The 56,204-nt window shown below is 66.5% G+C and carries 56 protein-coding genes (2 of these 56 running past the window's edge); 38 read left to right on the forward strand and 18 right to left on the reverse strand.

Translation table 11 applies throughout. The features are described 5' to 3' along the window. The 15 genes from BLT73_RS07335 to BLT73_RS07400 all read left to right on the forward strand — a co-directional run. Positions 1-638, forward strand: partial view of a carbohydrate ABC transporter permease gene (locus BLT73_RS07335; protein WP_090522361.1) — the 3' portion only. The gene continues 244 nt to the left of window position 1, outside the view; only the last 638 of its 882 coding nucleotides appear in the window; its start codon lies off the left edge, out of view; it ends in the stop codon at positions 636-638. A gap of 9 nt (positions 639-647) precedes the next feature. Next, entirely contained in the window at positions 648-1,712 is a 1,065-nt protein-coding gene (locus BLT73_RS07340; protein ID WP_090522362.1) for an ABC transporter ATP-binding protein, read from the forward strand. A gap of 82 nt (positions 1,713-1,794) precedes the next feature. Next, complete coding sequence (gene hisD / locus BLT73_RS07345) at positions 1,795-3,123, forward strand: histidinol dehydrogenase (RefSeq protein ID WP_090522364.1); 1,329 nt, start codon at positions 1,795-1,797, stop codon at positions 3,121-3,123. Positions 3,124-3,127: 4 nt separating this feature from the next. Next, on the forward strand, positions 3,128-3,892 hold the full coding sequence (locus BLT73_RS07350; RefSeq protein ID WP_090522365.1) for an SDR family NAD(P)-dependent oxidoreductase: 765 nt from the start codon (positions 3,128-3,130) through the stop codon (positions 3,890-3,892). After that, positions 3,889-4,911, forward strand: coding sequence for a LacI family DNA-binding transcriptional regulator (locus tag BLT73_RS07355; RefSeq protein WP_090522584.1), 1,023 nt, complete (start codon positions 3,889-3,891; stop codon positions 4,909-4,911). Before BLT73_RS07350 ends, BLT73_RS07355 begins: the two co-directional genes overlap by 4 nt. Further along, a complete protein-coding gene (locus BLT73_RS07360) occupies positions 4,908-5,879 on the forward strand; it encodes a nuclear transport factor 2 family protein (protein WP_090522367.1) in 972 nt (323 codons plus the stop codon). Before BLT73_RS07355 ends, BLT73_RS07360 begins: the two co-directional genes overlap by 4 nt. Continuing rightward, complete coding sequence (locus BLT73_RS07365) at positions 5,876-6,862, forward strand: ester cyclase (protein ID WP_090522368.1); 987 nt, start codon at positions 5,876-5,878, stop codon at positions 6,860-6,862. The genes BLT73_RS07360 and BLT73_RS07365 overlap by 4 nt, the downstream gene beginning before the upstream one ends. Continuing rightward, complete coding sequence (locus tag BLT73_RS17265) at positions 6,862-7,008, forward strand: hypothetical protein (protein WP_176804987.1); 147 nt, start codon at positions 6,862-6,864, stop codon at positions 7,006-7,008. The genes BLT73_RS07365 and BLT73_RS17265 overlap by 1 nt, the downstream gene beginning before the upstream one ends. Continuing rightward, on the forward strand, positions 7,005-7,973 hold the full coding sequence (locus BLT73_RS07370; RefSeq protein ID WP_090522370.1) for a cupin domain-containing protein: 969 nt from the start codon (positions 7,005-7,007) through the stop codon (positions 7,971-7,973). The genes BLT73_RS17265 and BLT73_RS07370 overlap by 4 nt, the downstream gene beginning before the upstream one ends. 1 nt (position 7,974) lies before the next feature. After that, the gene (locus tag BLT73_RS07375) at positions 7,975-8,376 is read left to right on the forward strand and encodes a hypothetical protein (RefSeq protein ID WP_090522372.1); all 402 of its coding nucleotides are present in this window, start codon (positions 7,975-7,977) and stop codon (positions 8,374-8,376) included. Next, entirely contained in the window at positions 8,373-9,521 is a 1,149-nt protein-coding gene (locus BLT73_RS07380; protein ID WP_090522374.1) for a cobalamin-independent methionine synthase II family protein, read from the forward strand. Before BLT73_RS07375 ends, BLT73_RS07380 begins: the two co-directional genes overlap by 4 nt. Further along, positions 9,518-10,210, forward strand: coding sequence for an alpha/beta fold hydrolase (locus tag BLT73_RS07385; RefSeq protein ID WP_090522376.1), 693 nt, complete (start codon positions 9,518-9,520; stop codon positions 10,208-10,210). Before BLT73_RS07380 ends, BLT73_RS07385 begins: the two co-directional genes overlap by 4 nt. A gap of 2 nt (positions 10,211-10,212) precedes the next feature. Further along, positions 10,213-10,908 carry an RraA family protein gene (locus BLT73_RS07390; RefSeq protein WP_090522378.1) on the forward strand — a complete coding sequence of 232 codons (696 nt, stop codon included), beginning with the start codon at positions 10,213-10,215 and terminating at the stop codon, positions 10,906-10,908. Between the two features lies 1 nt (position 10,909). Continuing rightward, positions 10,910-11,110, forward strand: a complete 201-nt coding sequence (locus BLT73_RS07395; RefSeq protein ID WP_090522380.1) for a hypothetical protein — start codon at positions 10,910-10,912, stop codon at positions 11,108-11,110. Next, the gene (locus BLT73_RS07400; RefSeq protein WP_090522381.1) at positions 11,097-12,443 is read left to right on the forward strand and encodes an amidase; all 1,347 of its coding nucleotides are present in this window, start codon (positions 11,097-11,099) and stop codon (positions 12,441-12,443) included. The genes BLT73_RS07395 and BLT73_RS07400 overlap by 14 nt, the downstream gene beginning before the upstream one ends. On the opposite strand, the gene hisD (BLT73_RS07405) is transcribed toward BLT73_RS07400, so the two are convergent. Continuing rightward, positions 12,425-13,720 carry a histidinol dehydrogenase gene (gene hisD / locus BLT73_RS07405; protein WP_090522383.1) on the reverse strand — a complete coding sequence of 432 codons (1,296 nt, stop codon included), beginning with the start codon at positions 13,718-13,720 and terminating at the stop codon, positions 12,425-12,427. The genes BLT73_RS07400 and hisD (BLT73_RS07405) overlap by 19 nt on opposite strands. 165 nt (positions 13,721-13,885) lie before the next feature. Between hisD (BLT73_RS07405) and BLT73_RS07410 the strand changes: the two genes are divergently transcribed. Continuing rightward, complete coding sequence (locus BLT73_RS07410; protein ID WP_090522586.1) at positions 13,886-14,431, forward strand: cupin domain-containing protein; 546 nt, start codon at positions 13,886-13,888, stop codon at positions 14,429-14,431. A 28-nt stretch (positions 14,432-14,459) separates the two neighbouring features. Here BLT73_RS07410 and BLT73_RS07415 read toward each other — a convergent pair whose 3' ends face one another. Continuing rightward, entirely contained in the window at positions 14,460-14,876 is a 417-nt protein-coding gene (locus tag BLT73_RS07415; RefSeq protein ID WP_090522385.1) for a hypothetical protein, read from the reverse strand. A 9-nt stretch (positions 14,877-14,885) separates the two neighbouring features. Further along, positions 14,886-16,223 (reverse strand): sulfite oxidase, encoded by a 1,338-nt coding sequence (locus BLT73_RS07420; protein ID WP_090522588.1) that lies wholly within the window; start codon positions 16,221-16,223, stop codon positions 14,886-14,888. 328 nt (positions 16,224-16,551) lie between these two features. On the opposite strand from BLT73_RS07420, the gene BLT73_RS07425 reads away from it, so the two are divergent. From BLT73_RS07425 to BLT73_RS07455, 7 genes are all read left to right on the forward strand, one after another. Beyond that, the gene (locus BLT73_RS07425; protein ID WP_090522388.1) at positions 16,552-17,379 is read left to right on the forward strand and encodes a glycosyltransferase family 2 protein; all 828 of its coding nucleotides are present in this window, start codon (positions 16,552-16,554) and stop codon (positions 17,377-17,379) included. Then, entirely contained in the window at positions 17,376-17,708 is a 333-nt protein-coding gene (locus BLT73_RS07430) for a lipid-A-disaccharide synthase N-terminal domain-containing protein (RefSeq protein WP_090522390.1), read from the forward strand. Before BLT73_RS07425 ends, BLT73_RS07430 begins: the two co-directional genes overlap by 4 nt. 4 nt (positions 17,709-17,712) lie before the next feature. After that, complete coding sequence (locus BLT73_RS07435; protein ID WP_090522391.1) at positions 17,713-19,377, forward strand: ArnT family glycosyltransferase; 1,665 nt, start codon at positions 17,713-17,715, stop codon at positions 19,375-19,377. Further along, positions 19,374-21,014, forward strand: a complete 1,641-nt coding sequence (locus BLT73_RS07440; RefSeq protein ID WP_090522393.1) for a phosphatase PAP2 family protein — start codon at positions 19,374-19,376, stop codon at positions 21,012-21,014. The genes BLT73_RS07435 and BLT73_RS07440 overlap by 4 nt, the downstream gene beginning before the upstream one ends. 123 nt (positions 21,015-21,137) lie before the next feature. Continuing rightward, positions 21,138-21,536 carry a DUF2177 family protein gene (locus BLT73_RS07445; RefSeq protein ID WP_090522395.1) on the forward strand — a complete coding sequence of 133 codons (399 nt, stop codon included), beginning with the start codon at positions 21,138-21,140 and terminating at the stop codon, positions 21,534-21,536. Then, complete coding sequence (locus BLT73_RS07450) at positions 21,533-22,195, forward strand: SDR family NAD(P)-dependent oxidoreductase (RefSeq protein ID WP_218132514.1); 663 nt, start codon at positions 21,533-21,535, stop codon at positions 22,193-22,195. Before BLT73_RS07445 ends, BLT73_RS07450 begins: the two co-directional genes overlap by 4 nt. Before the next feature lie 2 nt (positions 22,196-22,197). Further along, positions 22,198-22,347: a DUF2256 domain-containing protein gene (locus BLT73_RS07455; protein ID WP_342705160.1), complete on the forward strand. Its 150-nt coding sequence runs from the start codon at positions 22,198-22,200 to the stop codon at positions 22,345-22,347. Here the strand turns inward: BLT73_RS07455 and BLT73_RS07460 are convergent. The 6 genes from BLT73_RS07460 to BLT73_RS07485 all read right to left on the reverse strand — a co-directional run bounded on the left by BLT73_RS07460 (position 22,335) and on the right by BLT73_RS07485 (position 28,586). Beyond that, entirely contained in the window at positions 22,335-23,867 is a 1,533-nt protein-coding gene (locus BLT73_RS07460; protein WP_090522401.1) for a cryptochrome/photolyase family protein, read from the reverse strand. The two genes, BLT73_RS07455 and BLT73_RS07460, sit on opposite strands and share 13 nt — an antisense overlap. A gap of 82 nt (positions 23,868-23,949) precedes the next feature. Further along, complete coding sequence (locus BLT73_RS07465) at positions 23,950-24,678, reverse strand: SDR family NAD(P)-dependent oxidoreductase (protein ID WP_090522403.1); 729 nt, start codon at positions 24,676-24,678, stop codon at positions 23,950-23,952. Positions 24,679-24,753: 75 nt separating this feature from the next. Next, a complete protein-coding gene (locus tag BLT73_RS07470; protein ID WP_090522405.1) occupies positions 24,754-25,911 on the reverse strand; it encodes an SAM-dependent methyltransferase in 1,158 nt (385 codons plus the stop codon). Then, entirely contained in the window at positions 25,904-26,695 is a 792-nt protein-coding gene (locus tag BLT73_RS07475; RefSeq protein ID WP_090522407.1) for a DUF1365 domain-containing protein, read from the reverse strand. Before BLT73_RS07475 ends, BLT73_RS07470 begins: the two co-directional genes overlap by 8 nt. After that, on the reverse strand, positions 26,692-27,978 hold the full coding sequence (locus BLT73_RS07480; RefSeq protein ID WP_245727162.1) for an NAD(P)/FAD-dependent oxidoreductase: 1,287 nt from the start codon (positions 27,976-27,978) through the stop codon (positions 26,692-26,694). The genes BLT73_RS07475 and BLT73_RS07480 overlap by 4 nt, the downstream gene beginning before the upstream one ends. Before the next feature lie 86 nt (positions 27,979-28,064). Beyond that, entirely contained in the window at positions 28,065-28,586 is a 522-nt protein-coding gene (locus tag BLT73_RS07485; RefSeq protein ID WP_090522409.1) for a fasciclin domain-containing protein, read from the reverse strand. A gap of 142 nt (positions 28,587-28,728) precedes the next feature. Here BLT73_RS07485 and BLT73_RS07490 point away from each other — a divergent pair, with 142 nt between their 5' ends. From BLT73_RS07490 to BLT73_RS07525, 8 genes are all read left to right on the forward strand, one after another. Then, positions 28,729-29,274: a sigma-70 family RNA polymerase sigma factor gene (locus BLT73_RS07490; protein WP_090522411.1), complete on the forward strand. Its 546-nt coding sequence runs from the start codon at positions 28,729-28,731 to the stop codon at positions 29,272-29,274. After that, a complete protein-coding gene (locus BLT73_RS07495) occupies positions 29,271-29,984 on the forward strand; it encodes an anti-sigma factor (RefSeq protein ID WP_090522413.1) in 714 nt (237 codons plus the stop codon). The genes BLT73_RS07490 and BLT73_RS07495 overlap by 4 nt, the downstream gene beginning before the upstream one ends. Before the next feature lie 172 nt (positions 29,985-30,156). Continuing rightward, positions 30,157-31,524 (forward strand): 30S ribosomal protein S12 methylthiotransferase RimO, encoded by a 1,368-nt coding sequence (gene rimO, locus BLT73_RS07500; protein WP_090522415.1) that lies wholly within the window; start codon positions 30,157-30,159, stop codon positions 31,522-31,524. A 106-nt stretch (positions 31,525-31,630) separates the two neighbouring features. After that, complete coding sequence (locus BLT73_RS07505; RefSeq protein WP_090522417.1) at positions 31,631-32,749, forward strand: glycosyltransferase family 61 protein; 1,119 nt, start codon at positions 31,631-31,633, stop codon at positions 32,747-32,749. An 89-nt stretch (positions 32,750-32,838) separates the two neighbouring features. Beyond that, positions 32,839-34,494, forward strand: a complete 1,656-nt coding sequence (gene ettA / locus BLT73_RS07510; protein WP_090522419.1) for an energy-dependent translational throttle protein EttA — start codon at positions 32,839-32,841, stop codon at positions 34,492-34,494. Between the two features lie 373 nt (positions 34,495-34,867). After that, positions 34,868-35,533: a HEPN domain-containing protein gene (locus BLT73_RS07515; protein ID WP_218132516.1), complete on the forward strand. Its 666-nt coding sequence runs from the start codon at positions 34,868-34,870 to the stop codon at positions 35,531-35,533. Between the two features lie 629 nt (positions 35,534-36,162). Next, complete coding sequence (locus tag BLT73_RS07520) at positions 36,163-37,575, forward strand: AAA family ATPase (RefSeq protein WP_090522421.1); 1,413 nt, start codon at positions 36,163-36,165, stop codon at positions 37,573-37,575. Positions 37,576-37,724: 149 nt separating this feature from the next. Continuing rightward, positions 37,725-38,723 (forward strand): hypothetical protein, encoded by a 999-nt coding sequence (locus tag BLT73_RS07525; RefSeq protein WP_143025644.1) that lies wholly within the window; start codon positions 37,725-37,727, stop codon positions 38,721-38,723. 17 nt (positions 38,724-38,740) lie between these two features. Here BLT73_RS07525 and rhaI read toward each other — a convergent pair whose 3' ends face one another. Together rhaI and BLT73_RS07535 are read right to left on the reverse strand one after the other, a co-directional pair. Then, entirely contained in the window at positions 38,741-40,015 is a 1,275-nt protein-coding gene (gene rhaI, locus BLT73_RS07530; RefSeq protein WP_090522594.1) for an L-rhamnose catabolism isomerase, read from the reverse strand. 5 nt (positions 40,016-40,020) lie between these two features. After that, the gene (locus BLT73_RS07535; RefSeq protein ID WP_090522425.1) at positions 40,021-42,123 is read right to left on the reverse strand and encodes a bifunctional rhamnulose-1-phosphate aldolase/short-chain dehydrogenase; all 2,103 of its coding nucleotides are present in this window, start codon (positions 42,121-42,123) and stop codon (positions 40,021-40,023) included. A 180-nt stretch (positions 42,124-42,303) separates the two neighbouring features. Here BLT73_RS07535 and BLT73_RS07540 point away from each other — a divergent pair, with 180 nt between their 5' ends. The 7 genes from BLT73_RS07540 to BLT73_RS07570 all read left to right on the forward strand — a co-directional run bounded on the left by BLT73_RS07540 (position 42,304) and on the right by BLT73_RS07570 (position 49,394). Beyond that, positions 42,304-43,104 carry a DeoR/GlpR family DNA-binding transcription regulator gene (locus BLT73_RS07540; RefSeq protein ID WP_090522427.1) on the forward strand — a complete coding sequence of 267 codons (801 nt, stop codon included), beginning with the start codon at positions 42,304-42,306 and terminating at the stop codon, positions 43,102-43,104. A gap of 100 nt (positions 43,105-43,204) precedes the next feature. Beyond that, positions 43,205-44,194: a rhamnose ABC transporter substrate-binding protein gene (gene rhaS, locus BLT73_RS07545; RefSeq protein WP_090522429.1), complete on the forward strand. Its 990-nt coding sequence runs from the start codon at positions 43,205-43,207 to the stop codon at positions 44,192-44,194. A 56-nt stretch (positions 44,195-44,250) separates the two neighbouring features. After that, the gene (locus BLT73_RS07550; RefSeq protein WP_090522431.1) at positions 44,251-45,765 is read left to right on the forward strand and encodes a sugar ABC transporter ATP-binding protein; all 1,515 of its coding nucleotides are present in this window, start codon (positions 44,251-44,253) and stop codon (positions 45,763-45,765) included. Further along, positions 45,762-46,730, forward strand: coding sequence for an ABC transporter permease (locus BLT73_RS07555; protein ID WP_090522433.1), 969 nt, complete (start codon positions 45,762-45,764; stop codon positions 46,728-46,730). Before BLT73_RS07550 ends, BLT73_RS07555 begins: the two co-directional genes overlap by 4 nt. Continuing rightward, on the forward strand, positions 46,727-47,728 hold the full coding sequence (locus BLT73_RS07560; RefSeq protein WP_090522435.1) for an ABC transporter permease: 1,002 nt from the start codon (positions 46,727-46,729) through the stop codon (positions 47,726-47,728). Before BLT73_RS07555 ends, BLT73_RS07560 begins: the two co-directional genes overlap by 4 nt. Continuing rightward, positions 47,728-48,042, forward strand: a complete 315-nt coding sequence (locus BLT73_RS07565) for an L-rhamnose mutarotase (protein WP_090522596.1) — start codon at positions 47,728-47,730, stop codon at positions 48,040-48,042. Before BLT73_RS07560 ends, BLT73_RS07565 begins: the two co-directional genes overlap by 1 nt. Continuing rightward, a complete protein-coding gene (locus BLT73_RS07570; protein ID WP_090522437.1) occupies positions 48,039-49,394 on the forward strand; it encodes an FGGY-family carbohydrate kinase in 1,356 nt (451 codons plus the stop codon). Before BLT73_RS07565 ends, BLT73_RS07570 begins: the two co-directional genes overlap by 4 nt. 94 nt (positions 49,395-49,488) lie before the next feature. On the opposite strand, the gene BLT73_RS07575 is transcribed toward BLT73_RS07570, so the two are convergent. The 7 genes from BLT73_RS07575 to BLT73_RS07605 form a co-directional block, all read right to left on the reverse strand. Further along, a complete protein-coding gene (locus BLT73_RS07575) occupies positions 49,489-50,160 on the reverse strand; it encodes a FadR/GntR family transcriptional regulator (RefSeq protein WP_090522439.1) in 672 nt (223 codons plus the stop codon). A 1-nt stretch (position 50,161) separates the two neighbouring features. Beyond that, complete coding sequence (locus BLT73_RS07580) at positions 50,162-50,992, reverse strand: sulfite exporter TauE/SafE family protein (RefSeq protein WP_090522441.1); 831 nt, start codon at positions 50,990-50,992, stop codon at positions 50,162-50,164. A gap of 4 nt (positions 50,993-50,996) precedes the next feature. Next, the gene (locus tag BLT73_RS07585) at positions 50,997-51,746 is read right to left on the reverse strand and encodes a DUF1028 domain-containing protein (RefSeq protein WP_090522443.1); all 750 of its coding nucleotides are present in this window, start codon (positions 51,744-51,746) and stop codon (positions 50,997-50,999) included. A gap of 3 nt (positions 51,747-51,749) precedes the next feature. Further along, on the reverse strand, positions 51,750-53,540 hold the full coding sequence (locus BLT73_RS07590; protein WP_090522446.1) for a gamma-glutamyltransferase family protein: 1,791 nt from the start codon (positions 53,538-53,540) through the stop codon (positions 51,750-51,752). 15 nt (positions 53,541-53,555) lie between these two features. Continuing rightward, positions 53,556-54,437: an ABC transporter permease gene (locus BLT73_RS07595; RefSeq protein ID WP_090522448.1), complete on the reverse strand. Its 882-nt coding sequence runs from the start codon at positions 54,435-54,437 to the stop codon at positions 53,556-53,558. Next, positions 54,437-55,381 (reverse strand): ABC transporter permease, encoded by a 945-nt coding sequence (locus BLT73_RS07600; protein WP_090522450.1) that lies wholly within the window; start codon positions 55,379-55,381, stop codon positions 54,437-54,439. Before BLT73_RS07600 ends, BLT73_RS07595 begins: the two co-directional genes overlap by 1 nt. Positions 55,382-55,484: 103 nt before the next feature. Beyond that, positions 55,485-56,204, reverse strand: the end of a protein-coding gene (locus BLT73_RS07605; RefSeq protein ID WP_090522452.1) for an ABC transporter substrate-binding protein. It continues 783 nt past the right edge of the window; only the last 720 of its 1,503 coding nucleotides appear in the window; its start codon lies beyond the right edge, outside the window — the gene reads right to left on this strand; its stop codon occupies positions 55,485-55,487.

Genomic DNA, 56,204 nt, shown 5'->3' on the forward strand with positions numbered 1-56,204 from the left:
TCTGGAAGGCGGTGCTGAATACCGCCATCGTCGTGATCGCCACCGTCACCATCTCGCTGACCGTCGGCACGCTGGGCGGCTACGCGCTGGCACGATCCGGGTTCCGCTATACCTTCTGGCTGCTGATCGCGGCGCTGATCTTCCGCGCCATGCCGCATGTCACGCTGGTCTCGGGCTATCTGCTGCCGTTTTTCGAGCTGAACATCTGGGGCTATCTGATCACCACCATCATCGTGCTGGTGGCGATCAACCAGCCGTTCACCCTGTGGATGCTGCACAGCTTCTTTCTGACCATTCCGAAGGATTTCGACGAAAGCGCGATGGTGGATGGCTGCACCCGGTTCCAGGCGTTCCGGCTGGCGGTGATCCCGGTCATGTGGCCCGGCGTCGTCACCACCGGGCTGTTCAGCTTCCTGCTGGCCTATAACGACTTCACCGTGACCTCGATGCTTCTCAGTCAGGACAACCACACCATGGTTCCCAAGATCAACAGCTTCCTCGGCTCCACCCAGCAGGAGGGCAAGGTCATGTATGCCGTGGCCGCCGCCGTCTCGGCGATGGCGCCGCTCTTCGTTCTCGTCATGGTGTTCCAGCGCCAGATCGTCAGCGGCCTGACCGCCGGCGCCGTGAAAGGATAAGGTGATCCAATGGCTGAAATGCGGCTCAAGAATATCACGAAACGCTGGGGAAATTTCATCGGCGTCGATGATTTCGACCTGCACATCAAGGATCAGGAATTCATCGTGCTGCTGGGTCCGTCCGGCTGCGGCAAGTCGACCACCATGCGGATGATCGCCGGGCTGGAGGACGTGACCGACGGCGAGATCTGGATCGGCGACCGGATGGTCAACAAGCTGGAGCCGAAGGACCGCGACATCGCCATGGTGTTCCAGTCCTACGGCCTTTACCCGCAGCTTTCGGTCTATGAGAACATCCGTTTCCCGCTGAAGGTCCGCAAGACCCCCAAGGACGAACATCACGACCGGGTCATGCGCGCGGCCGAAATGGTCGAGCTGACCGAGTTGCTGGAACGCCGTCCCGCCGCGCTGTCGGGCGGTCAGCGTCAGCGCGTGGCGCTTGGCCGGGCCATCGTGCGCAAGCCGACCGTGTTCCTGATGGACGAACCGCTGTCGAACCTGGACGCCAAGCTGCGCGTTTCGACCCGCGCCCAGATCAAGAACCTCCAGCACAAGCTGAAAACGACCACCATCTACGTCACCCATGACCAGATCGAGGCGATGACCCTGGCCGATCGGGTGGTGGTGATGAACAAGGGCCGCATCCAGCAGGTCGGCACGCCGACCGACATCTACGACTATCCGGCCAATACCTTCGTCGCCAGCTTCATCGGCAGCCCGGCAATGAACCTGGTGCAGGGCCGGCTGGTGGACGGGGTGTTCGAATCCGAGTCGATCCGCGTGCCCGGTCTCGACACCAGACATTCCGGGCCGGTCACGCTGGGCTTCCGGGCAGAGGACGTGTCGCTCGCCCCGGAGGGCGAGGGCGAATTGCGTGCCCCGGTCTACTCGGTCGAACTGCTGGGCGAGGCGTCGATGATCTCCTACCGCATCGGCGAGTCGCTGGTCTCGATCAAGGCGCCCAAGGATTACCGCGTCGAGATCGGAGAGGAGGTCGGGACCCAGATCCCCGCGGCGATGTGCCATCTCTTCGACAGCGAAACCGGCGAACGCATCGACGGGCGCCACCGCTAGACAGGCCGCGCCGGCCCGTGTCCGGGCCGCGACGGAACCGAAGGACGCGGCGCCGCGACGCGCCCCATGAAGGAACTGCAACATGGCAATTGAACATCTCAAATCCGGCAAACCGGCCGACGCCCGCGCCGAGGACGATGCGAAGGTGCGCGCCACGGTCGAATCCACGCTCAAGGACATCGAAACCCGCGGCGATGCGGCGGTGCGCGAGCTGTCCGAGAAATTCGACCGCTACGCACCCGACAGCTTCCGCCTCTCCGCCTCCGAAATCGAGGCCGCCATGCAGCAGGTCAGCCCGCGCGACATGGCCGATATCCGCTTCGCGCAGGACCAGATCCGCCGCTTTGCCGAGGCGCAGCGCGCCTCGATGACGGATATCGAGATCGAGACCATGCCGGGCGTGATCCTCGGGCACCGCAGTATTCCGGTGCAGTCGGTCGGCTGCTATGTTCCGGGCGGCAAGTTCCCGATGGTGGCCTCGGCGCATATGTCGGTGCTGACCGCATCGGTGGCGGGCGTGCCGCGCATCGTCGCCTCGGCCCCGCCGGTGGGCGGCGCGCCGCACCCGGCCATCGTCGCCGCGATGCATCTTGGCGGCGCGCATGAGATCTACGTGATGGGCGGCATCCAGGCGGTGGGCGCAATGGCGCTCGGCACCGAAACCATCGATCCCGTGCACATGCTGGTCGGCCCCGGCAACGCCTTCGTGGCCGAAGCCAAGCGCCAGCTTTACGGACGCGTCGGCATCGACCTGTTTGCCGGTCCGACCGAAACCATGGTGATCGCGGACGAGACCGTCGATGCCGAGATGATCGCGACGGATCTTCTGGGCCAGGCCGAGCACGGCTACAACTCGCCCGCCTGCCTCATCACCAATTCCCGCAAGCTGGCCGAGGCGACGATGGCGGAAATCGACCGCCTGCTGCCGATGCTGCCCACCCGCGAGACGGCCGAGGCGTCCTGGAAGGATTACGGCGACATCTATCTGTGCGGCAGCCATGACGAGATGCTGGGCCTCGCCAACGATCTTGCCTATGAGCATGTCCAGGTGATGACCGACCGCGACGACTGGTATCTGGAGAAGATGCACAGCTACGGCGCGCTGTTCCTCGGCCCGCGCACCAATGTCGCCAATGGCGACAAGGTGATCGGCACCAACCACACCCTGCCGACCAAGAAGGCAGGCCGCTATACCGGCGGTCTCTGGGTCGGCAAGTTCCTCAAGACCCACAGCTATCAGAAAGTCACCAGCGACGAGGCCGCGACGCTGATCGGCGAATACGGCTCGCGGCTCTGCATGCTCGAAGGCTTTGTCGGCCATGCCGAGCAGTGCAATATCCGGGTGCGGCGCTATGGCGGGATCAACGTGCCCTACGGCGAACCCGCCCCGCACCGCGAAGCGGCGGAGTAAGGCGATGGCCCTGCCCCGCACCCCGTCCTTCCGCCTCGATGGTCGCCGGGCGCTCGTTACCGGCGCGTCCTCCGGCATCGGGGCGGCCTGCGCAGCGGCGCTGGCGGAACAGGGCGCGCATGTGGTCTGCGCGGCGCGCGGCGCCGACCGTCTGGCGGAGGTGGTGGAAGAGATCACCCGCCGCGGCGAAGACGCCGAGGCACTGCCGCTCGACATGGCCGATCTCGACGCGCTTACCGTCGCCCTGGATGCGCAGCCCGCCTTCGACGTGGTGGTGAACTCCGCCGGCATGGCGCGCCACTCCCCGGCACTGGACACCACGCCCGAGGATTTCGACGCGGTGATGTCGCTCAACCTGCGCGCCGCCTATTTCCTGTCGGCTGGCGCCGCGCGCGGCATGATCGCGGCGGGCAGGCGCGGCTCGATCATCCATGTCTCCAGCCAGATGGGCCATGTCGGCGGCATCGACCGCGCCGTCTATTGCGCCAGCAAGCACGCCATCGAGGGGATGGTGAAATCCATGGCGCTGGAATGGGGCCGCAGCGGCATCCGCATCAACACGGTCTGCCCGACCTTCATCCGCACGCCGCTGACCGAAGCCACCTTCGCGGACCCCGACCGCGTCCGCTGGATCGAGGAGAAGATCAAGCTTGGCCGGATCGGCGAGGTCGAGGATATCATGGGGGCGGTGATCTATCTGGCCTCCGACGCATCCTCGCTGGTGACCGGCACGGCGATGATGGTCGATGGAGGATGGACGGCGGACTGATGACGGACAAGGTGACTTCTCAGGATGTGGCGCGGCTGGCCGGGGTCAGCCAGTCGGCGGTCAGCCGGGTGTTCACCCCCGGCGCCTCGGTCTCGGCGGCGATGTCGCGCAAGGTCCGCGACGCGGCCGAGACCCTGGGCTACCGCCCCAACGTGCTGGCGCGCTCGCTCATCACCGGGCGCTCGCGCATCATCGGACTGGTCGTCGCCTATCTGGAAAACCAGTTCTACCCGGTGGCGATCGAACATCTGTCCCGCGCGCTCCAGGCCGAGGGCTACCACATCCTGATCTTCATGGCCGGCAACTCCGACGCGCAGATCGAGGAGGTGATGCAGGAGCTGATCGACTACCAGGTGGACGGCATCATCACCGCATCGGTCGGCATGACCAACAACCTGACCGAACGCTGCGAGGCCGCGGGCATCCCGGTGGTGCTGTTCAACCGCGCCCAGGACGGCACCGCCCATTCCGCGGTGACTTCGGCCAACCGCGCCGGGGGCGCCAAGGTGGCGGAGTTCCTGATCGCTGCCGGGCACCGGCGCATCGCCCATATCTCGGGCTGGCTCGGCTCCTCCACCGGGCGCGACCGCCATGACGGGTTCCTGGACGCGCTGAAGGCGGCCGGACACGCACCGGCGGCGGTGCTGGAGGGGATGTATACCCGCGAAGACGCCGCCGACGCCGCCCGTCAGATGATGGCCATGGACGACCCGCCCGACGCCATTTTCGTCGGCAATGACCACATGGCCTTCGCGGTGATGGACGTGCTGCGGATCGAGCTGGGTCTGCGCATCCCCGATGACGTGGCGGTGGTCGGCTATGACGACGTGCCGCTGGCCGCCTGGCCGGCCTTCGATCTGACCACCGTGCGCCAGCCGGTCAATCGCATGGTCTCCGCCACGGTGGACACGATGCTGGCCAAGATCGGCGACCGCGCCCGCCCCGCCGCGCGGATCGAGATCGACGGCCCGCTGATCCTGCGCGGCTCCACCCGCAACCCCGACGAGGCCAGCCGATGACCGCCTATGACAGATGGCAGGATTTCCCCGACTACATCATCGGGATCACCCGCGAGATCTGGGAAGAGCGCGGCATCGAGACGCTGAACCGCTACTACGCGCCGGACATGCCGATCCGCACGCCGATGGGCGTCACAAGCGGCAATCGTGGCGTGATGGCGGCCACCATGGCCACGCTGCATGAATTCCCCGACCGCCAGCTTCTGGCCGAGGACGTGATCTGGTCGGACGACCCCGAATACGGGCATCTCTCCTCGCACCGGATCATCACCACCGCGACGCATCTCAATGACGGGCAGTTCGGCCCCGCGACCGGCCGGCGCTTCACCATCCGGGTGATTGCGGATTGCGCCGCCAGGGGTGATACCATCCATGATGAATGGCTGGTGCGCGACTATGGCGGCATCGTCCGGCAGCTCGGGATGGACCCGCAGGACTATGCGCGCGACCTGATCGCGGCCGAGGGTGGGGTCGAGTTTGCCACCGAGCCGTTCTGCCCGTCGCGGGATGTCGATGGCCCGTATCGCGGCACCGGCAACGAAAATGAATGGGGGCTGCGCTACGCCGACGACCTGACCCGGATCATGGAGATGGATTTCGCCCATATCCTGACCGATTACGACCGCGCCGCGATCGGTCACTATCCCGGCGGGCAGCAGGCCATCGGCCGCGAGGCGGTGTCGGCCTTCTGGCTCGGGCTGCGATCGGCCTTTCCCTCGGCCGAGTTCCGCATCCATCACCGGATCGGCATGGATGGCGGCATGCTCTCGCCCCGCGCCGCGATCCGCTGGAGCCTCGATGGCACCCATGACGGCTGGGGAATTTTCGGACGCCCGACCGGGGCGCGCGTTCATGTGTTCGGCATGTCCCACGCCGAATACGGGCCCTGGGGTCTGCGCCGCGAAACCGCGCTGTATGACGAGATTGCCATCTGGAAACAGATCCTGTTGCAGACAGGTGAGGCATGACCGAGCCCGGACGCCCTGCGCCTCCCCGCTACACCGACCCGGACAGCTATATCCTGGGCATCACACAGGAGATCTGGGAGAATCGCGGCATCGCGCTGCTGGAAACCGCCTATGGCGCCGGGATGATCATGCGCAATGCCGGCGGCATGAAGATCGGCAACGGCTCGGTCATCGACGACACGCTGGCCAAGATGGCGGCGTTTCCCGATCTCGAAATTCTGGGCGAGGACGTGATCTGGGCCGGCGATCCGGCCGGGCGCTACCTGTCCTCGCATCGCAGCGTCATCACCGGCACCCATACCGGCCACGGCATCTGGGGCCCGCCCATCGGCCGGCGCTTCACCGTGCGCTGCATCGCCGATTGCGCGGTGCTGGACGAGGTGATCGACGATGAATGGCTGGCCTATGACACCGGCGACCAGGCCCGCCAACTGGGCCATGACCCGGCCGAGTTCGCCCGCGCCCGGATCGTGGCCGAGGGCGGGCCCGATCAGGCGATCCGCCCATTCACCCCCGATCAGGACCGGCCCGGACCCTATACCGCGCGCGGCAATGACAGCGAATGGGGCCAGCGACTGGCCGAGATCCTCACCCGGATCATGGGCAAGGACATCTCGGTCATCCGCGCCGAATATGACCGCGCCCTGCGCATCGAACATGCCGGCGGCATCGGCGGCTGGGGCTGGCAGAACGCCGAGGCGATCTGGATGCGCCTCCGCTCTGCCTTCCCGTCCGCCACCTTCCGCATCCATCACGCCATGGGCCGGTCGGACCCGCACCAGCCGCACCGCGCCGCGCTGAGATGGAGCCTGGACGGGCGGCATGACGGCTTCGGCCGTTTCGGCGACCCGACCGGCGCGCCGGTCCATGTCATGGGCTTCACCCATGCCGAATTCGGCCCGCGCGGGCTGCGCCGCGAATTCACCCTGTTCGACGAGGTGGCGATCTGGAAACAGATCCACCTGCATACGGGGTCGGTCTGATGCTGCGCGACGACGCCGATCTGCGCCGCTTCCATGTCTGGCGCCAGGCGCTCCGCTCGCGCCGCCTCAATCCGCATTACCCCGGCCCCGATGCGCATCCGCATCACGCCCGAACCCAAATCATTCTTCACGGATCACCGACATGACACCCCAGGAAATGGATTCCCGCATCGTCCGCTATGGCGAGCTGCAACCCTGCAAGACCGCCTTCATCGACGCCCACACCCCCGGCTCGAACCAGAAGGAGAACTTCACCATCATCGGCGGCGGGGTCAGCGAAAGCCCCGATCAGCACGTCCATATCTCGATCCCGCACGGCTTCAATATCGGCGCGGCCGGTCAGCCGCCGAACTGCCGCAACTCGCTGCATTCCCACCGCACCGCCGAGGTGTTCTTCGTGCTCAAGGGCCGCTGGCGCTTCTTCTGGGGCCGCCACGGCGATGCCGGCGAGGTGGTGCTGGAGGAGGGCGACATCTTCAACATCCCCACCGGCATCTTCCGCGGATTCGAGAATATCGGCACCGATTACGGCATGATCATGGCGATCCTGGGCGGCGACGATGCCGGCGGCGGCGTGATCTGGGCCCCGCAGGTGATCGAGGATGCGCGCGACCACGGGCTGATCCTGTCTCAGAAGGGCAAGCTCTATGACAGCAAGAAGGGCCAGTCCCTGCCCGACGGCGAACAGCCGATGCCGCTGCTCAGCGACGAGGAGCTGAAGGCCTTCCCCGAACCGACCACGGCCGAGGTGGTGCCGAACTATGTCGCCCGCTACTGGGATCTGGTGGCGCTTGCCGACCGCCAGCCCGCGCGGGTGATCGGCGCCGACGCGAAACTGCGCGACAAGCCCGGATTCGAGGTCGATTTCATCACCCAGAGCACGAAGCTGGATGGCCGCCAGCGCCACGACAACCCGGCAGTGCTGATGCCGGTGCGCGGGCACTGGAAGGTGACATGGGATGGCGGCGCGGCCACGCTCGCCCCCGGCGACACGATGAGCGTGCCGGAAAACACCGCCTACGGCATCGCGCCCGCCATGACCGGCGAGGCGGCGCTCTATCGCACCGTCGGCACCGGGGATCCGGCCGGCGCCACCTGGAAAGGACACTAAAATGGCGTTGAGTTATTTTGAAGAAGGCGACGAAGTCTATATGCGCGCCCAGCAAATCTGGCAGATACTGACCGGCTGGGTAAAGCTTGAATGTCAGGACGGAAACTTGCCGGTCGGTCTGATCAGCTATGAGTCGCTTGGCAAATACATGCAATATAGTCACCGGAGTTTGGGTAGGCCCTTAGGCATCATCGCACTTCTTTGCCGAAACGACGAACTGCCTAGCCTCAATACCGTCGTCGTTCGCAAGGACAGTCAAAAGCCCGGCGATGGGGTGATATTCAGTGGCGAGTTGACTGAGGATCAAACTGCAGTTCTGAAGTACAACTGGTTTCAGATCGCGACTCCCGGATGGCAAGTTCTGGCATATATTCATGAATCGCGTGATGGGCCGCTGGTATGACCGGAATTCTCACCACCCATGTCGGCAGCCTTCCGCGCACGCAGGAGGTCGTCGATTTCATCTTCGCCCGCGAACGCGGCGAGCCCTACGATTCCGGCGCATTCGACGCCGCCATGACCCGCGCCGTCTCCGAAACGGTGCGCTGGCAGGTCGCGGCCGGGGTCGATATCGTCTCGGACGGCGAGACGTCGAAGATCAGCTATGCGACCTATGTGAAGGACCGCTATACCGGCTTCGACGGCGACAGCCCGCGCAACGCCCCCGCCGATCTCAAGCGGTTCCCCGGCTTTCTCAAGCGCATCGCGGAGTCCGGCGGCACCCCGCAATATGCCCGCCCGATGTGCGTGGGAGAGGTGAAATCCAAGGGTCAGGGAGAGCTGGAAAAGGACATCGCCAACCTGAAAGCGGCGATGGCGGAACACGGCGCGACACGCGGCTTCATGAACGCCGCCTCGCCCGGCGTCATCTCGCTGTTCCTACAAAACGACCACTACCCGACGCGCGACGCCTATCTGGCCGCGCTGGCAGATGCGATGAAGGCGGAATACGAAACCATCGTCGCCGCCGGGCTGGATCTGCAACTCGACTGCCCCGATCTGGCCTTGTCGCGGCATATGCTGTTCAGCGATCTGTCGGACGCCGAATTCGTGAAGATCGCCGCCAGCCATGTCGAGGCGCTCAACCACGCGCTCTCCGGCCTCCCGCCCGAGAAGCTGCGCATCCATATCTGCTGGGGCAATTACGAAGGCCCGCATATCTGCGACATTCCCATGGCGCAGATGTTCGACACGCTGATGCAGGCCCGCCCGCGCCATGTGCTGTTCGAGACCTCGAATCCCCGTCACGGCCATGAATGGACGGTGTTCCGCGACCGCCGCGCCGACATCCCGGACGACAAGATCCTGGTGCCTGGGGTGGTCGATACCACGACCAATTTCGTCGAACATCCCGATCTGGTCGCCGAACGCCTGTCGCGCTTTGCCGGCATCGTCGGCGCCGACCGGGTCATCGCCGGATCGGATTGCGGCTTCGGCACCTTCGCCGGATTCGGCGCGGTCGATCCCGACATCGCCTATGCCAAGCTCGGCGCCATAGCCGAAGGCGCGGCGCGCGCCTCGGCGGGCGGGGCAGCGGCGGCATCGTGATCCCGCTGGTTCTGCTGCCGGGGATGATGTGCGACGCCCGGCTCTTCGGCCCCCAGATCGCGGCGCTGGGGACTGATCGCGCGCTGCATCTTCCCCCGATCGGCCAGCACGACACGATGCAGGCCATCGCCGCCAGCGTGCTGGCCCATGCCCCGCCCCGCTTCGCCCTGGCCGGGCTGTCGATGGGCGGCATCGTCGCAATGGAGATGCTGGCCCAGGCGCCCGAGCGGATCGAGCGGCTGGCGCTGTTGGACACCAATCCCCGCGCCGAGCTGCCAGAGGTTCAGGCAAACCGCGCGCCCCAGATCGCCGCGGTCGAGGCCGGGCGGCTGCGCGCGGTCATGCGCGACGAGATGAAGCCGAACTATCTCGCGGATGGTCCCGGCAAGCAGGCGGTGCTGGATCTGTGCATGGAGATGGCGACGGATCTCGGCCCGCAGGTCTTCGTCAACCAGTCCCGCGCGCTGCGCGACCGCCCCGACCGGCAGGACGTGCTGCGCGGCGCGACCGTGCCGACCCTGATCCTGTGCGGGCGCGAGGACCGGCTCTGCCCGGTCGAACGCCATGAGCTGATGCACCGGCTGATCCCCGGATCGGTGCTGCGCATCATCGAGGGCGCGGGCCATCTGCCCGTGCTGGAACAACCAGGCGAAACAACTGCCGCGCTGCGGCACTGGCTGGAGGCATGACAATGGACCCCGATCTTCTGGATCTGCTGCGCCGGGTGGACACGCCCACGGTCTGCAACGCCATCGAGGTGGCGCAGGGACGGCGCGGCTTCGATGGATTTACCCGCGGCACGGTGATCTGCACCGAACCCGATGCCGGGGCCATCGTGGGCTATGCCCGCACCGCCAGCCTCTCCGCCATCGCGCCGCCGACCGAACCGGCCGAGGTGATCCGGGCCCGGCGCATGGACTATTACCGCCACATGGCCGAGGCCCCAAAACCCGCCGTCGCGGTGGTCGAGGATCTGGATTATCCCAACGCCATCGGCGCCTATTGGGGCGAGATCAACACCACCATCCACAAGGGCTTCGGCCTGTCCGGCACGCTGACCAACGGCGTCGTGCGCGATCTGGGCGACCTGCCGTCGGGCTATCCGGTGATCGCGGGCTCGGTCGGGCCCAGCCACGGCTTCGTGCATCTGCGCAGCGTGGGCGAACCGGTCCGGGTGTTCGGGATGCAGGTCGCGGATGGCGATCTGATCCATGCCGACCGGCACGGCGCGCTCGTGGTGCCAGCCGAGGTGGTCCCGGTGCTGGGCGACGCGATCCGCAAACTGCTGGAGACAGAGCGGCTGGTGCTCGATCCGGCCCGCGCCGAGGGCTTCGATTTCGCCGCTTTCGAGGCCGCCTGGACCGCCTTCGAGAAGGCCCGGACCTGAGATGGCGCGCCGCGAGGACGGCGACGCCGCCGCAACCGGCACCGAAGATGACCGCGCCCGGTTCGAGGCGGCGCTCCACGCCGATGGGATCGTTCTGGACGACCGCGACACGACCGCCGCGCTGCGCGTCTATACCGGGCTGCGCCGCGCCGCCGAGCTGCTTCTGGCCGATGAGCTGACGAGAGACGATGAACCCCGCTGACCTGCCCCTGAGCGAGCTGGCCCCGATGCTCCGCGCGGGAGATCTGACCGCGCGCGAGCTGATCGAGGCGCATCTGTCCCGGATCGAGGCACGGGACGGGCTGATCCGCGCCTTCGTCCATCTCGACGCCGATGGCGCCAGACGCGCCGCCGACCAGGCCGACCGGGCGCGGGCGAGCGGTGCGACAACCGGCCCGCTCCATGGCATCCCTTTCGCCGTCAAGGATCTGCTGGAGATGGTGGGCGGCGAAAACCGCTGCGGCAGTCGCCAGCAGGCCGCGCGCGGGACGCAGGATGCCGCCGTGATCGCCCGGCTGCGCCGCGCCGGGGCGATCCCGCTGGGCCGGGTCGCCACCTATGAATTCGCGCTGACCGGGCCGGGCGGCGACACCGCCTATCCGCCCGCCCGCAACCCCTGGCATCCCGACCGGATCACCGGCGGATCGTCGTCAGGCTCCGCCGCGGCGGTGGCGGCGGGGATGGTGCGCATCGCCATCGGCACCGACACCGGCGGATCGGTCCGCAGCCCGGCCGCCTATTGCGGCATCGTCGGGCTGAAACCCAGCCGCGACCTGCTGCCCATGGCCGGGGTCCATCCGCTCTCGCCCAGCCTCGACCATCTGGGTCCGCTGGCCGCCAGCGTCGGTGACGCGGCGCTGATGCTCGACGCCATGGCCGGGCGGGCCGTGGCCATGCCGGGCATCGGCCGCGACATTGCCGGGCTGCGCATCGCCTATGCCCGCGACTGGTTCGCGGATGATCCCGACGCCGATCCGGCACTGATCCAGGCGATGGACGACGCCGCCTCCACCCTGTCGATGCTGGGGGCGCGGATTTCGCTCACGCCCATGCCCGATTACGCCCTGGCCGAATCCGCCGCTGCCCTGATCCTGCATGACGAGTCGTTCCGCCATCACCGCGCCATGCTGCGCGCCACGCCCGAACGCTATGGCCGCCAGGCGAGGCAGGCGCTCGCGGGCGGGATCGGCATCACCCCCGATGCCGTCGCCCGCGCCCGCCGCGCGGGGCAGCGCATCACCGCCCGGATGGATGCGCTGCTCTACGGCTGCGACGCGATCATCGCGCCGACGACGCTGGCCGCCGCACCCCCGGTCTCGGCCTTCGCGGGAGAGGAGACCGTGTGGACGGCCATGCGCACCATTCCCTTCAACCTGACCGGCCACCCGGCACTGTCGCTGCCGGTCGGGTTCTCGAGCGGGTTGCCGCTGGGAATGCAGATCATCGCCGCGCACGGGGCCGAGGCGATGATCTGCCGGATCGGGGCGGCGTTCGAGGCCGCCACCGATGTCTCCGCTCAGTCGCCGGCGTTCTGAAGCCGGTCGAGCCGAAGCTGCGCGGCCCGGCGATGCCCCTCCAGCCCCTCGCTGGCGCTCTGGCGCACCGCCGGCGGTGCGACCTGCGCGACCCCCTCCGGCGTCAGCCATTGATGGGTGACGACCTTCACATAGGCCCCGACCCACAGCCCGCCGGTATACCGCCCCGCCGCCATGGTCGGCAGGGTGTGGTTGGTCCCGGCGCATTTGTCGGAATAGACCACGCTGGCCAGCGGGCCGATGAACAGCGAGCCATAGCTGCGCAGCTTCGCCGCCGTCGCATGCGGGTCCAGCGTGTGGATCTGCAGATGCTCCGCCGCGATGACATCGGAATAGGCGATCATCGCCGCCTCATCCGCGCAGATCGCGATCTCGCCGTAATCGCGCCAGGCCGCCCCTGCGGTCTCGGCAGTCGACAGCGACGCAAGCTGGCGCGCAACCTCGTCCAGCACCGCCTGTGCCAGCTCGACATCGGTGGTGATCAGCCCGACCCGCGTGCGCACGTCATGCTCGGCCTGCGCCAGCAGATCGGTGGCGATCATCTCCGCATCGCCGCTCTCATCGGCGAGGATATAGATCTCCGACGGCCCGGCGAGCTGGTCGATCCCCACCGGGCCGAAGACCTGCCGCTTGGCCTCGTTCACGAAGGCATTGCCCGGCCCCACGATCTTGTCCACGCGCGGCACGGTTTCGGTGCCGAACGCCATCGCCGCGATGGCCTGCGCGCCGCCGATGCGGAAGATCCGGTCCGCGCCCGACAGATGACAACCCGCGATCATCGCCTCATGCGCGTTCGGCGGCAGGCAGGCGATCACCTCCTCCACCCCGGCCACCTTCGCGGGCACGATGGTCATGATCGGCGCCGACAGAAGCGGATAGCGCCCGCCCGGCACATAGCAGCCGACCCGTTCCAGCGGGATCACCCGGTGCCCCAGATGCACGCCGGGGCGCGGCTGGACATCCTCCAGCCCGCCAATCGTGGCGAATTGCGCCTCGGCAAAGCGGCGCACATTGGCGATGGCGAATTCCGTATCCGCCCGTGTCTGCGGATCCAGCCCGTCCACCGCCGCCGCGCGGTCCGCGGCGCTGACCTCGAACGCGGCCAGATCGGCCTTGTCGAAGCGGTTGGAATAATCGCGCACCGCCGCATCGCCCTCGCGGCGCACCCGCGCCAGCACCTCGGCCACCGTCTCGGCCACCGGCGCGTTGTCCGATGCCGCGTCGCGCGACGGCGCCTTGAGATGGCGCACGCCCTTGAAACCCGTCACATCGCCCATGAAATCCCCTCCTGATCTGCCGCATCGCATGGCGGCGCGGCGGCCATTCTAGCCATGGCCGGGTCGCCGCATAGCCACCCGGCCGGGCGCGGACAGAATACTTGCCAACAAGTCACAACCCATGCGATCAATTCAGCATATGCAGCCGCAGAGATGGACAATATCATGGCCAGAATAGGCAAGGCCCTGACCGATCTGCGCCAGCGACGCCAGCTCAGCATGCGCGAACTGGCGCTGCGCTCCGGCGTGTCCCACACCACCATCTCGATGATCGAGCGCGACCGGATCAGCCCGACCATCGACACGCTGCAGGCGATCCTCGACGCGCTCGGCAGCCGGCTGGCGGAATTTCTGGGCGGGGTGCGCGACGGCGGCGGCAGCCCGTTCTACACGGCGGCGGATCTGCCCGAGATCGGCAATCCCGACACCATCTCCTACCGGCTGATCGGTCTGAACCACCCCTATCGCAGCTTTCAGTTCCTCAAGGAGAGCTACGCCGTCGGCGCCGATACCGGCGAGATGCTGTCCCATGTCGCGCAGGAGGCGGGCTATGTCGTCTCCGGCCGCGTCGAAGTGACGGTGGGCCGGCAGACCCGCGAATTGCAGGCCGGGGACGGCTATTACTTCGACAGCCGCGAACCGCATCGCTTCCGCAACACGGGCACGGCACGGGCAGAAATCGTCAGCGCCATCTCGCCCGCCTCGTATTGACGGGACGGGCGCGCGCCACCCCGCCCGGTCAAAGTTCCGAGGAGAAATGCGTTTTCAGATAGGTCAGGATGACCTGCTTCGTCTCCGCATCGGGCTCATACATCCCCTGCTCCTCGACCATCCACTGCCACAGATCGTCCCAGCGGGCGTCGGTGATGCGCTGCTGCTTGATGATCTCGGTCGAGTGGCAGGCGACGCATTGGTAATAGGTGTCCTCGGCCCCCGGCGCGTCGGGCAGACCGCCGAACTCCTCGCTGGCCGCAGGGCCGTCGCCCTCGCCCGGATCGGGGGTGCGCAGCGCCTGCATCGGGTCATCGGGCGACGGTGCCGCGCCCGGCATGGCCGACATACGCATCGGATCGGGGCGCGATTGCGCCAGAACCGGCATCAGCCCGGCGGCAAGGCCCAGCCCGGCCAGCAGGGCGATCTTGGCAATTCCACGCATGATCCCCCCTCACACCGCGATCAGCGCAATGCGGTGCTGCATGTTGTTGCCGTAGCCGCGCGGGTTCCAGCCCGGCGTGGTGGCCGGCTGGCTGACGCCGTTTGCATCGGTGGCCCGCGCCCAGACCTCGTAATACCCGGCCTCGGGCAGCGTCACCTCGGCACGCCAGCGTTGCCAGGCAAAGCGGTTGGGCGGCGGCTCCAGCGTGGCCTCCTGCCAGGTCTGGCCGAAATCGGTCGAGACATGCATCGCCGCGACATCGCCATTGCCGGCCCAGGCATGGCCGCGGATCTCGGCCGCCTCGCCGGTCGCGACCTCGGTGCCGGTGCGCGGAAAGGTGACCAGCGATTTCACCGGCATCTCGGTCATCACCACCATGTCGGATTCCGGCACCTCGGTCCCCGGCGCCACGGGATAGGCCGGCAGGCGATAGGAATAGCCGGTCATCTTCGCGCCGTCATGTTCCTGGTCGCGGATCGTGATCCGGTTGAGATATTTCTGGCTGACCGATCCCGGATAGCCCGGGATCACCAGCCGCAGCGGGAAGCCGTGCAGTGCGGGAATATCCGCCCCGTTCATCGCCCAGGCGATCAGCGCATCCTCCTGCATCGCCTTGTCGATCGGCACCCCGCGCGAGATCACCTCCTTCTCGGGATCGCCCGACAGATGCACGTCATTGCCGTAATGCGCCGTGTAGACCGCGCTGTCCCTGACGCCCGCCTCGGCCAGCACATCGGCCAGCCGCACCCCGGTCCATTCCGGGCAGCCCACCGCGCCGGTCGTCCACTGGTTGCCCGAGGCGCCGGGGTTGAAGAAAGCCCGGCCATTGCCGCCGCATTCCAGCACCATCGCGCGGGTGACAGTCTCGAAACGCGATTTCAGATCGTCGATGCTCAACTCCAGCGGGTTGTCCACCTCTCCGTCAATGGTCAGCATCCAGCCCGAGGCATCGGAGTCGAGCGCATTCTGCGGCACCAGCCCGTTCATGCGAATGAACATGTGCTCGTAAGGGGTGATGTCGTCATCCAGCAGATGCGCCGGGGTCTCGGCATTCAGCGGCCGGTCGCCCAGCACGATCAGCCCGTCCTTCTCGGCCATCATCGCCTGCCCGGTGTCCTGCGCGAGCGCCACCGGGATCAGCCCGGCGGGCAGGTTGCGCTGAAACGGGATGGTCATGCCCAGCATCGCGCCAAAGGCCGAGGCCCCGGTGGAGCGCAGAAACGCCCGCCGCGCCGGGTCGGTCCCCGTCCCCGTCCCCGTGCCGGTCCCGGTTGCGCCCGTGTCACCCGCCCCGGACTCTACCGCCTTGATGCCCTCATTCTGTTCCCTGTCCGCTTGGTCCGACATGCCATTCCCCTCCTGCTGCGTGTCGCCTGGCTTCGCCATGTATCGCCCCGATCATCGCACAGAATTCCGCCATTCCAAAACCCGCTCTTCTCCGCCGCGCCGCGCCCGACCCGGCGCCAGCGAAACCGGCGCCGCACGAGAACGGTGCACGAACGGTGTACGCCCGGTGCACGGGGGGTGGACGGGCCGTGCGGCCCGGTTTGGTCAGCCGCCATAGCCCCTGCTTATCCGAACCCCCGCAACATCGCAACATCATGTATTTGTTACATTTAATACATCGCCCCGTCGCATTCCGCGATTACTCGCAGAACAGGATGACGACGCGAAGATGGAGACAGGCGTGAATCGCTCGGTGCAGCATGCTCAGCTCACCGCGCCGCAGCCCGTCGGGGCCACGGCGCCGGTCCTGTCCATCGTCATCCCGATGCGGGACGAGGCCGCCTCCGTCGCACCCCTGCTGAACCGCTGCGTCGCCGCCATGGCCGGGATCGGCCCGTTCGAGATCTGCGTGACCGATGACGGCTCGCGCGACGGCACGGCAGAGGCGCTGCGCGACTACGCGGCGCGGCACCAGACCACCGCGCTGACCGTCGTGACGCTCACCCGCTCCGCCGGGCAATCCGCCGCGCTGCACGAAGCGGTGCTGCACTCCCGCGCCCCGATCATCTGCACGCTGGACGGCGACGGCCAGAACCCGCCGGAGGAGATCGGCCGGGTCATCGCCCCGCTGATCGCGCCCGGCGCATCCACAGGGCTGGGTCTGGTCGCCGGGCAGCGGCGCAAGCGGCGCGACAGCGCGTCGAAGCGCCTGGCCTCCGCCATCGCCAACCGGATCCGCAGCGCGGTGCTGCGGGACGGCACACGGGACACGGGCTGCGGGCTCAAGGCGTTCCGCCGCGAGGCCTATCTGGCCCTGCCCTATTTCGATCACATGCACCGCTTCCTGCCGGCGCTGTTCCGCCGCGACGGCTGGGAGGTGGCGCTTGTCGATGTCGCCCATGCGCCGCGCCTGTCGGGCCGGTCGAAATACAGCAATCTCCAGCGTGCGCTCGTCGGCGTCACCGATCTGATCGGCGTGGCCTGGCTGATCCGCCGCCGCAAGCGCATCGCGCCGCCCGGCCGCAGCGTGACCCGCAGCGACGCGGCCCCGCGATGAAGGAGATGCTCTTCGCCCTGCTCCATATCGACGGCTGGAGCGAGTTCGCCTGGGTGGTGACCGGGCTTGCGGCGCAGATGGCCTTCGCCTCGCGTTTCCTGGTGCAATGGATCGCCTCCGAACGTGCCGGCCGGTCGCATATCCCCATCGCCTTCTGGTATCTCTCGATCGTCGGCGGCACGCTTCTCTTGGCCTACGCGCTGTATCGCCGCGACGTGGTGTTCATCCTGGGCCAGTCCACCGGGCTGATCGTCTATCTGCGCAATCTGGTGCTGATCCACCGCGAGGCACGCCAGCCCGTGCCGTTGGCCGATCCCCCGGCCGGATAGGGCGATGCGCGCTGCGCCCCATATCCCCGCCGTGCCGCGCCTGCGCCTGAACCGCACGGGCATCACGGCCTGCGCCGCGTTGTTGCTGGTCAGCCTGCTGGCGCTGATGCCGGGCATCGCAAGCCTGCCCGTGACCGACCGGGACGAGGCGCGTTTCGCCCAGGCCAGCCGCCAGATGGCCGTGTCGGGCGACTGGGTCGACATCAGGCTGCAGGACGCGCCGCGCTACAAGAAGCCCGTCGGGATCTACTGGTTGCAGGCCACGGCGGTGACGCTGTCCGGGCAAGGCGCGCAATCAGCGATCTGGCTGCACCGCCTGCCCTCGCTGCTGTCGGCGGCCCTGGCCTGCGTCGCGCTGTCCTGGGCGGGGCGGCCGGTCGTCGGGCCACGCGCGGCGGCGATGGCCGGGCTGATGCTGTCCGCCACGCTGATCGTGCAGGTCGAGGCACGGCTCGCCACCACGGACGCCGCGCTGCTCCTGGCCAGCGTGGTGGCGATGGGGGCGTTGTTCCGCGCCGTGCTGGGACAGGCCGGGATCGGGGTGGCGGCGGCGTTCTGGCTGGCCGTCTCGGCCGGGCTGCTGCTCAAAGGGCCGGTGATCCTGCTGCCGGTGGCGGGATTGCTGCTGTGGCTGGGCCTGATGCAGCGCGGGATGCCGCGGATCACCGGACTCTACCCGCGGCACGGCCTCGCCCTGACGGCGGCTCTGGTGCTGCCCTGGTTCCTGGCGATCATCTGGCGCAGCGAGGGCGCCTTTCTGACCGAGTCCCTGCTGGGCGATTTCGGGGCCAAGCTGACCTCCGGCCAAGAAAGCCACGGCGCCCCGCCGGGCAGCTATCTGCTGGGTGTCCTGCTCAGCTTCTGGCCCTGGACGCTGTTTGCACCGCTGGCCGCCGCCTCTCTGTGGCAACGCCGTGCAGAGATCGAGGCGCGGCTGCTGGCCGGATGGGTCGTGCCTGCCTGGATCGTGCTGGAACTGGTGCCGACCAAGCTGATCCATTACCCGATGAATCTCTATCCCGCGCTGTTGCTGGCCGTGGCCGCCTGCGTCTGTGCCGTGGCAGACGGCGACAGGCGGTTCCGCGGCTGGCTGGCCGGGGCCGGAACGGCCGCGTTCCTGCTGGTGCTGACCGGCCTCGCGGTGCTGATGCTACTTGGCCCGATCCGGCTTGGGGAGGGTGTGGCGCCCCTTGCCGCGTTGGGCAGCGGAGCGGCGCTGCTGGCTGGATGCTGGGCCGTGGTGGCGCTGTGGCGCGGCGGCATGGCGGTCGGGATCGGGATGCTGTGGCTCTGCGGGACGCTGATGCTCGGCACCGCGGCGGGCAGCGCCCTGCCCGCGATGCGCGATCTGTGGATCTCGGAGCGGCTGGCGGCGGCGGGGGCCGGCCATCTGTGTGGCGGGCCGGTGGCGCTTGCCGGGTTCCACGAGCCGAGCGCGGTGTTCCTGCTCGGCCGCGACACGGTGCTGACCGACGCTGAGACCGCCGAAACCCTGCTCTCGGACGGGCGCATCGCCGGGGCCTGGATCGCGGTGCCGCCGGGGGCCGCGCCTACGCCCGGCGCCGCCGCACAGATCACCGGTCTCAACTACGCCAACGGCCGGACACAGCGCCTTGAGCTGGTCCTGCCGGACCGGAATCCGCAAGAAAGCTGCGAGGCCCGCCGATGACGATCACCCGGACCACCGGATCGCTGATGTTCCTGTCCCTGCTCGCGCTGAGTTTCCTGCTGGACGGGGCGGCTATGCGGCAGGTGGCGATGCTGCCGGAGTGGGTCGTCACAATCGCCGGCGAGGCAACGGTGATCGGCAACAGCGCCTGGCTGGGCATCACCCTGCCGCTGATCGCAATCAGCGCCGCCGTGACCATGCAAAGCCGCGCCAGCGAGGCCGCGCGCGGGCGGGCATCGCTGGTGCTGAAGCTCTGCGTCGCGATCTTTCTCAGCGTGCTGCTGAGCGGTGTCGCGGTGCAGATCCTCAAGCACGGTTTCGGCCGCGCCCGCCCGGAATGGTTCGGCGAACTGGGCGCCTTTGCCTGGCGGCCCTATGCGTTCGATTTCTCCTTCAACAGCTTCCCCTCCGGCCATGCCACCACGCTCGGCGCGGTCGGGTTCTTCCTGCTGCGGCTGTTCCCCCGGCAGTGGCGGCTGATCGCGGCGTTCGGCGTTCTGGGCGGCGCGACGCGGATCGTCACGCAGCAGCACTACCCCTCTGACGTGGTGGCCGGGCTGGGGCTGGGGCTGGCGACAAGCTGGGCGCTGTGCCGCGCGCTCGCCCTGCGCGGACAGCTTCCCGTGCTGGACGGCAGAACCGTCGCACCGCTCGCCGCGCGGGCCCGGCTGGGCTGGCGTCGCATGACGCAGCGCAGGCCCGGCACCAGACGCCCGCGGGTGGACGGGCTCTACCTGTCGCTGCTGATCGGCACGCTGATCGCGCTGAACGCCGCCATCATGCTGTTTCTGGCCGCGCCGCGCATCGATCTTGCAGTGTCCGGCCTGTTCCATGACGGACGCGCCGCCTTCCCAATGGCACAAAGCGAGGCGCTGAACGCGGTCCGGCATGTGTTCATGCGCGGCACCCAGCTTGTCGCGCTCGGGTCGTTGATCCTCTATCTGGGCTGGCTGCGGCTGGGATCGCGGCTGCAGATTCCCAGAGCCGTGCCGTTCTATGCAACCGCCTGTTTCGCCCTGGGTCCGGCGCTGCTCGTGAACGGGGTGTTCAAATCCTACTGGGGCCGTGCGCGCCCCGACGCGGTGGAGCAGTTCGGCGGGATGCAGCGTTTCACCCTGCCCTTCGAGCGGGCCGATCAATGCCTGTCCAACTGCTCCTTCCCGTCGGGCGAGGGGGCGGGCATCGCCATGCTCGCCATCCTGGCCGCAACCCTGTGCTGGCCCTGGCTGCGGGGGCGCAAGCGCGTGATGGCGGCGGGTGCGGGGCTGGCCTTGTTCGGCATCGGTTTGCGCGTCGCCATGGGCCGCCATTTCCTGAGCGACTCGGTCTTCTCGGTCCTGCTCATGGCGCTGACGGCCCTGCTGATCTGGCGCATCTGCGACATGGGACGACACCGCCCCGCCCTGCGCATGGCGGCGATCCGCCATGACAGCGATGTCGTTCGCAACTATCTTTCCGGGCCTGCCCGCGATGGCGCCAGCCTGTCCGGCGATGCCCGCACCGTGACGGCCGCCTGCTGGCATGTCCTGCGCATCGCCGGCAGCCAGTTGCGCGCGTTGGCATCGGCATTGGATCTCGGTTCGGCGGGCCTCCTGCCGCCGCGGAACCGGCCGCTGCGCATGGGAAGCCAGCCGTAACCGGCGCCGCTCGGCCAGCGATATGGCCGGGGGCGGGCGATGCCTGCGTGTGACGGGCGAGGCAACTTTTCCGCAGTCTCGGACGTAGACCACGGAAGTGAGTTCAGCCCGCGGGAGCGCCCCATGCAGATCGTCATTCTTTACATCTCCACCCTGGTCATTTTCCTGGCCATCGACGTGGTCGGCATCAGCCAGATCATCCGCCCGGTTTTCGAGCGCCATGTCGGCGACCTCTTGGCAGAGCCGTTCCGCATGGTGCCCGCGGCCGCTTTCTATTCGGCCTATATCGTCGGGGTGCTGTATTTCGTCTCGGTCCCGGCCCTGGCCGAGGATCGCGCGCTCAAGGCGTTGTTCGCGGGCGCGCTGATCGGGCTGATGTGCTATGGCACCTATGAGTTCACCAATTACGCCACGCTGCGGGACTGGTCGATGCAGCAGGTCGTCACCGACACGATCTGGGGCGGTTTCCTGACCGGCTTCTCGGCCTGGGCCGGCGTGGTCATGACCCGCTGGCTGACGTGAGCGCGCTTGTCATCGGTGACAGCGGCGGGATCGGCGCGGCAGTGGCGGCCCGGCTGCGCGAGCAGGGGCAGGATGTCACCGGGCTGTCGCGCCGGGACGGGCTGGAACTGACCGACCAACAGAGCGTGGCCGAGGCCGCCGAGGGGCTGGAGGGGCAGTCCTTCGATCTGATCTTCAACGCCACCGGCGCGCTTGTCATTGACGGCTACGCGCCCGAAAAGACCATCCGCGCCATCGACGCCGAAGGGATGGCCGCCCAATTCGCGCTGAACGCCATCGGGGTGGCGCTGCTGCTGCGGTATTTCTCGCCGCTGCTCGCCCAGGACAGGCGGGCCGTCTTCGCCTCGCTCTCGGCCCGTGTCGGCTCCATCGGGGATAACGGGTTTGGCGGCTGGATCAGCTATCGCGCCGCCAAGGCCGCGCAGAACCAGATCATCCGCACCGCCGCCATCGAGATCGCCCGCAAGAACGACCAGGCCATCGTTGTCGCCCTGCATCCCGGCACGGTGGAAACCCGGCTGACCGCCAAATACGCCGAAAACTACCCGACCATCACGGCCGAGACATCGGCCGAGGCGCTGCTGGGTGTGATCGACGGGCTGACCCCCGACGACACTGGCAGTTTCCGGGACTGGAAGGGCAAGCCGGTCGAATGGTGAAGATGCGCCGCAAGGGCGATCTGCCGACCAAGATCTGCGTCACCTGCGGGCGGAGCTTTGCGTGGCGGCGCAAATTCGCGAAGGATTGGGCGGCGGTGAAATACTGCTCCGAACGCTGCCGTCGCAGCAGGCCGCGCTCTCAGCCCTCATAGGGCGTCAGCGCCGCCATGTGATCCGCCGCCGCCTTGCGCAGCGCCTTTTGGTCCCTGGCGGATTTCTTCTTCCAGCTTGCCACCACCATCCGCATCCGGTGGTTGCGCGCGAACCGGTCCTGATGCCGTGCGATGAAATCCCAGTAGAGCGCATTCCAGGGGCAGGCCCCCTCGCCCGTCTTTGCCTTCGGATCATAGGCGCAATCGCCGCAGTAATCCGACATGCGGTCGATATAGCTGGCGCTCGCCGCATAGGGTTTCGTCGCCAGCAGCCCGCCATCTGCGTGCTGCGACATGCCGATCGTGTTGGGCAGCTCGACCCATTCATAGGCGTCCGCATAGACGCCGAGATACCAGCGATGCACCGCCTGCGGATCGGCCCCGATCAGCAGCGCGTAGGTGCCGGTGATCATCAGCCGCTGGATATGGTGGGCATAGGCGGTCTCGATGGTCTGCCCGATCGCCTGCGACAGGCAATGCATCTCTGTCTCGCCGGTCCAGTAGAAATCCGGCAGCGGGCGGTCCGCGCCGAGATCGTTGACCTGCGCATAGTCGGGCATTTCCCGCCAGTACAGGCCGCGCACATATTCGCGCCAGCCGATGATCTGCCGTATGAAGCCCTCTACCGCGTTCAGGGGCGCGCGGCCGGCGCGATATTCGGCCTCTGCCCGCTCGCACAGATCCAGCGGCTCGAGCAGCCCGCGATTGAGATAGGCCGAGAGCACCGCGTGATACATATAGGGCCGGTCCGTCAGCATCGCGTCCTGATAACGGCCGAATTCCGGCAGTGCCTCCTGCATGAAGCGGTCCCGCGCGGCCTCGGCGCCCTTGCGGGTCACCTGCCAGCTGAACGGATGCAGCTTGCCGAAATTCTCGGGAAAACGGTCTTCCACCATCGCCAGCACGTCCTGCGTGATCTGGTCATCCGCCCCCTCGGGCGGATCGGGCAGGAACAGATCGTCCCTGGCCGGTTTGCGGTTCTCGGCGTCGTAATTCCACGTGCCGCCTTCCGGTTCGTCGCCATCCATCAGCAGCCCGGTGCGCTTGCGCATCTCGCGGTAGAAATGCTCCATCAGCATGGTCTTGCGGCCATCGGCCCAGTCCGCGAAGTCCTGATGCGAGCACAGGAAGCGGTCATCCTCGCGGATCATCACCGGCAGGCCGAGCGCCTCCTCCCAGCCCTGCATCCGGTCCCACAGCCGGTATTCGCCCGGCTCGGTGACGACCAGCATCTCCGGCTTCTTGGCGGCGATGGCGTCCCTGGCGGCGGTCTGAAGGTCTGCCACATCCTCCGTCAGCTCGCGGTAGATCACCGTCCAGCCCGCATCCTGCAATTCCTGGGCAAAATGGCGCATCGCCGCAAACACCAGGGCCAGCTTCTGCTTATGGTGGTCAGCATAGCCCGCCTCCTCCGCCACCTCGGCCATGAGGATCACGTCCCTCGCCTTCTCGCCGCCCTTCAAAGCGGAGATCTGGCGCGAGAGCTGATCGCCCAGGATCAGGACCAGCCGGCGCGTCATACCGGCAGTCCGATGAAGGACCGCGACCAATGCAGGCGCAGATCGACCGCCACGGTGGCCCCGCGCCGGAGGTCGTGCCGCATCACTTCACCAGCCGCCTGGTCAGCCGCATCGCCAGCGGATAGGGCAATGTCCGCAGCAGCTTCAGCGAGCGGGTCAGGCGTCGCGGGAAATGCAGCTCGAACCCGCCACCGTCCAGCCCCTTGACGATGGCGTCGGCCGCGTCGCCGGGCTGCATCAGCGCGGGCATCTCGAAATCGTTCTTCTCGGTCAGCCGCGTGTCCACGAAACCGGGCGAGATCAGCCGCACATCGACATCGGGCGCGAGTTCGGCGCGCATCGTCTCGGCCAGGTTGATCACACCGGCCTTGGTGGCGGAATAGATCTGGCCCTGCGGCAGCCCGACATAGCCCGCCACCGAGCCGGTCAGCGCAAGCTGCCCGCCCTTGCGCAGCAGCGGCACGGCGGCGCGGGCAAAGTTGAAGCAGCCGGTCAGGTTGACGCTGACAATCTGCGCGGCGCGGTCGGGGTCGATCTCCATCACCTTGCCCGGATCGTACAGCGCGGCCAAGGTGACGGCGCGATCCAGCTTGCCGCCCGCCGCGATGTCCTGCGCCGCGCGGGCAAGGCTGTCGCGGTCGGTAACGTCGCAGGGAACCACCTGGGCGCCGCCGATCTCCGCCGCCAACTCCTCCAGCCGGTCCTGTGAGCGGGCAGACAGGATCAGCTTCGCCCCGCGCTGAGCCCAGGCCCGCGCCAGTGCCGCGCCGATCCCGTCCGACGCCCCCATGATCCAGATCCGATCGGTCATCGCAGAATTCCTTTCTCCGCTGCGCCACGCCTCCTGCCAGAGGCGGTGCCGCTGCGGGCCACGGCGAACAAAGCGTCACGCATGAGCCAGCCGGTATTGCTGCACATCCGTCCGCCCGACCGCGAAGGAGGCGATGCAGGCCGACAGGTAAAAGCGCCAGACCCGGATGAAGGCCTCGTCAAACCCCATCTCCCGCACCTCGTCGCGGCGCGCGTCGAACCGGGCGAGCCAGTGCGTGAGCGTGCGGGCATAGTCGCGCCCGAAGGCAAAGCTGTCCTCGACGCGCAGCCCGGCTCGCTCGGCCTCGGCGCGGAACCGGCCGGGCGAGGGCAGCATCCCGCCGGGAAAGATGAAGCTGCGGATCATGTCGCCGGTCTTGCGGTAGCGGTCGAAATAGCGGTCTGCGACGGTGATCGTCTGGATCATCGCCCGGCCCTGACGGCTCAGCACCTGTCCCAGCTTGGCGAAATAGACCGGCCAGAACCGCTCGCCCACCGCCTCGAACATCTCGATGGAGACGAGGTGATCGTAGCGCTGGCGTTCGTCGCGATAATCCTGAAGCGCGATCTCGGCGGCGCTGCCCAGCCGGGCGCTTGCATAGGCCGCCTGTTCGGCCGACAGGGTCAGTCCGCGCGGGGCGAAATCGCCGCGTTGCAGGGCTCGCTCGGCAAAGCCGCCCCAACCACAGCCGATTTCCAGCAACCGGCCCGAGCGACCCGAAAGCCCGTCGATGATGCGGTCGTATTTGCGCTGTTGGGCCGTGACCAGATCGTCGCCATCCTCGAACAGCGCGGCGGAATAGGTCATCGTCTCATCCAGCCAGAGGCCGTAAAACGCATTGCCCAGGTCGTAATGCGCGGCGATGTTGCGCCGCGATCCGGCGCGGGTGTTGCGGTTGAACAGATAGAGGAACCGCATGGCGAGCGCATGGCCCGGCCTGCCATAGATATAGGGGTCCATCACCTGTTCGTTCATCAGCGCCAGCGTCAGCAGCGCGGTCAGGTCGGGCGTGTCGCACCAGCCGTCGCGATAGGCCTCGGTCAGCCCAATATCGGCCTTGGCCGCCACCGCCGGCACCATCCGCCAGTCTTGGATGGCCAGCGACGCATCGGGTCCGGGATCGGGTCCCTCGAAGACGCGCGTCTCGCCGCCCGGCGTCGTCAGCGTCAGGCGACCGCAGCGAAGCCCGTCAAGCGTGCGCAGGAATTCCGAGCGGATCCGCTGTTCAAACATTCTTCCTCTCTGTCTCGATGGCTTCCGACCGGGTCCGGTCGAGCTGCGGCGGCTTTGCCCTGTAACGAATGCCGCGTGAAAACAGTTTCGCCGCCTGCCAATGGATCAGCCCGGTCACGCGCAGGGGCTGGAACGGGTGGCGCAGCGCGGCACGGCGCAGGCTGGCGCGGGTCAGTGGCCGCGCCGGGCCGGCCATGGAGGTGCTCAGCCGGACCTCTCCGTCCGCGCCGATCCAGTCCACCCAGGCCCCGAACCGTCCCGGGCCTGTATCGAAGCGGAACACATAGCGCCCGTCCCTCGGCAGGAAAGGCGAGACATGGAACAGCTTGTCCCCGCCAAGACGATCGCTGCGCTCGATCACCCGGTTGTCGGGGTGACGGCACAGGTAGAGATGGGATTCACCATAGGTATTCGAGACCTCGGCCAGCACGGCCCGCAACCCGGCCGTGTCGCGCGCCAGCCAGAAGCTGACCGGGTTGAACCCGTGCAGCAGCCCGCGCGGCATCGTCACCAGCGTCGTCACGCAATCCGCCAGCCCGGCCTCGGCAAGCTGGCCGCGGATGAAGCCCGTCAGCGCCGAGCCATCCCGCGCCCCGTGATCGCGCCGACGCAGGCGCCACAGCCCGGCCCGGTCCGGCCGGATCGGCAGGGCATCCGCCTCCAGAGCCTCCACAGGCAGGGCGACATAGCGGGTCCGGTAACGGAATTCCCGCGCCACATCCCCCGCGCGGGCGTGCCATATCTCGGCATCGATCAACGCGCCGTCCCACAGATCGACGCTCATGCCGCCACCTCGGCCGGTGCGGCCCAGGGATCAGCGCCGAGCGGCCAGCCGATGCCGAGGGACTGCGCGACACGCAGCGCCGACAGCAGCCCGTCCTCGTGAAACCCGTAGCGCGTCCACGCCCCGGCATAGTGGATGCCGCCGCGTCCCTGGATCTCAACCAGCCTGCCCTGCGCCGCAATCGCGGCGGCATCGAATTGCGGGTGGGCGAAGACGGCCTCGTCATGGATCTGGTCCGGCTCGGTCTCGGGGTTGAGCGTGACGATAAGCGGTCGTTTCGTATGGAGATTCTGCAGCCGGTTCATCCAGTAAGACAGGCTGATCGGGCGGTCGGTGGGGGGTGTCTTGCCCGCCGTGACGTAGTTCCAGGACGCCCAGGCCGAGCGCCGCCGCGGCATCAGCCCCGTGTCGGAATGCAGCACCATCCGGTTGTCCTGCGTGCGCAGGGCGCCGAGGATGGCCTGTTCGTCCCGATCGGGCCGGTCCAGCATGGACAAAGCTTGCGGCGCATGGTTGGCGAAGATCACCTTGTCGAACCGCTCCTCGCCGCGCGGCGAGGACAGGGTGATCCCGTCCGCCTGCCGATACACCTGCCGCACCGGGCAATTCAGCCGCAGCTCGCCCTGAAACTGGCGCAGCAGCGCATCGACATAGACATGCGACCCGCCGCTGACCGTCAGCCATTGCGGCTGATCGCTGACCGAAAGCAGCCCGTGATTGTCGAAGAAGCGGACGAAGGCACTGGCGGGGAACTCCATCATCTCCCGCGTCGGGGTGGACCAGATCGCGCCGGAGATCGGCAGCAGGAACCGGTCGCGGAACGCATCCCCCAGCCGAAGCTCTCGGATCAGATCGCCGATGCTGCCCTGATGGGCGTGATGCGCAGGCGCCAGGCGATAGAAGCGCAGCACGTCGCGGATCAGGCGCCAATGACCGGCATCCACGAGGTGTCCCGGTTGCGCGAACAGCGCCCGGGCCGAGCGCGTGCCGTATTCGTAGCGCCCGCCGTCGAAACTGGCCGAGAAGGACATGTCACTGTCCTCTAGCGCCACACCCAGATGCTCCAGCAGCGGCACGAACAGCGGATAGGTGCGCCGGTTGCAGACGATGAAGCCGGTATCGACCGCGACCCCCTCGGCCTGCACCGTGCGGGAATGGCCGCCCGCGCGCGGCTCCTTCTCGAACAGGGTGACGTCGTGATGCGGGCCCAGCATCCATGCCGCACCCAGGCCGGAAATGCCGCTGCCGATGACGGCGATGCGAAGACGTTCAGGCAGTTTCACGCGTGACCCCGGACAGCGGACCCCTCAGACAACGAACGTCCGGGCGCAGCAATCTGACGCCCGGACAAATTGTGACGTTGCGGCACTTACATCGCCGGCAGAAGAACCCCGTCGATGACATGGACCACGCCGTTGCCGGCCTCGAGATCCGCCGTCGTGACCGTGACGGTGTCATTGATCTTCACCATGTCGCCATCGAGCGTCAGGTTCAGTTCACAATTGCCCATGGTGGTGACCGGGTGGCTGCCGCCATCATCCTCGATCATCTGCACGACATCGGCGGCGAGCGCGCGCGTCTCGACCACGTGGCAGCCGAGGATCTGGACGAGCCGGTCACGGTTTTCCGGCATCAGCGCCTCTTCAAGCGCGCCGTCGGGCAGCGCCTCGAACGCCGCGTCGGTGGGAGCGAAGACCGTGAACGGCCCTTCTCCCATCAGCGCCTCGCCCATCTCGGCTTCGACAACGGCCGTTTCCAGCGTCGTATGGTCCTCCGACTCCATCACGATATCCGCGACGGTGGCCGGCATCTCCTCCGCAGCGTCCTGCGCGAAGGCCGCAGTTCCAAGCACGCAAAGCGCGGCGGGGATAGCAAAACTGGTGAACTTCATCTCTCACTCCTCACTATGGACTCACAGATACGGCGCCGGGATGCCGCGAGGTTGCGCCGCTCACGGCTTCGTGAGAACAGCAGGCGGGTTGCGGCTCAACCGCCGGTCGGGCATGCTCGCCCCAGTCCAGCCGGGGCCGGTGATGAGTTCGGATGTCGCAGAGTTGCAGGAACTGCTGGCGCAGGTCGCCCTGCGCGACCGTGCCGCGTTTCAGGAGCTTTACCGGCGCAGCTCCCCGAAACTCTTCGCGATCTGCCTGCGTATCCTGAAGGATCAGCAGGAGGCAGAGGATGCCTTGCAGGAGGTCTTCGTCAAGATCTGGCATAATGCGGACCGGTATGCCGCGCCGCTGGCGAGCCCGCAGGCCTGGATGAATGCGGTGACGCGCAACCTGGCGATCGACATGCTGCGCCGGCGCAGGCCCGGCGGTGGAGAGATGGACGCGGCCGAACGCCTTGCCGATGACCGGCCCGGGCCGGAAGAGGCGGCGGTGATGAGGTCCGAAGGCCGCCGGATCGAGGCCTGCCTGGCCCAGCTGGACCCCGACCGCGCCGAGGCGGTGCGCCTCGCCTATGTCGAGGGCGCGAGCTATGTGGAGTTGGCCGAGCGGTTCGACGTGCCGCTGAACACCATGCGCAGTTGGCTGCGGCGCAGTCTCATCAAGCTGAGGGAGTGTCTGACACGATGATCGACGATACTTCCCGCCAAGACCCACCCGAACTCGACCCGCGCGACATCGCCACGGCGGGCGAATATGTCCTGGGCACCTTGCCTCTTGCAGAGCGCGAGGCGTTTCGCCGCCGCCTGCTGGCGGAACCGGCCCTGGCGGCCGAGGTGACGCGATGGGAGTCGCATTTCGACCCGATCGCAGACGAGGTGCGCCCGGTCGGCCCGCCGCCGACCGCATGGCCAAAGGTCGAACGCCGCCTGTTCGCCGCACCGTCTGACCGGATCGCCGCCGGGGCGGCACGGCTGTGGAAGCTGCTGGCCCTCGGCTCGGCGCTTGCTGCGGCCGTGCTGGTGGCGCTGCTGTGGCTTGGCCAGCCAGATCGCACAGAAGAGCCGCTGCTTTGGGTATCGGATATGGTCTCTGCCGACAGCTCCGTCCGCCTCACCGCGCTGTATGACGAGACCGACGGGGATATGCGGGTCTCGGTCGCGGGCACACCGCCTTCACCGGGCCGGGATTTCGAGCTTTGGCTGATCCAGGGGGATCTGGCGCCGATCTCGCTCGGCGTGATGCCGCATGAGGGCCACACCCAGATGCCGGTCCCGCCGGATCTGCAGACGCTTGTCGCGAACGCCACGCTTGCGATCACCGATGAACCCAGCGGCGGCGCGCCCGGCGGGGTGGCAACCGGCCCCATCGTCGCGCAGGCCGAGATGCGGCGGATCTGAGCGCACCGGCGAGGTGTCCTGTGGCCAACCGCAAGCGATGCTGGCCATAAGAGATCTCGGGTTTCCAGCCGGGCGTCCTGCGGCCGCAGAGGCGATCCGGACCGTCAGCGCGTGACGGCCACGCTGATCCCGCAGCTTGCTTTTGCGCCGCGCTGCGCCTAGGTCTCCGGCGATGAGCCAGAACCCGCCAGTCCTTCGCCCCGATCTCGCCCGCGCGACCGTTCCCGACGGTCCGCGCCGCGCGGATCAGCCGACCATCGGCATGGTCAGCCTGGGATGCCCCAAGGCGCTCGTGGACAGCGAACGCATCCTGACCCGGCTGCGGGCCGAGGGCTATGCGATCAGCCCAGATTATTCCGGCGCCGATGCGGTGATCGTGAATACCTGCGGCTTTCTGGACAGCGCCAAGGCGGAATCGCTGGACGCCATTGGCGAGGCGCTGAGCGCGAATGGCCGCGTCATCGTCACCGGCTGTCTGGGGGCCGAGCCGGATTACATCACCGGCGCGCATCCGAAGGTCCTCGCGGTGACCGGCCCGCATCAATATGAACAGGTGCTCGACGCGGTGCATGGCGCGGTGCCGCCCGCGCCCGATCCTTTCGTCGATCTGCTGCCCGCCAGCAGCGTCAGCCTGACCCCGCGCCATTACAGCTATCTCAAGATTTCCGAGGGCTGTAACCACAAATGCAAGTTCTGCATCATCCCCGACATGCGCGGCCGGCTGGCCAGCCGCCCGGCCCATGCCGTGATGCGCGAGGCGGAAAAGCTGGTCGAGGCCGGGGTCCGCGAGTTGCTGGTCATCTCGCAGGACACATCTGCCTATGGGGTCGATCTGAAACATGAAGAGGCGCGCGGCCACCGCGCCCATATCACCGATCTGGCCCGCGATCTGGGCGGGCTCGGTGCCTGGGTGCGGCTGCATTACGTCTATCCCTATCCCCATGTGCGCCAGTTGATCCCGCTGATGGCCGAAGGTCTGGTGCTGCCCTATCTGGACATCCCGTTCCAGCACGCCCATCCGGACACGCTCAAACGCATGGCCCGCCCGGCGGCGGCAGCGAAAACGCTGGATGAAATCACCGCCTGGCGCGCCGATTGCCCCGAGATCACGCTCCGCTCGACCTTTATCGTGGGCTACCCAGGCGAAACCGAGGCCGAGTTTCAGACGCTTCTCGACTGGCTGGATGAGGCGCAGCTCGACCGGGTCGGTGCGTTCCAGTATGAAAACGTCGCCGGAGCGCGGGCCAATGACCTGCCCGACCATGTGCCGGACGAGGTCAAGCAGGACCGTTTCGACCGTTTCATGCGGAAGGCGCAGGCGATCAGCGAAGCGAAGCTGGTGGCGAAACTCGGCCAGCGGATCGAGGTGATCGTGGACGAGGTGGACGCGGATGGCGCCACCTGCCGGACCAGGGCCGATGCGCCCGAAATCGACGGCAACCTGTTCATCGACGAGGGGTTCGAGGGGCTGAAACCCGGCGATATCGTCAGCGTGACGGTGGACGAGGCCGGAGAATATGATCTGTGGGGACGGCTCTGAAGCGCGGCGGCGATCCTCATCCGCCCGCAATCACCCGCTTCCCCCTTTGCCCGGCTTGGGCTAAGCATTCAGAATGACGACAGAAATCGCATTCTGACCGAACCGCATGGCTTTCGACCCCGACCGCAAGCTGGCGCCGCAGATCCGCATCGTGGAAAACGCGCTGATCGTGCCTTCGGCAGATGGCGATTTTCGCGGTCTGTTTCGCAAGGCGGGCGTCTATGACGGCGATGGCCATTATCTGCCGCTGGCCGAATGTCTGCGCTCGCCCGGTCTGCCGATCACGATGCGGCCCGGAACCCCGCCGCCCGAGGCTCAGGACCACCTGAAGGGCTGCTGGCTTTACGGCGGCATGCTTTTTTCGCATTTCGGACATTTCCTGCTGCAAAGCACCTCGCGTCTCTGGGCGGCGGAGCATGTAGACGACAAGCTCGACGGCACGATCTTCCTGACCCGGCAAAGAATGACCTGGCCTGCCCGCTATGTGCGCCCGCTGGTGCCGAGACTGCGGCATTTCGGTCCGGGCACGGAAAACCCGGTCGGGGTGGTCAAGCCGGTGCGGGTCGAACGGCTGGTCGTCGCACCTCAGGGCTTCGGCGGCGGACCGGCGATCGCAGGCTGCCCGGAGTTCCGTGACTACATCCACCGGCATTTCGGCCGCGACGTGCCCGCCGAGGGGGCCGAGAAGATCTATATCTCGCGCACGAAGCTGTTCACCAAGCGCAGCCGCTACCTCGCCGAGCCGCGCATCGAGGCGCTGCTGGAGAAGGAAGGCTATCGGATCTTTCACCCGCAGACCCTGCCCTTCGAGGAGCAGATCGCGCAGTACAAGGCCGCGCGGCGCATCATTTCCTGCGATTCGTCTGCGCTGCATCTGGCGGCACTGCTGGCCGGGCCGGATACGCAGGTGGCCATGACCCTGCGCCGGAGCGAGGATATGGCTCCGGAATTCATTGACCAGTTCCGGTATCTCTGCGGCGTCTCGCCCGTGGTGATCGACACAATCACCAAGCAATATCAGCGCCGCCTCAGCGACGGGGTCATCCAGCCGGGCGGAACATTTTCGGAAATCGATTTCGCCAAGATGGGCCGCGAACTGCACGCGGCCGGATTTATCGGGGACAGATCGGGATGGACCGCCCCGCCGCCCGAGATGCTGGCCGCCGAGCGCCGCGCGATCGAGGAAAGCAACGGGGTCGAACTGGTCGAGAAGCCGGTGGACTGATCCCGGCCGGGCCTTCGGATCACGCTTCACCTTCCCGCCTCGATCGCCTACACAGCCCGCAAAACGCCCTTTTTCGACAGGAGCGCCCGATGGCAGCCTATGAATTCGTCTATCACATGGACGGCGTGTCCAAGACCTATCCCGGCGGCAAGAAGGTCTTTGAAAATATCCGCCTGAACTTCCTGCCCGGCGTCAAGATCGGCGTGGTCGGCGTGAACGGCGCGGGTAAATCGACACTGCTCAAGATCATGGCCGGGCTCGACAAGGATTTCTCGGGCGAAGCCTGGGCCGCGAAAGGCGCCAAGGTCGGCTATCTGCCGCAGGAGCCGCAGCTCGATGAATCGCTCAATGTCCGTGAGAACGTCATGCTGGGCGTGGCCGAGAAAAAGGCCAAGCTGGACCGGTTCAACGAACTGGCGATGAACTACTCGGATGAAACCGCCGAGGAGATGGCCAAGCTTCAGGACGAAATCGACGCCGAAAACCTCTGGGACCTCGACAGCCAGATCGACGTTGCGATGGAGGCACTGCGCTGCCCGCCCGACGATGCCGATGTCTCCACGCTTTCGGGCGGTGAACGCCGCCGCGTGGCACTGTGCAAGCTGCTGCTGGAAGCGCCTGACATGCTGCTGCTCGACGAACCGACCAACCACCTCGACGCCGAAACCATCGCCTGGCTGCAAAAGCACCTGATCGAATATCCCGGCACGATCCTGGTGGTCACCCATGATCGCTATTTCCTCGACGACATCACCGGCTGGATTCTGGAACTCGACCGCGGCCGCGGCATCCCCTATGAGGGCAATTACTCAAGCTGGCTGGAGCAGAAATCCAAGCGCATGGCGCAGGAGGCCCGCGAGGACAAGGCGCGGCAGAAACAGCTTGACCGCGAACTGGAGTGGATCCGCGCCGGTGCGAAAGCCCGTCAGGCCAAGCAGAAGGCCCGGATCAACGCCTATAACGAAATGGCGTCCAAATCCGAGCGCGAGAAGCTGTCGCGCGCCCAGATCATCATCCCGAATGGCGAACGCCTCGGCAACAAGGTGATCGAGGTCGAGGGGCTGAAAAAGGCCATGGGCGACAAGCTGCTGATCGAGGATCTGTCGTTTTCGCTGCCGCCCGGCGGCATTGTCGGCGTGATCGGCCCGAACGGGGCGGGGAAATCCACCCTGTTCCGCATGCTGACCGGCCAGGAGCAGCCCGATCAGGGCGAGATCAGCTACGGCGACACGGTGGAGCTGTCCTATGTCGATCAGTCCCGCGACGCGCTCGGCGGCGACAAGACGGTGTGGGAGGAAATCTCCGGCGGGGCCGAGCAGATCGAGCTGGGCGATGTGCAGATGAACTCCCGCGCCTATGCGAGTGCGTTCAACTTCAAGGGCGGCGACCAGCAGAAGAAGGTCGGCCAGCTTTCGGGGGGTGAGCGGAACCGCGTGCATATGGCCAAGCTCTTGAAATCGGGCGGCAATGTGCTGCTGCTCGACGAACCGACCAACGATCTGGATGTGGAAACCCTGCAGGCGCTTGAGGCCGCCCTGGACGATTTCGCCGGCTGCGCGGTCATCATCAGCCACGACCGTTTCTTCCTCGACCGGCTCTGCACCCATATCCTGGCCTTCGAGGGCGACGCCCATGTCGAATGGTTCGAGGGCAATTTCGAGGATTACGAGGCCGACAAGATCAAGCGCCTCGGCCCCGATGCGGTGGAGCCCAAGCGGGTCAAATACAAGAAATTCACCCGCTGAGCGCAAATGTGGCTGGCGGGATGCGCTGCGGCGCATCCCTGCCTGAGCGTCCGGCTTTCTTTCACGCATTGCGGTAGACTCGGCGCCGGATGCGACCCCAGGATCACTTGCGGCACTTGCTGCGGATCACTGAGCAGCACGATAGTCGGGGCGGGTCGGGCCATCGCAGCATGTCGGCCAATCCGGGCTGGCCCGTCGCATCGTTGGACAGCGAGTTGACTGCCGTGCCCTGCTGGCCAAGAATTCGCATGCGATCTGTGCTGCATCGACGGTCAATGTTTCAGTATGACCCAAAACCTGCGCGAGAGGACCGAAGTCTGTAGCCGCGCCGATTTGCATTCCATATCATGGCATTAAACAGGCAGGGGCCCCCATGACAGAGATGCTGACATTCGACGCGCTCAAGCAGAAACAGCGTGCCATACGCGCCGGGTTTCCCGAAACCATGGGGCTGCGTGTCCACCGCGCGATCAGTTGGATCGGCCGGTCCGAGGCCTGCGCGGGCGACGACGATGCACGTTTCATCTTTCTCTGGATCGCCTTCAACGCCGCCTATGCGGATGAGCGCGAATTCCAGTCCGGGCCGCAAGATTCACGCGCGACGTTTCTCAGGTTCTTCCGACAATTGACGCAGCTTGATGCCGATTGCCGGATCTATAACGCCGTCTGGCTGCGCTTCGCCGGACCTGTGCGGGTGCTGCTGAAGAACCATTACGTGTTCAACCCGTTCTGGCAGCATCACAACGGCATCGAAGGCTACGCGAACTGGGAAGAGCGATTCAATGCGTCGAGCCATGCCTTCGGGGCGGCGTTCCAGTCGGGCGAAACGGCGAGCGTGCTGAGCTTCGTGTTCGATCGCCTCTATGTCCTGCGCAACCAACTCGTGCATGGCGGCGCGACATGGAACAGCAGTATCAACCGCGCGCAGGTCCGCGACGGCGCCGCCATTCTGGGCGTGCTGATGCCGCTGTTTGTTGACCTGATGATGGATCATCCCGACGCGGATTGGGGCCGGCCCTTCTATCCGGTTGTCTCCTGAGAGAGCGGGACGCTGTCTCCGCGCGGCGTGGGTCGTGAATGCTGTATCTGACACAGCCCGACAGCGACGCATCAACCGCCCCCAAAAGGAAACCTGTTTGTTTTCATATTCTTGCGCATGACACCCCGTCGGCTCTGCATCATCATCCGCGCCATGACCTGTCGCATTAACATACGCGCCATAACTGGCTGAGGCTCCGGCAATCTCCGGGGTCCTTCTCGCGTCTCGTTCAGCAATCCGCCGCACCGACTTCAGCCACGGCCGGCAAGGTTAAGTTCCATGTTTACGACCCACATTAGTGCACGGCAGCGGGCAGAACTCCGCTCTAGACGTTTGGTGACGCAGAACCCCGTGCGCCAGAACGCCGATGGTTCAGACCTGTTGAACGTGCTGCGAACCGGGCCGGACCTTCTGTTCAAGACTCCAGGGCGGGGCATAATGAGAGCCGGTCCCAAGCCTGAGGCTGGATGAACCGCAGAGGCAAGAGACCCGCCTGCGCCGATCTCACTCACCTGACGCGTGGGGAACATCGCACCTCCACCCTCGCGCGACTGAGAAACCGCCGGACCGGATCCGGTCCGGCGGATCGCTGAAACCAACCAGATACCGAAACATGATCGGAGATACGGATGAAGATCCGCCGGGACGTGAAAACCTACGCCGCCGCCCTGCTGCTGAAGCGGAACGGCAACCTTGCAGAGTTGCGGGGCGACCTGGACCTGACGCCGCAACTATTGCGGATCCAATGGCAGATCCGGCGCGATCTGGCCTGCCGCGCCGCGCATTGTGCCGGGCATCGCTATGCGCTCGCGCATGCATTGTCACTGCATGATTTCATCTGGCTAAGCGACTCCTTCGCGCATCACGATCTGGCTCAGGTGCAGCAGGTGATGGCTGCGCACCGTAGCAGCAAAGACAATGCATCGCGGTCCGCAGGGCGCGAGCGGCGCCGGAATCTGCTTACGTCAATGCGGCAGATGGGTCTTGCCGGTCTTACACCGAAACGCGTCGAAGCCAGAGCAAACCTCATCGACCGCGCCTGCAGCGACTATCGGGCCGGGATCCCTCTTGACCAGCATTTGCGCAGCGAAGCAGATCGCGAATTCCCGCTCCACCCGGCCGAAAGCGACTCGACGATTGGCGCGGTGCCCGCACGGCAGCCTGCGACCGAGCCGGCGTGGTCCCTGAACCATGGCAGCGTTCACGTCATGCTGTCGGAGCCACAGTTGAAACCCCGCGACGAGATGGGCGACATCGTCGCAGGGCTGCGGGGCCGCAAGCGCCTCGCTGGCGCGGCCGATCCCGATGCGATCGATATGCTCTACGCCGATCTCTACGAGGGGAGTCCCTGGCTGCAGCCGGTCATCGAGTGGATGTGGCGGGCGCATCGCGACCTGCTGGCTGAACCGCCGGCCTATTTCCGGCTGCCGCCTTTCCTGCTGATCGGCCCGCCGGGATGCGGGAAAACCCATCTGTTGGAGCGGGTGGCCGATCTGTCCGGCGTCACGCGGCGGCGGATCGACATGTCGGCCCTGTCCTCGTCCTTCGCGATCACCGGGACGGAGCGGGGCTGGTCATCCTCGCGCCCCGGTGAGCCCGTCTGTGCGATTGCCGAAGGCGAGGTGGCAAACCCGATGATCGTGCTTGACGAGATCGAGAAGTCCCGCGCCAATTCCGGGGCCGCCGATCCGCTCCTGGCGCTTCTGCCTCTGTTGCAGCGCGACAGTGCGGCGCGGTTTCGCTGCCCGTCGCTGCGGGCCGATCTGGATCTGTCCCATGTGACCTGGGCGATGAGCGGCAACGAAATCGGCCGCCTGTCCGCGCCGTTCCGCGACCGGATCACGGTGTTTCGCTGTGACGCCCCGCGCGGGGTGCATCTGCGCCACCACGTGCAGCGCCGCCTTGGCGCGGACGCCGCGGCGCAATCAGTGGTGGATGATGTCGTCCGGGAGATCGAGCGCGGCAGGCTGAGCCTGCGCGGCCTCGGCCGCATCGAGAAGGAATTCAGGCGCATCAGGCGCGGCGGACCCCTGCTCCACTGAGCCGTTCTCGTTCGCCTGCCTCATGTTCGATGTTGACAATGACAGCGTTCCCGGGCATGACAGCCGCGTCCTTGAACTGAAGGTTTTTGATCCGCATCCCGGCGTCTCTCGCCAGGGCATGGCGGCTTGTAACCTTCGAAAGGACCATCATGCGACGCAATTTCATCGACAGCCCGCGTCTGGCCAGTGCCATCACCCAGCAGCTTTCGCTGACCCCTCCATGCCTCCAGCCCCATCTCGACACGCTGCGGCGGCTTCTCACCCGGTATCTCCCGGAGATGGAACTTGGCGAGCGGGCCCTGCCCGAGCCGGACGATCCGGGATGGGCGCAGGAGAAGGCCGAGCAGGGCGCTATTCTGTTCAGGCTGGGACCTGAAGGAGAGATCCGGGCGCGCCAGGTCATCGCTGAGTTTCTCTTGTTCTTCGAGAGCCTGGTCCAGATCTCCGAGGATCGGAATCATCCCTATCGGGAAAGAGCCATGCGCCACCTGCGTGGCGGCCCCCACTGGAAGCCGCAGACGGAAGACGGTTGCCGGGACGGCAGACTCAGTGACTATCTGCAGCTCGAAAGCTTCCTCGGTCGGGCCTATGAAGCGAAACGGAAGTCACGGCAATATCGGCCGTTTGCTCGCCCTGCCACGATTGCCACGGACGACCTCGTAGGCACGCGCGCGACCACCATCGCCGAGATCATCTCGATCGGTCGTGAAGCCGACAACTGCCTCTCCAGCCATTGGATGGCCAAGCAGATCATGCGGAAAGGTCACGATGTCTGGATGATCAAGGCAGGTGGCGAGGTTGTCGCGGTGATCGAGTTGGATGTCACCGGACGAATTCACGAAATGAGTGCGCCGGGAAACGGCCACTCCTTCAGTGGTCGCGGGTTTGAATTGATCGCCTGGTGCCGAAAGGCGGGGTTCTGTGCGAGGTCTGACGTAGGAATTCCGGTTAAAGATTTTCTTCCTATTGGGTCAGCTCTGCAGGCGGATGACGACTGGATGCGTCGCCCACGCATTAGGGGAGACGAAGATTTGGAACCGAATGAAGAGGCAGCAAGGGAGTTTTTCGCGGCCATGGCGCGCATCGGTGCCTGGCCCGAAGGGGAAAACCCGATGGGCCGCAATCCTGTCGGCCCATCGAACTCTTGAACTGGCCTGCGGCCCGTTCAGACGATCCCGCCACCACCGCCCGCGGCCTTAGGGCGCCTGGCCGCAACCTGCGCACGGTAACCTGCGGCGCGGTAGGTGGCGACCGGGTCGATCGCGGCACCGGCGCGCCGGCGCGCTTCGGCCAGGATCGGCTCGACATCGGTGCGAAACGCCGCGCGCAGGGTTGCGGCAGCCATCAGCGCGTCATTTTCCTGCCGGTAACCTTCCAACGCAGCGCGATCCACAAGGCTCGCCTGCACATAGGCACGCTGGATCTCTCCGGCCGAGACGATCAGGCTTTCGATCGGATCGGTGACGTTGTGGCTTTGGTCGATCATATGGGCGAGGTTCAGCCCCGGCGTATCCTCCAGCTCGACCAGTTCGTTGAAGACGAGGAACAGGCGGAACGGCTCGATCGTGCCGCTGTCCAGGTCGTCATCGCCATATTTGCTGTCGTTGAAGTGGAACCCGCCCAGCTTGCCGGCGCGGATCAGCCGCGCGACGATCATCTCGATATTCACATTCGGCGCATGATGGCCCAGATCCACCAGGCATTGTGCCTGATCGCCCAATTCCTGCGCGATCATCAGGCTGGTGCCCCAATCCTGCACCACGGTGGAATAGAAAGCCGGCTCATAGATCTTGTGTTCGCTGAAGATCCGCCAGTCTCCGGGCAGCCTGGCATAGATCCGCTTCATCGATTCGAGATAGCGGTCGAACTGCCGCGACAGCGATGTCTGACCGGGGAAGTTCGATCCGTCGCCGATCCAGACCGTCAGCGCCTTGGATCCGATCTTCTCGCCGATCTCGATACATTCGATATTATGCTCGATCGCCTGCTGCCGCGTGGCTATGTCGACATGAGACAGCGAGCCGTATTTGTAGCTCAGCGGATGACCCTCGTGATTCTGGAACGTGTTCGAGTTCATCGCATCGAAGCCGAGGCCCAGCTCTTCGGCCTTGGCCATCAGATCGGCGGGATCGGCCTTGTCCCACGGAATATGCAGGCTAACGCGCGGCGTGGCGTCGGTGAGTTGCTGGATCACCCCACAATCATCCAGCTTGTCCATGATCCCGTTCGGCTCGCCCTCTCCCGGAAACCGGGCAAACCGCGTGCCGCCGGTGCCGGTGCCCCAGCTCGGGATGGCGACGCCGAACCCCGTGGCGCGTCGGGTCAGCGCCTCGATCTCGACGCCGTTGCGCGCCAGCCGCGCGCCGAGCGCATCGTAATCCTGTGCCAGCCCGGCCTGGCGCCTGGCGTTCTCCGCCTCGATGATGCTTGTCTCGATCATGGTCGTCACCGCGTGAAGGCCTGGACGTTGCCGGCGTCCACATTGATGATATTGCCCGTCGATTTGGCCGACAGCTCGCTGGCGAAGAAATAGATCCCCTCGGCAATGTCCTCGGGCAGCACGGATCGCTTCAGCAAGGATCGCTGGCGATACATCTCCTCCAGCCCGTCCTTGTCGGTGCCGTAGGTCGAGGCGCGCTGATCCAGCCAGTCCCCCTCCCAGATCTTCGAGCCGCGCAGCACCGCGTCAGGGTTCACGACGTTCACGCGGATGCCGGCTTCGGCCCCTTCCAGCGCCAGGCAGCGGGCCAGGTGGATCTCGGCCGCCTTGGCGGTGCAATAGGCCGAGGCATTGGGGCTGGCGGCAAGCCCGTTCTTCGATGCCACGAACACCACCGATCCGCCAATATCCTGCGCCCGCAACATGCGGAACGCCTCGCGGCTGACCAGGAAGTAGCCGGTCGAGAGGATGTCCATGTTCCTGTTCCACAGCGCCAGCGTGGTCTCCTCGACCGGAGAGGAGGACGCGATCCCGGCATTGGACACCAGAATGTCGACACCCCCGAACGCCAGTGCCGTCTCCGCGAAGGCGCGCGCCACCTGCGCCTCGTCGGTGACGTTCATCTTCACCCCGCACACCCGGTCGGCCCCGTGACGTGCGGCGAACCCTGCCGTCACCTCGTCAAGCGCTGCGGCGTCGATATCGGCCAGCATGACACAGGCGCCCTCGCGCAGCATCCGCTCGGCCGTGGCGGCTCCGATCCCGCCCGCGCCGCCGGTGACAAGCGCGATCCGCCCCGCAAGCGCCTTGGGTTTCGGCATGCGTTGCAGCTTGGCCTCCTCAAGCAGCCAGTATTCGATATCGAAGGCCTCCTGTTCGGGCAGCCCCTGATAGCGGGACACCCCAGAGGCCCCGCGCATCACGTTGATCGCGTTGACGTAGAACTCGCCCGAGATGCGCGCCGTCGCCTTGTCGCGCGCGAAGGTGATCATGCCCACGCCGGGGACCAGGTAAACCACCGCGTTGGGATCGCGCATCGCCGGGCTGCCCGGCTGCTTGCAGCGGTCGTAATAGGCCGCGTAATCGTCGCGATAGGCGGCGACCGCGTCAGGCAGGCTGGCGATCGTGGCGTCCAGATCAGGGTTGGCGGGATCGAAATCAACAACCAGCGGTCGGATCTTGGTGCGCAGGAAATGATCGGGGCAGGACGTCCCGAGCGGGGCCAGTTCCTCGAACATGGCGGAACCTAGAAACTCAAGCACGGCCTGCTGGTCGTCGAAATGGCCGACCATGTGGCGATCCGCAGAGATCAGGCCGCGGATGACCGGCATCAGCCGCGCGGCGATCCCCTGCCGCTGCGTGGCGGGCAGGGTCGGGCGCGCTTCGCCGCCAAAGGCAGGCTTGCCCGACATGCGCGCGTCCAGCCAGGCGGCGGCCTGATTGATGACATCCAGCGTCGTCTGATAGCACGCCTCCGCCGTGTCGCCCCAGGTGAACAGGCCGTGGCTTTCCAGCACGCAGCCCCTGGCATCCGGGTTCTCGGTCGCAAATTTTTCCAGCCACAGGCCAAGCTCGTAGCCCGGCTTTTTCCACGGCAGCCAGCCAATATCCTCACCGAAAATCTCAGCCGTCAACTCGCGCGATTTGACGGATGCGGCGATGGCGATGATGGCGTCGGAATGGACGTGATCGACATGCTTGCGGGGCACATAGGCGTGCAGCGGCGTGTCGATGCTGGCCGCGCGCGGGTTCAGGCCAAAGGTGCAGTGCGGCAGGTAGCCCACCATCTCGTCCTCGAATGCCACGCCGCGATACTTGCCTTTCAGAGCCTGCAGCCTGTCCATGTAGAGCGTTGCAAACCCGTCCTTCGTCATGGAGCCGATATCGCCGCCCGACCCCTTGACCCAGAGCACTTCCACCTCCTCGCCGGTCAGGGGATCGGTTTCCATAATCTTGGCCGAGGTGTTGCCGCCGCCGTAATTCGTGACGCGCTTGTCGGAGCCCAGCAGGTTGGAGCGATAGAGCAGCTTGTCCGATTCGCTCATCGACGCGGCCTTGGCGTCGTCCCAGAGATTGTGCAGCCGGCTGGCGGCAGCGATCTTGTCCATGAAAAGCTCCTCCGGCGGCGGCGTGCCGCAATGTTCTGCTGAAATCTAACCGCGGTGCGGCGGTTCGGTCAATCAGTTTCGATCAATTGCAATCATCAATGGCGAATGCATGCAATTTTATGACTGAAAATGATTGACAGTGAGCGGCGACGATGAAAATGTGACGAGAGGGAGGACGCCATGCTGGAAACGGAACGCCATCGGATCATCTTGTCCGCCGTGCAGGAGCGCCCGGTGGTGACGGTGGCCGATATCTGTGCGCTGACCGGCGCGTCCGAAGCGACGGTGCGGCGCGACATCGCCACGCTGCACATGGCCAAGAAGCTGCGCCGGGTGCGCGGCGGGGCCGAGGCGATCGCACCCTCGCAATTCGTCGGCATCAACGCCCGTCCCTTCGCGGTCAACCAGACGGTCAATATCGCGCAGAAACGCGCAATCGCGCAGGCAGCCGTCGAGCTTTGCGAGGATGGCGATGCGATCATCATCAATGGCGGCACGACGACTTTCCAGATGGTTCACCCGCTGACCACCAAGCGGTTGCAGGTGTTTACCAACAGTTTCCCGATTGCCGAACATCTGCTGAAACAGTCGAAGAACACGGTGCTGCTGCCCGCCGGCGCGATCTACCGCGAACAGAATATCATCCTGTCGCCCTTCGATGCCGATGGTAGCAATCACTTCTACGCAAAGCGCATGTTCATGGGGTGCCGCGCGCTCGGCCCGCTGGGTCTGATGGAGGGCGACCCGCTGCTGGTGCAGGCCGAGCAGAAGCTGATCGGTCAGGCCGATGAATTGATCGTCCTGGCCGACAGCTCGAAATTCCGCCAGCGGTCGAGCCTGCTGCTTTGCCCGCTGAGCCGCATCCATTGCGTCATCACCGATGACGGGATCGACGACCGTGCCGCGCAGATGCTCGCCGCCGCCGAGGTGCGGCTGATCGTGGCAAGCGCAGCCGGGCAGCGCAGCGAGGCGACGCCATGACCGGGCGGATCATCGCGGTCCGGCACCTGGCCGTGGCGATTTCCGGGAACAACATTCACCGGATGGCCGGACAGGACCATCCGATCCAAGGGAGGAAGACATGAAACTGCTCAAGACACTGATGACCGGGGCCGCCGCCCTGTCGCTGATGGCGACGACCGCCTCGGCCGAGGAGATGCGCATCGCACTGGTGGTCAAGGCGCTCGGCATCGGCTTTTTCGAGGCCGCCAACAAGGGCGCGCAAGAAGCGGCGGAGGAGCTGGGCGATGTGGAGATCATCTATACCGGCCCGACCGACACGACCGCGGAAGGCCAGATCGAGGTCATCAACAGCCTGATCGCGCAGCGCGTCGATGCCATCGCGATCAGCGCCAACGACACCGACGCGCTCGTCCCGACGCTGAAAAAGGCGATGGATCGCGGCATCACCGTCATCAGCTGGGATTCCGGCGTCGCACCCGAGGGGCGGCAGATGCAGCTCAACCCGTCCTCCAGCCCGCTCATCGGCAACATGATCATCAAGCTGGCCGCGGATCACCTGCCCGATGGCGGTGACGTGGCGGTGCTGTCGGCAACGACGACCTCGACAAACCAGAATGTCTGGATCGAGGAGATGAACAAGGTCGCCGGGGACTATCCCAACGTCAATGTCGTGGCGACCGTCTATGGCGACGACCTCGCGGATAAATCCTATCGCGAGGCGCAGGGGCTGATGCAGACCTATCCCGACCTCAAGGCGATCATCGCCCCGACCAGCGTCGGCATCGTCGCCGCCGCGCAGGCCGTGACCGATGCGGGCAAGATCGGTGAGGTGAACGTGACCGGGCTGGGACTGCCCTCGGAAATGGCCGGGCATGTCGAATCGGGCGCCTCGGAATCCTTCGCGATCTGGAACCCGATCGACCTGGGTTATTCCGCGACGATGATCGCCTATCACCTGGCCAAGGGCGATGCGACCGCCGAGCCCGGCGCGACGATCCCCATCGGGCGCATGGGCGAGGTGACGCTGGACGAGAACAGCGAGGCCGCCATGGCCGATCCCTTCGTCTATGATGCGAGCAACGTCGAAGAGTTCAGCTCGATCTTCTGATCGGGTTCCGGGTCCGGCACACGCAGCCGGACCCTCGCATTCGCAAGGACATTCCCATGCTGGCTGAAACCGATGCGCCGGTGCTGTCGCTGCGCGGCATCGTCAAGACATTCCCCGGCGTGCGCGCCCTCGACGGTGTGCGGCTGGATCTCTATCCGGGTCAGGTCACCGCGCTAATCGGCGAAAACGGGGCCGGCAAGTCGACCATCGTGAAGACGCTGACCGGCATCTATCAGCCGGATGAGGGGCAGATCATCGTCGATGGCGTCGAGACGCGCTTTCCTACGGCCCAGGCCGCCGGTGACGCGGGCGTGACCGCGATCCATCAGGAAACGGTCCTGTTCGACGAAATGACCGTGGCCGAGAATATCTTCATCGGTCACGCGCCGCGCGGGCGGTTCGGGCTGATCGACCGGGCCGAGATGACGCGGCGCGCGCGCGACATCCTGACCAGCATCGGCGCCGATCTGAACCCGAGCGTCAAGCTGCTGGATCTCGGCATCGCCTCGAAACACCTGGTCGCGATTGCCCGCGCGCTGTCCATCGATGCCCGCGTGGTCATCATGGACGAGCCCACCGCGGCGCTGTCGCACAAGGAGATCGCGGAGCTCTATGAGCTGGTCGAGAAGCTGAAGCGTCAGGGCAAGGCAATCCTGTTCATCAGCCATAAATTCGACGAGATCTTCCGCATCGCCGACCGCTGGACGGTGTTTCGCGACGGGCAGTTCGTGGGTGAAGGCGTGATGGCGGGCACGCGCGAGGCGGAGCTGGTGCGCCTGATGGTCGGCCGCAATGTCGATCAGATCTATCCCAAGCGCCCGGCCCGGATCGGCAAGCCCGCCCTGACCGTCGCGGGATATTGCCACCCAACGGAGTTCGACGGGATCAGCTTTACCCTGCACGAGGGCGAGATCCTCGGCTTCTACGGCTTGGTCGGCGCCGGCCGGTCTGAGGTGATGCAGGCGCTGTTCGGCATCACCCAGCCCTCGAAAGGCGCCGTCCGCATCGGCGAGGATGTGCGCGTCATCCGCAGCACGGCACAGGCCGTTCGGGCCGGCATTGTCTATGTCCCCGAGGATCGCGGCCGGCAGGGCGCGGTCAAGGGTCTGCCGATCTTTCAGAACGTCACCTTGCCCTCGCTGAAGGACACAAGCCGCAACGGGTTCCTGCGCCTGGCCGAGGAATTCGCCCTGACCCGGACATACACGCAACGGCTGGACCTGCGCGCCGCGTCGCTGGATCAGGATGTCGCGCTGCTCTCGGGCGGCAATCAGCAGAAAGTCGTCATCGCGAAATGGCTGGCCACGCGGCCGCGGGTCATCATCCTGGACGAGCCGACCAAGGGCATCGATATCGGCTCCAAGGCAGCAGTGCATGATTTCATGTCCGAGCTGGCGGCCGAAGGGCTCGCCGTCATCATGGTCAGCAGCGAGATCCCGGAGATCCTGGGCATGTCGGACCGTGTGATCGTGATGCGCGAGGGCCGCATCGCCGCGGAGTTCGAGGGCGACGAGATGACCCCCGAAAACCTCGTCCGCGCCGCCGTCGGGATCGAGGGAGAGGCGGCATGAGCCTGTTGAAGTCGCGTGAGGCGATCCTCGCCCTGGCCATGCTTCTGCTGCTGGCGGTCATCGCCTCGCGCTTTCCCGGCTTCGTGGCGCCGCGCAACCTGGCCGGCGTGTTCACCGACACCTCGCCGCTGATCCTGCTGGCGCTTGGCCAGATGGTCGTCATCCTGACCAAGTGCATCGATCTGTCGGTCGCGGCCAACCTGGCGCTGTGCGGGATGATCGCGGCGCTGATGGACGGGATGGGCGTGCCGCTGCCGCTGATCCTGCTGGCGGTGCTCGCGCTCGGCGCGGCGCTCGGCGCGGCAAACGGCGCGTTGGTCTGGCTGTTGGGGATCCCGTCCATCGTCGTGACGCTCGGCACCATGACCATCTATCGCGGCACGATCTTCCTGCTGACCGGCGGGGCCTGGATCAATGCGCATCAGATGAGCGCCAGCTTCAAGGCCTTTCCGCGCGCGGTGTTCCTCGGATTGCCGGTGATGGCCTGGATCGCGATTGCCGTGGTCGCGGTGATGGCGGTGGTGATGACACGCACCCCGCTCGGCCGTGCCTTCTATGCGGTGGGCGGCAATCCGCACGCGGCGGTCTATACCGGCATCTCGGTCGGGCGCACGCAATTCGCGGCTTTCGTGATCGCCGGGGCGCTCGCGGGGCTGACCGGCTATCTCTGGGTGGCCCGCTACGCTGTCGCCTATGTCGATATCGCCGGGGGGTTCGAGCTGGACGTGGTCGCGGCCTGCGTCATCGGCGGGATTGCCATCGCGGGCGGGGCCGGAACGGTGGCGGGCTGCGTCATGGGGGCGCTGTTTCTCGGCATCATCAAGAACGCCCTGCCGGTGGTCGGCATCTCGCCCTTCTGGCAGATGGCGATCTCCGGCAGCGCCATCCTGATCGCCATCGCCTTCAACGCTCGCAAGCGTGATCCGGGCCGGATCATCCTGAAACAGGCGGAGCACCGGACATGAGCGACACAACCCCCGACCGCACGACGCGTCACATCCCCGACCGCCTGCAAAGCCCGCTGAGCCGTGCGCTGAAAAGCTGGGAGATGCTGCTGCTGATCGTCGCGGTCGGGATCTTCATCCTGAACGCGCTGGCATCGCCCTATTTCCTCGATCCGTGGAATCTCAGCGACGCGACGTTCAATTTCACCGAGAAGGCGATGATCGCCTTTGCCATGGCGCTGCTCATCATCTCGGGCGAGATCGACCTGTCGGTCGGCGCGATCATCGCGCTGTGTTCCACCGCGATCGGGCTGGCGATGACCGCAGGGGCACAAGCGCCGGTGCTGGTGCTCGTCGGGCTCGGCACCGGGCTCGCCTGCGGCGCGTTCAACGGGGTGCTGGTGGCGCGGTTCGGGCTGCCCTCGATCGTTGTCACCATCGGCACGATGAGCCTGTTCCGCGGCATCTCCTATATCGTCCTGGGGGACAGCGCCTTCACCGGCTACCCGGCCGGCTTTGCATGGTTCGGGCAGGGCTATGTCTGGTGGGTCATCACCGTCGAGCTGGTGATCTTCGCCCTCGCGGCGCTGATCTTCTGGCTGGTGCTTCACCGCAGCAATTTCGGGCGCATGGTCTATGCCATCGGCAACAATGCCACGGCGGCACGGTTCAGCGGCATCCGGGTCGAGAGGGTCAAGTTCATTCTGTTCCTGCTGACCGGGCTGATGAGCGGGATTGCCGCCATCTGCCTGACCTCGCGCCTCGGCTCGACCCGGCCAAGCATCGCGGCGGGGTTCGAACTGGAGGTCGTGACCATCGTGGTCCTGGGCGGGGTCAGCATCCTGGGCGGGTCCGGCTCCATCCCCGGCGTCGTGATCGCGGCCCTGGTCATGGGGCTGGTCACATTCGGCCTGGGCCTGATGAACGTGCCCGGCATTGTCATGTCGATCATCATGGGGCTGTTGCTGATCGGGGTCATCGCCCTGCCGCGGCTGTGGACCATGCTGCGGAGGAGATGATGCAGAAATACGCCTTTCGCATGCAGTTGCATCCGGGCTGCGCAGAGGAATACCGCCGACGCCACGACGCGATCTGGCCCGAACTGGCGGATCTGCTGAAGGATGCGGGAATCAGCGATTACTCGATCCATCTCGACCCTGACACACACGCCCTGTTCGCGGTGCTCTGGCGCGCGGAGGATCACGGTATGGACGACCTGCCGCACCACCCGGTCATGCAGAAGTGGTGGGCGCATATGGCCGATCTGATGGATACCGGCCCCGACAATGCGCCGCTGGCTGTCCCGCTGATCCCGATGTTCCATCTGCCATGAGCCATGTGGCCGTGATCGATATCGGCAAGACCAATGCCAAGCTGGCCTTGGTCAATGCAGACACACTGGCCGAGATGGCGGTGGTCACGCGTCCCAACCTGCCGCTGCCCGGCCCGCCCTGGCCGCATGTCGATCTGGACGGGCATTGGCAATTCTTCCTGCAGCACCTCGCCGCGTTTCATTCCGAATACGGCATAGACGCGATCTCCGTCACCACTCACGGTGCGGCGGCGGTGCTGTTGGATGCGGCGGGCGATGTCGCGGTGCCGATGCTGGATTACGAACATCCCGGCCCCGATGCACTGCGCGGCAGCTATGACGCGCTGCGCCCGGATTTCGCACAAACCGGATCGCCGCCCTTGCCGGCGGGACTGAATCTCGGCGCGCAATTGCATTGGCTGCTGGCCACCCATCCCGATCTCGCGAGCCGCATCGCGCAGATCGTCACCTATCCGCAATATTGGGGCCTGCGCCTGACCGGCGAACGGGCCAGCGACGTCACCTCGCTTGGCTGCCACACCGATCTGTGGGATCCGTGGCAGGGCAGGTTCTCGGATCTGGTCGCGCGGCTCAGTCTTGCGGGCAAGATCGCCCCGGCGCGCCGCGCGGACGAGGTGCTGGGTCTGTTGCGGCCAGAGATCGCGGCCATGACCGGCCTGCCCGTCGCCACGCCGGTGGCGGTCGGCATCCATGACAGCAACGCCTCGCTCTATCCCCATCTCCTCGGTCGCCAGGCCCCCTTCTCGGTCGTCTCGACCGGAACCTGGGTGGTCGCAATGGCCATCGGCGGCGACCCGGTTAGCCTGGACCCGGCGCGGGATGTTCTGGTCAATGTGAACGCGTTCGGCCAGCCGGTGCCCTCGGCCCGGTTCATGGGCGGGCGCGAATTCGAGATCATCCGCGCCGGCGGCGAGCTGCATCCAACCGAGGATGACCGCGCTTGCGTGCTGGAATCCGGGCTGATGATCCTGCCGGCAGTCGAGCCGGGATCGGGCCCGTTTCGGGGGCAGCAGATGCGTTGGACCGCGCCGATCGCCGGTGACGGCCAGCGGATGCTCGCCCTGTCCTGGTATCTGGCGCTGATGACCGATGCCTGCCTGCGCCTGATCGGCGCGCGCGGCCCGGCCATCGTCGAGGGGCCGTTCGCCCGCAACCGGGATTATGTCGATATGCTCTCGGTGCTGCGCGGCGAGGGCGTGGAGATCGCGGAGTCTGCCACCGGCACCTCGGCCGGGGCGGCGCTGCTTTGCGTGGACTACGCCGATCCGCCGCGGACGCGGACGGCAGGGCGACCCCAGGATGCGGATGCGTTGGCCCGCTATGCAGCCGCGTGGCGCGACGCGGCAGGTTGAGGCCGTTTCCGCGATTGACGCAGGCGGGTCCGGGCCTTGCCGTTTCCCTCTGCCGTCATTCGCTCCGTGAATTGGCGCGCGCGGACAAGGCTCGCTACAGCTTGGAGGCGACGAAGCCCAGATGGTCGCGCACGGCCGCGCCGGCCTCCTCGGGTTCGCTCCTGGCAATGGCGTCGAAGATGCGCTGATGCTGCTGACCGAGTTCCGCGAGCACTTCGGGCACATTGGTTTCCGCACGTCGCTCGCGCCAGCCCTCGTCGCGGCGAAACTCCCGGATCAGCTCGTAGATTTCCAGGAACAGCGCGTTCTGCGACAGTTCCGCAATCCGGTAATGGAACACCGCATCGGCAAGATCGTAATCGCGCGGGCGCGTGGCGTCGCGGGTCTTCTGCATAAGCAGGCCAAGCGTCTGCTTCTCGGCCTCGCTGCAATGGATTGCAGCCAGTTCCGCCAGGCGCGGCTCGACCTGATAGCGCACATCCATGAGCTGGTTCAGCGTCAGCCGTCCGGCCAGCAGACGGTGGCGGCTGCGGTCGGGATGGGGCGGCGGCACGACGAACGTGCCGCGCCCGTGACGCCGGAACACCACGCCCGATTGCTGCAACGCATCGAGCGCCATGCGCAACTGGCGGCGCGGAATGCCAAGTCGTTCGGCCAGGCTGCGTTCCGGCGGCAGCCGCCCCCCCTCGCGCAGCGCCGCCGACAAGAGCGGGCGCAGCGCCTCGATCACCGATTGTAGATCGTCCTTGTCCGAGGCCTGCATCATCTCAGCCGCTGAACAGATCGACGAACATGCGCAGCGCGGTCAGCAGCAGGAACGCCCCGAAAGCCAGCCTGAGCGCGCGGCGCGGGATGGAATGGGCCAGCTTCACGCCGAGCTGCGAGAAGGTCGTGGTCAGCGGGATGATGACCACCGCCGCCAGCAAATTGACATAGCCGATGGAGAAAGGCGGCAGCCCGGCCTGCCCCTGCCCGGTCGCGGCATAGATCAGCGCACCCGGAAGACCGATGATGAAACCGATTGCAGCCGAGGTGCCGACCGCGCGGCGGATGTCGTAGCCGAGGAAGTTCAGCAGCGGCACCCCGATGGTGCCGCCGCCGATCCCCATCATCGCGCTGATCGTGCCGGTGAAGACACCGAACAGAGCCCAGACCGGGCGCGAGAACCCCTTCGGCTCGGGATCGGCGCGCCCCTTGCGCAGGATCATGTCGGCGGAGACGGCAAGCGCCACGGTCGCGAACACGGCGATCAGCACGTTGCCCGACACATAGCCGCCCAGCAGACTGCCTGCCACGACGCCCAGCAGGATCCAGGGCGCCCAGAGTTTCAGCAGATCGGTGTCGATGGCGCCCCGCCGGTGATGGCCAAGACCGGAGGCGAGCGAGGTGAACACGATCGTCGCAAGCGAGGTGCCGACCGCGACCTTCATCGTCAGCTCCGGGTCCATCCCGGCGAGTGTCAGCGCGAAATACAGCGCCGGGACGATGACGATCCCGCCCCCCACTCCCAACAGCCCGGCCAGAATACCACCGGCCACGCCCGCGCCGATGGCGACCGCGGCCAGCTCGATCAGCGCGGCGGTGGTGATGCCCTCCATCCGCTCAGCCCTTCGAGGTCGCGCGCGACTGGCTGGGGCGGTTCTCGGCCTTGCGTTGCGCCTGATCCTCGGCCACGCGGCGCTCGATCTCGGCGCGTTCGGGATTGCCGCTGAAGGCGGCGGCGGTGGGCAGAAGCTCGTAGAAATGCAGATATTGCTCGGAGGCCACATCCAGCAGCCGGCGCAGCTCGGCCAGCGGATCGGCATCGTCATCGACGCGCAGATCCAGCCAGGGATGCGCCTCGCCACGATGGATCCGCAGACCCGCCGCCTGCCGGCCGCGCTTGTCGCCGCCCGCGGCCTCGCCCGCATCCATCGCGGTCAGCAGCCGCTCGGCAAAGCCCAGATCGCGGCGCTTTGCGAACACCCGCGCCGTCTCCTCGACCACCGCAGGGCCTTCCAGCATATTACCCGCAACCGTGAACCCTTCGCCCGCGACATGGCCCGCCCAGTCGATGCAGTCCGCGCCGGTATGGACGGCAAAGCGCCCGTCCCGGTCCATCAGGTGCGCCTGACGATGGCTGGCGCCTTCATCGCGCGAGATCAGATCGTCCAGCACGGCCTGAGCGGATTCCCCTGCTTCCAGCCGGCGCAAGCCTTCGCTGCCCCAGACCGGGTTCACGAAAGCCTGCGTCGCGATTGCCGCCGACGGACCGATAAACGGCACAAGCGCGCCGCAGGCGAAGAACCGGCTGGCCACGGCGATGCCGATGGCCCCGGTATTCGTGTCGCGTGCCACAATGGAATATGTCATCTCTCAGCGCCCCACCGCATATGCCTGCATCAATCTTGGCGTTGCCACCGCCGTCATAACCCCATCCGCATCGCGCCGCGCGGCGGTCAGCCGCCCGATGCTCCACGGCTCGGCCACGCTGATCTCATGGCCGCGCGTGCGCAGATCGTCGATGACCGCCTCTCCGAACTCCGGTTCGATCATCAGCGAGCCGGGCCGGGCCTCGCGCGGATAGAAGCTGGACTGGAAATGCTCGGTATGGAACAGCGGCGCGTCCATGCCCTGCTGCATGCCGAACCCGTGATGGACATGGCGCAGGAACCAGATGAGCTGCCACTGATCCTGCTGATCGCCGCCCGGCGTGCCGAAGGCGATCCGTGTGCCGTCTTTTTCTGCCAGCGACGGGGTCAGCGTGGTGCGCGGCCGGGCGCCGGGCTTTAGCGACGAGGGCAGGCCGTCGCGCAGCCAGAACATCTGCGCCCGGCTGTTGAGCGGGAAGCCGAGGCCGGGGATCACCGGGCTGGATTGCAGCCAGCCGCCCGACGGGGTCGAGCTGACCATGTTGCCCCACTGGTCGATCACGTCGAGATGCACCGTATCGCCCCGGCGCTCGGTCAGATGCGACATGGTCGGCTCGCCCGCGCTTGCGCCGCGGGCGGCGTTGAAATCGGTTTCAGCGCGCGTCACCGCATCCTCGGCCAGATGCTCCAGCCCGGCGATCCGGCCGGGGCGCTGCTCCCAGTTGGCGCGCGGGCCGATCAGCGACGCACGCTCGGCGGCGTAGTCGTCGGACAGCAATCGCTCCAGCGGAATGTCGAAATGGTCGGGGTCGCCGTAATACGCCTCCCGGTCGGCATAGGCGAGCTTCATCGCCTCGATCACCGTGTGGACGAACTCCGCGCCGAGCGGGTCCATCGCGGCAAGGTTGAACTGCTTGAGGATCTGCAGCGTCTGCAACAGCACCGGGCCTTGCGACCAGGGCGCGGTCTTGTGCACCGTCCAGCCGTGATAGTCGATGGAGACCGGATCCTCCCATGTCGCCTGCCAGCCGGCCAGATCATCGCGCGACAGCACTGCGCGATGTGCGCTGCCGGACACATCCATCACCTCCGCGCGGTCCAGATAGTCGCAGATCGCATCGGCCACGAAACCCGTTGACCAGGCCGCGCGGGCGGAATCGATGCGGGCTTCTCGGGTCTCGCCCGCCGCCTCATCGGCAACACGCTGATAGCAGGCGGCCAGATCAGGGTTGCGGAACAGCGCCCACGGCGCGGGCGGGGTGTCGCCGGGCAGGAATGTCGCAGCGCTTGTCGGCCATTCCGTGCGGAAGAAATCGGCCAGCCCGGCAATCGTGTTGGCCACACGCGGCAGCACCGGATGGCCGTCGCGCGCATAGGCGGTGGCGGGGGCCATGACCTCGGCCAGGTCCATGCTGCCATGGTCGCGCAGCATCAGCATCCAGCCGTCAAACGCCCCCGGCACGACCGTCGCCAGCAGGCCGGAGCCGGGGATCAGACCCTGCCCGAAATGGCTGCGGTAATGATCCATCGTCGCGCCCTGCGGCGCCACGCCCTGGGCACAGAGGACGCGCGTCTCGCTGGTCTCTGCCAGATGAATGAGGGCGGGCATGTCACCGCCCGGCCCGTTCAGATGCGGCTCGACCACCTGCAGCACGAGCGCGGTTGCGACCGCCGCGTCAAAGGCATTTCCGCCCTTCTCCAGAATGCCCATCCCGGCCGCCGAGGCGAGCCAATGGGTCGAGCTGACGGTGCCGAACGTGCCGCGAATATCGGGGCGGGTGGTAAAATCAGTCATATCCTGTCCTGTTCATCAGTCTTCGCGCGGGTCAAGCGCATCGCGCAGCCCGTCGCCCAGCAGGTTGAAGCCAAGTACGACCAGAAAGATCGCGATGCCCGGCCAGACGGCCATCCAGGGGGCCTGCGCCATGAACCCCTTCGCGACATTGAGCATCGCCCCCCAGCTTGGCGCGGGCGGTTGCTGGCCAAGCCCGAGAAAGGAGAGCGACGCCTCGGCGATGATGGCGCTCGCCACGGTCAGCGTCGCCTGCACCAGCACCGGCGGCAGCACGTTCGGAAAGATATAGCGGCGCAGGATCACCGGGGTCGACAGCCCGATGGCGTGCGCGCTCTCGACGTAATCCTCGGCGGTGACATTGATCGCCTGGCCGCGCGTCAGCCGGATGAAGACCGGGGTGGCGGCAATGCCGATGGCGATCATCGCGTTGGTCAGGGACGGCCCCAGAAACGCGGCGAGCGCGATGGCCAGGATCAGGAACGGCATGGCCAGCAGCGCCTCGGTGCAGCGCGAGATGATCGCATCGGTCCAGCCGCCGAAATAGCCGGCGATCACCCCCAGCGGCACGCCGATGGCGATCGCGATGGCAACCGACACCACCCCCGCCATCAGCGAGGCGCGCGCGCCCCAGATCATCCGCGAAAGCTGGTCGCGGCCCAACTCGTCCGTGCCGAACCAATGCGCGGCCGAGGGCGGCTGACGGATCGCCGCCCAGTCGGCGGCAGCGGGATCGGCCAGCGGCAGGATCGGGGCGGCGAGCGCCAGCAGGATGAAGACGCTGACAAGTGCTGCGCCGAACATGGCGCTGCGATGGGCCAGCAACTTGCCCCAGACCCGGCTGCGCGGCTTGCGGATCGGGGCGGCGGCGGTGGCGTTATGGGTTGCAGCCTCTGTCATCAGCCTGCCTTCAACCGGGGGTTCAGCATGACATAGGCGGCGTCCGCGACGAGGTTCATCAGGATGAAGCCCATTGCCGTGACCAGCACGACGCCCTGCACCACCGCATAATCGCGATTGAACACGGCATCGACCACCATCTTGCCGAATCCGGGAATGGTGAAAATCTGCTCGGTCAGCACCGCGCCCGCGATCAGCTCTCCGAATAGCAGCGCAGCGAGCGTGACCACCGGGGTCAGCGCGTTGCGAAAGGCATGGTGCATGACCACGGTCCGCTCCCCCAGCCCCTTGGCGCGGGCGGTACGGATGTAATCCTGCCGCAACACGCCCAGCATCGACGACCGCGTGTGCCGCATCAGCGAGGCGGCAAGCGCGGTGCCCAGCACGAAGGCCGGCATCAGCATGGTGCGAATGGATTGCAGCGGATCCTCGGTCAGCGGGACGTAACCCGAGGCAGGCAGAAGCTGCCAGCGGACCGACACCAGCAGGATCAGCATGATGCCGAGCCAGAAATTCGGCAGCGACAGCCCCGACAGCGCGACGATATTGGCGACATAATCGGTGATCGTCCCCTTCTTCACCGCCGAGATGATCCCCGCCGGGATGCCGATCAGCGCCGCGAAGATCATCGACATCACCGCCAGTTGGATGGTCACCGGCAGTTTCGAGGCGATCATGTCCGCCACCGGCAGCCCGGTGCGGATCGACTGGCCGAAATCGCCCTGCAGCACGCCCCCGATCCAGCGAAGATACTGCATCCAGATCGGGTCGTTCAGGTGATAGAGCTCGCGCAGCCGGTCGAGCGTCTCGGGGTCGCGATCCTCTCCGGCAAGCGCCAGCACCGGATCGCCGGGCAGAAGCTGCTGCAGCGCAAAGACGAAGATCGACACCAGGATCAGCGTCGGGATCGAGACCAGCAGGCGGCGGGCGATATAGGACAGCATCAATTGCGCCTTCTCGGGTGGGATGGCCCGGCCGCCGGCACGGCGGCACGGGCGCGGTCATGCGGCAGGGACCGGGCGGCGTGCACCGCCCCGGCCCGGTGGCTCATTCGCTCAGCGTCACGCCTTCCAGGCGGATCATCCCGTCCGGGCTGGGGCTGAAGCCTTCGACATCGTTCGAGACGCCGTAGAGCCAGGCATCGTTATACAGGTAGAACAGCGGCAGATCCTCCATCAGGATCTGGTTGGCCTGATGATACAGTTCCTTGCGCTCCTCCAGATCGCTGACGGTGCGCGCTTCGGCAAGGATGCGGTCCACCTCCTCATTCGCGTATTTGCCGTCATTGAACCCGCCGCCGGTGGTGACGAAGCCGTAGATATTGCCGTCGGGGTCGATCCGCCCCGACCAGCCGACCTGACTGGCCTGGAAATCGCCCGCCGCCTGATCCGACAGCATGGTGGCGAATTCCTTTGCGGTCAGGTTGATCTGGATGCCGGCCTCGGCCGCCATGGCCTGGATCATCTGCACCACCTGCTGGCTGACCGGCATGTTCGGGAACTGCATCTCCAGCGACAGCCCGTCCTCGTAGCCCGCCTCGGCCAGCAATGCGCGGGCCTGTTCGACGTCACGTTCCGGCACCGGATAGGCCTCGTCGAAATAGGGGCTGACGGCCGAGGAGAACTGGCTCGCCGGCGCGTTCAGCCCGGCGAACACGACCTGGTTGATCGCATTGCGGTCGATGGTCAGCGACAGGGCCTGGCGCAGGCGCGCGTCCTGCCCGAACGGGTTGTCCGACTTGGCGCCATTACTGGTGTTGAAGGTGAT

Origin of the sequence: Paracoccus isoporae (genome assembly GCF_900101865.1) — a bacterium.
Classification (GTDB): Bacteria; Pseudomonadota; Alphaproteobacteria; order Rhodobacterales; family Rhodobacteraceae; genus Paracoccus; species Paracoccus isoporae.

Excerpts from the sequence above, each read along its gene's own strand:
- BLT73_RS07340 (WP_090522362.1), top strand. The coding sequence starts at position 648 with ATGGCTGAAATGCGGCTCAAGAATATCACGAAACGCTGGGGAAATTTC.
- hisD (WP_090522364.1), top strand. The coding sequence starts at position 1,795 with ATGGCAATTGAACATCTCAAATCCGGCAAACCGGCCGACGCCCGCGCC.
- BLT73_RS07350 (WP_090522365.1), top strand. The coding sequence starts at position 3,128 with ATGGCCCTGCCCCGCACCCCGTCCTTCCGCCTCGATGGTCGCCGGGCG.
- BLT73_RS07360 (WP_090522367.1), top strand. The coding sequence starts at position 4,908 with ATGACCGCCTATGACAGATGGCAGGATTTCCCCGACTACATCATCGGG.
- BLT73_RS07365 (WP_090522368.1), top strand. The coding sequence starts at position 5,876 with ATGACCGAGCCCGGACGCCCTGCGCCTCCCCGCTACACCGACCCGGAC.
- BLT73_RS17265 (WP_176804987.1), top strand. The coding sequence starts at position 6,862 with ATGCTGCGCGACGACGCCGATCTGCGCCGCTTCCATGTCTGGCGCCAG.
- BLT73_RS07370 (WP_090522370.1), top strand. The coding sequence starts at position 7,005 with ATGACACCCCAGGAAATGGATTCCCGCATCGTCCGCTATGGCGAGCTG.
- BLT73_RS07375 (WP_090522372.1), top strand. The coding sequence starts at position 7,975 with ATGGCGTTGAGTTATTTTGAAGAAGGCGACGAAGTCTATATGCGCGCC.
- BLT73_RS07380 (WP_090522374.1), top strand. The coding sequence starts at position 8,373 with ATGACCGGAATTCTCACCACCCATGTCGGCAGCCTTCCGCGCACGCAG.
- BLT73_RS07390 (WP_090522378.1), top strand. The coding sequence starts at position 10,213 with ATGGACCCCGATCTTCTGGATCTGCTGCGCCGGGTGGACACGCCCACG.
- BLT73_RS07395 (WP_090522380.1), top strand. The coding sequence starts at position 10,910 with ATGGCGCGCCGCGAGGACGGCGACGCCGCCGCAACCGGCACCGAAGAT.
- BLT73_RS07400 (WP_090522381.1), top strand. The coding sequence starts at position 11,097 with ATGAACCCCGCTGACCTGCCCCTGAGCGAGCTGGCCCCGATGCTCCGC.
- hisD (WP_090522383.1), bottom strand. The coding sequence starts at position 13,720 with ATGGGCGATGTGACGGGTTTCAAGGGCGTGCGCCATCTCAAGGCGCCG.
- BLT73_RS07410 (WP_090522586.1), top strand. The coding sequence starts at position 13,886 with ATGGCCAGAATAGGCAAGGCCCTGACCGATCTGCGCCAGCGACGCCAG.
- BLT73_RS07415 (WP_090522385.1), bottom strand. The coding sequence starts at position 14,876 with ATGCGTGGAATTGCCAAGATCGCCCTGCTGGCCGGGCTGGGCCTTGCC.
- BLT73_RS07420 (WP_090522588.1), bottom strand. The coding sequence starts at position 16,223 with ATGTCGGACCAAGCGGACAGGGAACAGAATGAGGGCATCAAGGCGGTA.
- BLT73_RS07425 (WP_090522388.1), top strand. The coding sequence starts at position 16,552 with ATGGAGACAGGCGTGAATCGCTCGGTGCAGCATGCTCAGCTCACCGCG.
- BLT73_RS07430 (WP_090522390.1), top strand. The coding sequence starts at position 17,376 with ATGAAGGAGATGCTCTTCGCCCTGCTCCATATCGACGGCTGGAGCGAG.
- BLT73_RS07435 (WP_090522391.1), top strand. The coding sequence starts at position 17,713 with ATGCGCGCTGCGCCCCATATCCCCGCCGTGCCGCGCCTGCGCCTGAAC.
- BLT73_RS07440 (WP_090522393.1), top strand. The coding sequence starts at position 19,374 with ATGACGATCACCCGGACCACCGGATCGCTGATGTTCCTGTCCCTGCTC.
- BLT73_RS07445 (WP_090522395.1), top strand. The coding sequence starts at position 21,138 with ATGCAGATCGTCATTCTTTACATCTCCACCCTGGTCATTTTCCTGGCC.
- BLT73_RS07455 (WP_342705160.1), top strand. The coding sequence starts at position 22,198 with ATGCGCCGCAAGGGCGATCTGCCGACCAAGATCTGCGTCACCTGCGGG.
- BLT73_RS07460 (WP_090522401.1), bottom strand. The coding sequence starts at position 23,867 with ATGACGCGCCGGCTGGTCCTGATCCTGGGCGATCAGCTCTCGCGCCAG.
- BLT73_RS07465 (WP_090522403.1), bottom strand. The coding sequence starts at position 24,678 with ATGACCGATCGGATCTGGATCATGGGGGCGTCGGACGGGATCGGCGCG.
- BLT73_RS07470 (WP_090522405.1), bottom strand. The coding sequence starts at position 25,911 with ATGTTTGAACAGCGGATCCGCTCGGAATTCCTGCGCACGCTTGACGGG.
- BLT73_RS07475 (WP_090522407.1), bottom strand. The coding sequence starts at position 26,695 with ATGAGCGTCGATCTGTGGGACGGCGCGTTGATCGATGCCGAGATATGG.
- BLT73_RS07485 (WP_090522409.1), bottom strand. The coding sequence starts at position 28,586 with ATGAAGTTCACCAGTTTTGCTATCCCCGCCGCGCTTTGCGTGCTTGGA.
- BLT73_RS07490 (WP_090522411.1), top strand. The coding sequence starts at position 28,729 with ATGAGTTCGGATGTCGCAGAGTTGCAGGAACTGCTGGCGCAGGTCGCC.
- BLT73_RS07495 (WP_090522413.1), top strand. The coding sequence starts at position 29,271 with ATGATCGACGATACTTCCCGCCAAGACCCACCCGAACTCGACCCGCGC.
- rimO (WP_090522415.1), top strand. The coding sequence starts at position 30,157 with ATGAGCCAGAACCCGCCAGTCCTTCGCCCCGATCTCGCCCGCGCGACC.
- BLT73_RS07505 (WP_090522417.1), top strand. The coding sequence starts at position 31,631 with ATGGCTTTCGACCCCGACCGCAAGCTGGCGCCGCAGATCCGCATCGTG.
- ettA (WP_090522419.1), top strand. The coding sequence starts at position 32,839 with ATGGCAGCCTATGAATTCGTCTATCACATGGACGGCGTGTCCAAGACC.
- BLT73_RS07515 (WP_218132516.1), top strand. The coding sequence starts at position 34,868 with ATGACAGAGATGCTGACATTCGACGCGCTCAAGCAGAAACAGCGTGCC.
- BLT73_RS07520 (WP_090522421.1), top strand. The coding sequence starts at position 36,163 with ATGAAGATCCGCCGGGACGTGAAAACCTACGCCGCCGCCCTGCTGCTG.
- BLT73_RS07525 (WP_143025644.1), top strand. The coding sequence starts at position 37,725 with ATGCGACGCAATTTCATCGACAGCCCGCGTCTGGCCAGTGCCATCACC.
- rhaI (WP_090522594.1), bottom strand. The coding sequence starts at position 40,015 with ATGATCGAGACAAGCATCATCGAGGCGGAGAACGCCAGGCGCCAGGCC.
- BLT73_RS07535 (WP_090522425.1), bottom strand. The coding sequence starts at position 42,123 with ATGGACAAGATCGCTGCCGCCAGCCGGCTGCACAATCTCTGGGACGAC.
- BLT73_RS07540 (WP_090522427.1), top strand. The coding sequence starts at position 42,304 with ATGCTGGAAACGGAACGCCATCGGATCATCTTGTCCGCCGTGCAGGAG.
- rhaS (WP_090522429.1), top strand. The coding sequence starts at position 43,205 with ATGAAACTGCTCAAGACACTGATGACCGGGGCCGCCGCCCTGTCGCTG.
- BLT73_RS07550 (WP_090522431.1), top strand. The coding sequence starts at position 44,251 with ATGCTGGCTGAAACCGATGCGCCGGTGCTGTCGCTGCGCGGCATCGTC.
- BLT73_RS07555 (WP_090522433.1), top strand. The coding sequence starts at position 45,762 with ATGAGCCTGTTGAAGTCGCGTGAGGCGATCCTCGCCCTGGCCATGCTT.
- BLT73_RS07560 (WP_090522435.1), top strand. The coding sequence starts at position 46,727 with ATGAGCGACACAACCCCCGACCGCACGACGCGTCACATCCCCGACCGC.
- BLT73_RS07565 (WP_090522596.1), top strand. The coding sequence starts at position 47,728 with ATGCAGAAATACGCCTTTCGCATGCAGTTGCATCCGGGCTGCGCAGAG.
- BLT73_RS07570 (WP_090522437.1), top strand. The coding sequence starts at position 48,039 with ATGAGCCATGTGGCCGTGATCGATATCGGCAAGACCAATGCCAAGCTG.
- BLT73_RS07575 (WP_090522439.1), bottom strand. The coding sequence starts at position 50,160 with ATGATGCAGGCCTCGGACAAGGACGATCTACAATCGGTGATCGAGGCG.
- BLT73_RS07580 (WP_090522441.1), bottom strand. The coding sequence starts at position 50,992 with ATGGAGGGCATCACCACCGCCGCGCTGATCGAGCTGGCCGCGGTCGCC.
- BLT73_RS07585 (WP_090522443.1), bottom strand. The coding sequence starts at position 51,746 with ATGACATATTCCATTGTGGCACGCGACACGAATACCGGGGCCATCGGC.
- BLT73_RS07590 (WP_090522446.1), bottom strand. The coding sequence starts at position 53,540 with ATGACTGATTTTACCACCCGCCCCGATATTCGCGGCACGTTCGGCACC.
- BLT73_RS07595 (WP_090522448.1), bottom strand. The coding sequence starts at position 54,437 with ATGACAGAGGCTGCAACCCATAACGCCACCGCCGCCGCCCCGATCCGC.
- BLT73_RS07600 (WP_090522450.1), bottom strand. The coding sequence starts at position 55,381 with ATGCTGTCCTATATCGCCCGCCGCCTGCTGGTCTCGATCCCGACGCTG.